The organism is Acinetobacter sp. WCHA39 (assembly GCF_002165385.1).
GTDB lineage: Bacteria > Pseudomonadota > Gammaproteobacteria > Pseudomonadales > Moraxellaceae > Acinetobacter.
Genome location: NZ_NHRP01000005.1, coordinates 57672 through 115342 on the forward strand (window position 1 = coordinate 57672; position 57671 = coordinate 115342).

Consider the following 57671-nt stretch of genomic DNA (forward strand, 5'->3'; position numbering starts at 1 on the left):
CAACTTATCCAAGAAGCCCATCATACCGCCCATCTTGCTCATTTGCTCAAATTGCATCAGCATATCTTCAAAGTTGAAGGTTCCGCCTTTCTGCAATTTCTTCGCCATTTTTTCGGCTTTTTCTTTGTCGATTTTGCGTTCAACTTCTTCGACTAAAGAAAGTACGTCACCCATACCTAAGATACGTTGTGCAACACGATCTGGATGGAATGGCTCAAGTGCATCTAGTTTTTCACCGATACCCAAGAACTTGATCGGTTTACCTGTAATCGCACGAACAGAAAGCGCAGCACCACCACGTGCATCACCATCAGTTTTAGTGAGAATAACACCAGTCAACGCCAAAGCATCGTTAAATGCTTTTGCTGTATTAGCAGCATCCTGACCTGTCATCGCATCGACAACAAACAGAGTCTCTGTTGGCTTAACTGCAGCGTGTAATTCTTTAATCTCATCCATCATGTCTTCATCGACATGCAGACGTCCTGCGGTATCGACAATTAAAACATCCGCAAACTGGATTTTAGCTTGTTCAATCGCACGATTAACAATATCAATTGGCTTTTCAGATGCTTGCGATGGAATGAAACCCACGCCAACTTCATTGGATACGGTTTCTAACTGCTTGATTGCGGCTGGACGATAGACGTCAGCAGAAACAGTCATTACTTTTTTCTTTTGGCGCTCTTTCAGAAAACGCGCTAATTTTGCGGCAGTTGTTGTTTTACCCGCACCTTGCAAACCTGCAAGTAAAACCACGACAGGTGGCTTTGCACTTAAATCTAGAGTCTCATTTGCCTCACCCATCATTTTGGTGAGTTCATCATAGACAATTTTTACAAATGCCTGACCTGGAGAAAGCTGAGTCATGACTTCTTGACCGAGAGCTTCTTCCTTAACCTTCGCGATGAATTCACGAGTTACAGGTAATGCCACATCGGCTTCAAGAAGTGCCATACGTACTTCACGTAAGGTATCTTTAATATTGTCTTCGGTCAGCTGCCCTGAGCCAGTAACATTTCTTAAACTCTGTGTGAGTCGTTCTGTTAAGGTATCAAACATTGCGAAATCCGCTTAAAATGGCTAGTTGCAAAAAAATCTTTCTTAAAATAGAAAATTTATGCGTAAGATGCTATAGGATACTGTAGTTCGAAGCGAATTTACATCTTATATAGTGAATATTATTCAACCCCCTGAAAAAGGTTTGACATGATCAGTCTCCCCTTGGTTTACACAATTTTGGCACTTGTAGCCTATACCAGTTCTTTTTGGTATTTGTTTATACGTTTGATGTCAAAACGTAGTCCAAATCTTTGGTGTTATTCGATTATGATTGGTCTAGGGCTACTACTGCATAGTACTGTGCTCTATCAAGATATGATGACACCAATTGGCGTGAATTATGATGTATTTAACCTGATGTCATTCACTTCGGGGCTGATGTTAGCACTCAGTTTAATTTTAAGTTTAATTCGACCAATCTTGCCATTAAATTTAATCGGCACTCCTGTTGCCGCAATTGGTTTAATTTTAGGATATGCTTTTAGTCAACCAAACCAAGTCATTGAACAACATAGCTTAGGTTTAGATCTTCATATCATCCTCTCTTTATCAGCTTATGCTGTTTTACTAATGGCAACTATTCATTCCGTTTTGCTTTGGTTTCAAGATAGAGAACTTAAGAAGAAACAAAAAAGACGAATTTGGGTTAACTTACTTCCACCATTCCAAGTGATGGAATCGGTACTCTTTGATTTAATTATCACAGGTTTTGGCTTACTTACTGCTGCACTTCTCTTTGGCTTTTTTACAATTGATAACTTCTTTGCTCAACATCTTGCTCATAAAACCGCTTTTAGTATTATTTCATGGTTTTTATATGGTGCGCTTTTAATTGGCCATTACAAATTCGGTTGGCGCGGACGCAAAGCAATTCGCTTTACCATTACAGGTTTTATCTTACTTGCAATTGGTTTTATCGGTAGTAAGTTTGTTTTAGAAATGATTCTGGGACGTTGAACAACACCACTTAGCCATTTGAGGAATAACTTTGTATTCATATTACAAATATATAGATACAGATGGGGAGATAACTTTATATGAATTTGATCAGGAATATTATTGTTTAAAGTCGATATTTGTTAACTCATCAGAATGTATAAATACAAATTTAAGCATAGAGCAAACTAATTTCTTCTTACCCGAAGGTAATTTCTCAGAAAGCTTAGATATGTTGACTCCAATAAAAAAAGAAGAATTTTTAAATTTCTGGGATCAGTCGATATCTAAATATTTAAAGCGGTGGAACGAATTAAAAAACAAATTCAAAATCGGGGAAATGATCGAAACCGAAATTGTTTGTTTTTATCCTCAAGGAGTAATCGTTCAATATAATGAAGAATTTTTTGGTTTCGTTGACTACAACGATTGTAAATCTGTTCTAGGTGCATCAAATATGTACCCTCAACAAAAAATTAAACTTTTTGTTGAAAATTTTGATGATGACAACTTATGGGTTAATTTTTCAATTAAATCTGTTTAAACACTTTTCCAACATTAGTAGACAGCCTATCTGAAAATGCGTATAACGCAGTATTCGCTTCATTAGGTAATAATCATCGTGAAACTTGTGCTCGCTCCAATGGAAGGCTTAACTGATCCAATTATGCGTGATGTGCTCACCCATGTTGGCAGTTTTGATTGGTGTGTCACTGAGTTTATCCGTATTACTGACAGCATTCTTCCCGACCACATTTACTACAGTTTTTGTCCTGAATTAAAAAATGAGGGAAAGACAGCGGCTGGCACACCTGTGCATGTACAGTTTCTTGGGAATAATCCAGAGATGTTGGCCGCCAATGCCGCGAAAGTTGTTGAACTCGGTGCTCCAGCAATTGATCTTAATTTTGGTTGCCCCGCTAAAACTGTTAATCGTCATCGTGGCGGTTCTGTTCTATTGGATGAACCTGAAACCGTACACCTCTTAGTTAAAGCAGTTCGTGATGCTGTACCTGCACATATACCCGTTTCAGCTAAAATGCGTCTGGGCTATCTAGATGAAAACCACACTTTAGATAATGCACATGCGATAGAAGACGCTGGTGCAAATTGGCTTACCGTACATGCTCGTACAAAAGCCGATGGCTATACGCCTCCTGCTTATTGGGAAAAAATCCAGCCGATTACTGAAGCATTAAAAATTAATGTCATTGCCAACGGTGAAATCTGGAATAATACAGATGCCAAAGCCTGTTTAGAACAGTCTCATTGCCAAGACCTGATGATTGGACGTGGTGCTGTGACTACACCAGATCTAACCTTATGTATTCGAGAGAATAGTGATCAAGCTATCCTTTCTTGGTCAAAGTTAGTGCAACTCCAGCAACGTTTTTTAAGTGGCCAGTACAAAACTGAAATTGGAATGATCGGTCGTTATAAACAATGGTTAGGTATGATGACCAAAGCCTATCCAGAGGCCCAAGAGCTTTGGACAAAAGTAAAGAAAGAGAAACAACTAGATGAGATTATTAATTACTTGAAGCAGAGCTGACCTTTTTTAATAATGGTATATTGATAAAAAAAGCGACTAAGGTCGCTTTAATAAAATGACTAACTTACTTACATCATTACATCCCACTAACTTTCATCTTTAAGTTAGTAACTGATGCACCTACAGCACCTATACTGCCAATTGAAGCATTTGGCAATCCATTAAAAGTGCTTGATGGATATGTCGTAGATGGACTACCAGACTGCCCTAAAATTACGTTATTTAAACTCAAGTTAAATTTGTCTGAAACTCCCGAATTCCCAAAAACTAACCCACCAGAATCTGTGCCATTTTTACCCTCAATACCAGCATAAAAACCAGTCAGCCCAAAAGGTGAATTATTATAACCCGTAAATTGAAAATCAAAACCGATACCATATGGATTATTGCTTCCATCATAGTCAGAAACAGCAACTATATTACAACCACTACCTGAACCACAAATTGAATTTATTGCACCACCAAACATAACCATATGCCCTTGTGGTGCTGCACCTAATTGAATATTTACTGTTGGTTTATTAGCGGCAAAAACGATATCTATCCCACTTGCACCACCAACTCTTACTATTTCTTTCACTAAACCTGCTTTAGGTTTTAATGTAGAACTATCATAGATAGTACTTTTACTGTATGAATTACTAATGATATCAGAGAGAGTACCTTCACTAGCAGCATATACAGAAAAAGGAGAAATACGAATTCCTGTGATATTACTTTTAAAAGATAAAGTAATATTTGTGAAAGCGCCTTTATTTAAAACAGTTCCAACATCTGAATCAATTACAGCGTTGAATCCAAGAATAGTTTCACTAGAACCATTTAGCCCTACAACTCGAACAGGGCTAGAAGACGTTTGCCCTCCAATCACTAAACCAGCCCTTTTAGTATAATCAGGCGATGTATACAATGAAGAACCACTACCGTATGACAAACCATCATTATCTATCATAGATAACTGCTTAAACTCAACATTTGCTTGTGCTTGAATAGTCAGACCATCTTGCCCTGTCATTGTAGCAAGACTCTGGTCATCCATAGGTTGCATCGCTATAGAGTATGGACTTAATAGCAGTAACGATAGACATCCTAGCTTTTTATTTTTTTTCATTGCCCTGATCCGTAGACAAATGTTTAAAATACATCCGATAGATTAACATAGCTTATCATCTATTCAATCTATTTCAGACCAAATAGATGATGCACTTTAATTACGTGGCATAATACCAAATTGGCTAGTTAATCTACCGCCAGTGATTGCCAATTCACCTAAACGAGCGCCAGAACCAGTATTCGGTGGATATAGGTTTATATCTCTCGCACGAAAAACACCATCAGTAGTACGATCTGGGTTCAATGTAAAAGACGAATTAAAACTAACCATCCCTTCAGCACCATTCTGGTTCGCTTTTGGGGCAATTACAATTGCATTATTAAATGCCATTTTACCCGTTAAATTATCTAAACCGAGTGTAGAGCCATCAAGAGGATCACTAATTTGAATTGTATTACCTTGTTTTGGGTCTAAAGTAAAATCACCAACAATATTTAAACTACTCCCAGTTCCATCAGACTTATACTCACTATTTGGTATAAGTGAAAAATCCATGCTACCGCCAGCGCGTAACTTAATACCAAATAGCACATCATTTGATGTAGCAAAATTATTTAATGCTACTTTATTATTAGCTGGAACAGAGCTATTACATCCTGCATTTGATGTAGACAATACACAAGTTTGGTAAGTTGTCCCTGGTAGATATCCAGCAGCAACTTGCGCTGCAGCCACAATAAGTAAATCTTTTAAACTAACGTTTAAACTACCCTTTTCTACACCAATATTACCAGTGCCTTTGAGTAATAAATCAATATTACGCAACCCCATATAATAATCAACAGGTTGATTATTAACACCTATTTTTTTACCATCAATTACTAAAATTGATGTTGTTTTACTTCCATCAGAACTTACACCCTCAGTACTCATGGCCAGTGAAAAACCTAGACGCGGCGTTAAACCTGTACCAACAACAACTTTATTTGTAGATGATTTATTATAGCCTTTATAATCAGACGTATAAGCATAAGCAGTAGATGCATCAACATTGGTACCAAAAATCGCCATGTTGGCATTTAAATTATAAAAAGGTAATGCTAGTCCCCATTGATTAGTACCATTATGCTCTGCAATATTTGGAACTGCTGCACCAGTTGCATCATTTGTTCGAGCACTATTTGTAAAACGACCTAGACGAGATATTGCTTGGAATTCAGCACCTCGAACCGCTACTAGTAAACTATAAGGATTTTGATTTGCAGCGATACCATTTGGAGTGTCTGTATAGATATATTGAATATAATCATTATTACTAGTTAAAAAATTACCATTACCAAATCGACTGGTTTGGAAAAGTTTATTTGCAGGTAATAAAACTGTTCGAGTATCAGCTAGATTTACATATACATTACCACTATCAAATGAACCACGATCAGTCGCTACTAATCCAGTTAAATTTCCAAATTCAAAACCATAAGTATTTAGACCTGCATTACCAATTTCTAGCGTAGTTGCCTTACCATCACTCCCCAACATTGGATCATTATCTTTAGTAAATTCAGCAGCCATACGGAAAGCAATACCTGTACTCCCCATAATATTATTTCCAGTTGTTGTAGTAATAGGATTATTTGCTGCTAATGATAAATCAGTGCTTAAGTTGTTAGTTTTACCAACAATATTACTTTGATCAGATTTACCATAATTTACTCCAGTATAATCTGGATTATTCTTATTTGTTGTATTCAAGCCTCTCAACTGTAAATAACCATTTACCATTCGACCACTTGCGCCAACACGTATTAATCCCTTGGCATTACTTGGACTATTAGTCCCATCAAGAACATAAGGTGAAGTTTTGCTTACATCTTTATTCAGTAAAAATTCTAAATTTAAACCTGAGTTTGTTGTATCACCACCAGCACCGACTACACCATTACCATAACTGCCAGTATTTCTTAAATTACTAGATGCAGAATCTGTAGTTCTTCTAAAATCAACATATCCATGTGTTGCATCTGGTTGAGTACTAGATGCTAAATTTATTGTGCCATTAGAATTATATGCAATTGTTGCTTTACCAACACCGTCGGAATTAGTTTGTAATCTAAAGCCACCAATGGCATCTACAAACATAACGCCTTTACCTAAAAAGTTAAAATTAAAGTTCTTAAGTATGAGTTGATTAAGCTCATTACTAACATCTTTTTGTCCTAAATAGATATTCGCATTTTTCAATCCTAAATCTAAAGTTGCTTGCTTATCTTTACTAAAAAGTCCATCACGAGTCTTAAAATTAAGATCAATAACTGAACTTGTTTGAATTGCCATATTCCCAATTGCGGCGCTGCAACGCTGAGTAGACTCAGTGTCACATATTTTAAATTGCTCAATTGTAATTAAAGAAGGATTTGCCGAAATGGCTAAATCTAGTCCAGTTCTACCAGCATCACTACCGCTACCACTCCCTATATTTATTTTATAATCTGTCCCTGGAGTCCGATTTGAAATAGGTAAGTTTGAAACATTAGCATTGGTTGACTGAATCTTAAAATTTTCAGCTGTCGCTTGTAAATTACTATTTATTCTACTCGAAGTTCCTATTCCAGCATTATCTTGCCAATAAAGCTTATCAACATTAATTTCATCATAAGAGGTTGAAATATGAACTCCATCTTGACCATTAACATTACGCAATGCACTATCATCTAAGCTTTGTAATGCATGCGCAGAATTTATGAGTAGCATACTTGTTGCTAAAGTATTCAATGCAAACCATGCTGTATTGTGATTTTGGTTATTTTTTTTCATCACTTCAATCCTTGATAATCTCTAGCTCTAGCAACGTGGATGACTGCTATCACAACCAAACATCATGATCTTACCTTGTATAGCAAGATTACCATTCATTCTCATACCAACAAACCCAGTTTCCTTACCCTGATCATATAACGATGTTGCAGCATTCGTTGCGTTATAAGTCGTTGCTTTTAAATATCCATACCCACTAGTTGGTGGGGTACTAGCAGAACCTTCAACCACTTTGCCATTTGAATCGATATAACTTGTAAAATCATCTTGTTCAATCGCAAGTGCATTAAAACCAAAATTTCTAATTAAAATAGGCATACTAGCATCAAGGCTAAGTTGCATAGAAGGTTTAATCTGATCAACTCCACCATCATTCTGATATACTAAATCAACACCATCTAAACCTAGTTTTTGAATATCAACAGTTCCTTGGATTCCCTTGAACACTAGCCATAATTTTCTTGCTGGATTTGCTAAAGTTGGATCACTTTCTGGTACATCCCATAAAGTGTTAGCTCCTTGCACACGACTACTAACAAATCGTTTATTTACCGAAAGTCCTAAATGACAATAACCTAAACCAGTATTATTATTCGCTGTCTTATCGCAAACACCACCAACACCATCATCAAATTGATAAGTACTGGTATGATTTAATGAAAATTTCAATGACAAATCTGCTCCAGCTTGCCCCTCAACCTCTCTCAAAGCTTGGCTATCCAAAGTTTTTAATTCAGCATGTACTATACTTGTGCTGAATAGGAGCAAAATCATCATTTTCTTCATTATAATATCCTTTACTTATAGCATCAAAACCAGCTATTGATTACTAAACCACCACTTTCTTCCCGAAAATAGCTATTAACAAAACTTCAAACCACCCCAACAGTTAGGTGCAAAATTTTGATTTGTTAATTTAAGGTTACTAATATTTAAGTTTAACGCACTATTTCTTAAATCGATATTTCCGATATTCACTGTTAAATCGCCACTTCCTAACAAGCCCCCAAGATCATTTGTATTTGCTTCATTACCACCACCACGGCGTAAATAGTAGGAAACAGCACTTGCAATCTGAGGGAAAAGTGGAGAAATATCAATAGGATCTTGCGGAACTACATATCCAATATTTACTGGATCGGCAAATGACATCCACCAACCTTTTTGTGCAACATCATCCGATTTCGCTCCTGGCCACTGCAATGCTTGTTGCTGTAAAGATAAAGAAAATGGCGAGTTAATCGGTAAATTATGAATTAAACCTAAAGACTGATTTAGATTTAAATTTGCAGTAATGTTTGAAATCTGCCCATTCATATAAACATTTTTGAATACGTCTCCTTCTTGCGCGACAGCGCAAGAAATTCCATAGCATCTTGTTACTGTTGCTTCAACACGACCGCCTTGTGAATAAATAGCTGAAGGCTCTGGGTATGCTGGATCATGTGGACCACTTGAGTTATATTGCACGGACCCATTCACAGGGTAGTTTGCATCACCAGGTCCACCTATATAGATATTAGGGACATTTACAGGAGCTGATAAAATTTTAGACTTTGCTCTAGTTTCATTAACTAAAATTGCTGGAATTTCAAAATAGTTATTATTAATCTGAGGAATATTAAAACCACCACCAGAAGTCTTAAAATCGGCTCCATTTAAACCTAATGCTTTTAGGGCACCTGTAATTACTAAATCATTTGGATTTAAATAGGTACCATAAAGATTGTCTCTCGTTGCCGCTGTCGTTGCATACCCTTTTATGATACCTGAACTGTCAGACTGTACTTTCATATAGCCAGAAATAGTATTAATACCATTTGCAACTCCAGTATTTTCCGTTCCAGCTGATAATAATCCTAGCGCTTTTTCTGCACTTAAACGGAATCCAACAACTTGACGCATAGAAGCAGACTCAGGATTTTTAACTGCAAATTCAATAAATGGATTGGTTATTTTTGCCGAAGAAGCGGCTCTTTCCTCATTAGTCATTGCAAGAGGTTTACCATTACTATCAACCTTTAAACCACTTAAACTTAAATTATCAATATCAATATCACAGTCACCAATACCATTTACACCACCACAGCCTAACTGTAGTTTTTTAATATTTGCGTTTAATTCAATTTCTGCTTCCATTCCTAATTTATAGAAACCAATATCTTTAGTACTTCCTGTGCGAGTTGATTCTAAATTTTTTGTATCAACAGGAGAGATATAAGAGAGACTCATTAAAGCCTGTCCTTGTACTTTTGATAACTCATCGTCAGTCAAATCAACCATTGAAGATGCATATAGTCCTTGACTAAATAAAACAGTAGCAATACTAAAGCCTAAAACATTAAAATTAAACATGATGACTCCTGTCTTATAATCCCTTCGTTGTTATTTTCATATGCTGAATTAACAGCCCATCAATCACAGCTGAACCAAAGTTATTTAATGCTGATGGATTCACACCACCTGTCACAGCAGTTGGTACAATATCAGAAGTGATTGCAGTTGAAGATCCTAAACCTGAGCCATATGTAACAGCTGCTTGTCCACCTGCAACTCTAAACCAAGGTGCATTTGCACGTGTTCCATACGTCCAATTGGTATTATTCACATGCGTTGGAGTAGGCGTATTAGAACTTCCACCATCATTTACTGCGCTTAAACGTGACAATCCATACAACCCACCTGTTGTGGTACTACCAGAACTACCATTACATGCACCACCAGACTCACCAGGCCAACAGTCATCGGCACCACGCTGACCACTGCCAGGGTTAGCCATGCTACCGCCAATGATTTGATTTACATTGGTTACAGTTGCAGGGTAACCGTTTCCTGTACCGCCAGTACCCAACGCAGCTCCGTTATACCAAGTTAAACAGTCTGTTGTGGTATTCGTACAATAGCGAGCATAAGTACCATCATCATTACCGAAAATTTTATTGCCACTTGCATCAACGTTGGTTAAATAAACCCAATCAACATGATTACCAGAAGTGTTATACCAACGATCTGTAGAAGATGAACAACCACTAATCCAAGTATAATTACAAGAAATTGAAGCTTGACCATACGGATCTGCTCTAGTCGCTGTTCCACCGCCACTAAATCCACCCGCACCACTAGAAACTGTGAGTCTATAACGATCTGTCACAATATAGCTGGTATCAACACGTTGCTGACGTTGTTGATATTGAGCTTCTTTAAAAATCTGGGTTCCTGAAATATTCGTTCTATTTTGTGGTGTGCCAAAAAATATCCCTAATGCTTCAACACTACTATCCGCAACTAAAGTTTGCCCACCATCATTACTTTTCACAGTACCAAAACTGATACTACTGTGCGTTGCAAGTTTTTTACCTGCTAATGCTGTAGATGAATAATCATTTAAGGCAGATCCACCTTGGTAGCCAGCGACAGTTGAACTACCACATTGGTAAACATTACAAGTAGAACCATAATAGGTCACACCTGTATCACTTGTATCACCTGCATAACGAGTATAAATTTTTGTATAAACATCTTGTTTATTTGGAATACGTGCTATTTCCAAACTAAAGTTCGTACCATCGGAACCAAAAACAACTGGTTGATAGAGTGAGCCTAATACTAAATTAATGTTAGGGTTATAAATAAATATTCCATCATCTGCTGCAAATGTAGGTGCATTCCCCCCCCCCAAAGCAGGTGTCGAGACTAAACTGGTATTTGATGTTTCTCTTGTACTCAATCGTAAAACATTACTTCCATTTGGATCTGGCGCAGTCCAAGATGCTCCAGAAACAGTATCTTTTACAGCACGATCTCTATAACGGAATTGACAAGCAACAGAACTAAATTGGACACCACCAGCATTACATCCGCCGGCAGAGCCATTATCCCCACCTAAAATACTGGTATTAGCATAGGTATTCCAAACCTCTGTATTTGACCATCCCGTTGATGCTGCTGTGGCATTTCTGTCTGTATTATAAGTTCTTGTTGATACACCAGCAATGTAAGTTGCTTTAACATTTGCAGCATCCCCACTGTTAAAACGCAAAATACCAGAAGCTCCAAGAGTATTATTATAAAATTTACTCATACCATTATTGATACCAGTATCACCAGAAAGACCAACTCCCCCTAAAGTTTGGAACAATTGTAAATTACTTCCATTTACACTGAAATTATTCCAAATCGCCTGCAATCGTAATCGATTTTCACGTGGTATTTGCGCCGTGTTTACAGCACTTGTATTACGAGTACAACCATTTAAGCAAAATTGATTTGCGTCACCTTCTATTTTACTTGGGTCTCTCACGAAGGCATCAGCCCATAAACCCAATTTAAGTTTATAAGCATCTAGCCCTGTATCTGATGTAAGTCCAGCAAGACTTTGATTATAAAGTGGAGCTTCCATAGAAAGATAAGTAACTGAACTTTTAGATGTACCACCATTTGTACCATTGACATAGAAATCAGGTACATTGTAAGCAGTACTTGCCTTTAATAACCAAGGATTACTTGCTGTTCCCCAGCTCTTAATACTTGCATTAGCAGCAGTACTTGCTATACGGGTATTGGTATTGTTATCAGATTTAGAAACTGCTAAACCATATAAAAACAAATCTGCTTTACCAGCACCAGCTGCACTAGCTTCTGGTGTTAAAGGGCCAACAGGAATGTAACGGATATAACCAGTATCATTTAATCGATCATCAGTATTACCAGCAATCCCATCCGCTCCAGCCAATGGAGTAGCCTCATTAGGACCTGCGCCACGGAAAATCATATAAGTATCTTGGGGTAGTAAAGCGATGCCTTCACCAGTGGTTTCACTTAAACCATCGTCTGATAATTCTTGCAATGCAAAAACTGACTGATTTAGACATAAACCAATCAAAGTCGCCAAAACAGTTTTTTGAAATGATACCGTATGAAGTGTAGTCATCTTGACCTTCCCATTACGCGATGCTCCGCACCATCGTTATTTTTCTAACTTCCTTTTGAGTGATTCCCTAAAAGAGAAATTGTATCCAAACATCACTCAAACACAGGTAATTTTACCCATATATATTCATTCTTCATTATGCCGATAATTTACACAAATGCAAAATATATTAGGTAAACGTTCTATTTTCCGATGAATGAATTATTATTTTTAAATAATTTCTTTTAAATATATGTCTGAATATTATATTTTTATTCTTTAAATGTAAGGTTTATATTGCAACAACCAAAAAACCTTATGATTGTTGCAAAATGTAATTTACAAATCATGTTTTCGGCAAAGTCACACCTGTTTGACCTTGGTATTTACCACCACGGTCTTTATAAGATGTTTCACACACCTCATCACTTTCAAAGAATAGCATTTGCGCCACGCCTTCACCCGCATAAATACGTGCTGGGAGATTCGTTGTATTTGAAAACTCAAGCGTAACGTGACCTTCCCACTCAGGCTCTAGTGGCGTTACATTCACGATAATACCGCAACGGGCATAAGTCGATTTACCTAAACATACTGTTAGGACATTACGTGGAATACGGAAATATTCAATCGTACGTGCGAGAGCAAATGAGTTCGGTGGAATAATACAAACATCTGATTCGATATCGATAAAACTTCTATCATCAAAATTTTTCGGATCAACAATTGCAGAGTGAACATTGGTAAAAACTTTAAATTCACGTGCGCAACGGACGTCATAGCCATAGCTAGACACCCCATAAGAAATCAGTTTTTCGCCATGTTCATCATAACGAACTTGATTTTCTGCATAAGGTTCAATCATGCCGTGTTTTTCGCTCATTTCACGAATCCAACGATCAGATTTTATTGCCATGACTTTTATCCAAAATCTAAGTTAATGATTGGCGAGTACTTTAACGTAAAACGACATTAATGAAAACAACAGAACCCTGCTACCTAGATTGTTCAAGGCAGCAGAACATTAGAATTAGAGATTGATTAGAGCTGAATAGCTAATAGGAATGGCAAAGCTGATCAGTACAACTGATGCTGTGCGCTGTAATTTAGCTTGAGACAACCATTTTACTTTATTGGTTGCCAACACAGCGCCAACCGAAATCCAAAATAGTGCAATTGGAAGAATGAGTGCAACAAAGCTACTCATATGCGCAACATAGATTTCTTGCGCTTGCCATGCCGTTGTTGGGAAAATTGCTGAAGCAAATAATAAAGCTTTAGGATTTAATAGTGTTGCAAACAATAATTCTCTTGGTCTTATTGTAGGTTGATTTAAGATCACTTCTTGATTTGCTGTACGCCATAATTTAATCGCAAGGAAAATAATATACCCTGCACTTAATAGTTTTAAAAATGTTGGTAATAAAGGTAATGTCGCTGAGACTTTACCAATCAACATTCCCCACGCACTGATCGCAAGAATATAACCAATTGCTTCTGCAGGAATCAGCAATAGAGATTTACGCAATCCCACCTGAATACCAGAGGAAGCAAGTAAAGTATTAGTTGGACCAGGAGTGAGCAAAATAGTTATCACTAAACCAATAAAAAACCATGAAATCATTGAATGACCTCACTACAAGATAAATTTAGATTAATATAGTTGCCAGTTGATAGCAAAATTTTAACTGTAAGCACTTATGACGAGAGCCTATTTAAATAAATGTTTTATCTATATTTTATTAATTACAAGTACACTCTACTCAAGAGTCACATGAGTAAAAACATACGCTAAAATACAACACATATAACGTATTCTAAGTATTCTTATTTTTTAACAAGATAAACTTTGGTGCTATTTTAAGTTTTCAATAAGTAAATAATGTTATTTTATATACATTCGTTCACTTTTTCCTTTCAATGTGCTTCCTCGTTTATGCCTAAGAAATTTTTTAATAAGTGGCTACCTTCATCAGAGAAAGTTGCTAGTCTAAAATTTATGAGAATTTTTGGTGAACGTACCTTAAATCCACTGCTTTGGTATGTAAACCGCCGTTCGATTGCCAAGGCGATGTTTATTGGAACATTTTGGGGAATTTTACCTGTTCCTTTTCATAGTCTTTTTATTATTTTGACCATCTTATGGTTAGAAGTAAATTTACCGATTGGACTATGCATGGCATGGCTAACCAATCCGCTCACTATCGTTCCAATTCTCTATTTAGGTTTTTGGTTTGGAACTAAAATTTATCATGTAAACATGATCAATAGCGATATGCTATTAGGGGTCTTACACCAAATTATCAATTGGCTTAAGAATTTTGGGCACGGTCATATTGATTTTAGCCTTGCGAAGATTCTCGTATCAGGACTTGTCATTGAAGCAATTTTATTTGCGATTAGTTTTTATTTAATTACACATTTACTTTGGCGTTGGAGCGTAGTGAATGCGTGGAAAAAAAGAAAACAATTACTGCAATCAAATAATGACATTAAAAAAAGCCTCTAAATTAGAGGCTTTTCAAATTTAGAAAATACGATTTTCATCACGCTGACGTTTTGGCAATTTATCCATTTGTTTTAATACAGCTTGTGCGATATTGAGGTAGCTCTCTGCGGCTGCATCCTGAGCAATCACACTTGGTTTACCATTATCCGCATGTTCACGAATTTTTGCGTCTAAAGGTAAACGTCCTAATAAAGGAATATCATATTGCTCAGACAATTGATCTCCTCCACCTATCCCAAAGATCTGTTCTTCATGCCCACAGTTAGAACAAATATGTGTCGACATATTTTCAATAACACCGAGTACAGGAATATTTACTCTGTTAAAGAGTTCGATTCCTTTTACAGCATCCATAAGTGCAACATTTTGCGGTGTCGTCACAATCACCGCGCCTGTTACTGGAATGCGTTGTGCCAAAGTCAGTTGGATATCACCTGTACCAGGTGGCATATCAATCACTAACACATCTAAATCTGGCCAAAGTGTCTGGTTAAAAAGTTGCATCAATGCACCAGTCGCTTTAGGGCCACGCCAAGCCACAGGTGTATTGTGTGCACCAATCAAATGTCCGATTGAAAGCACAGCCATGCCGTACGCATCTAAGGGCACAAAATTTTCATTTTCAATTTGTGGCGTTCGACCTGCATTGCCCAACATGGTTGGAATACTTGGACCATAAATATCTGCATCCAAAACACCGACTTTTAGACCGAGTTGTTGCAATGCAAGCGCCAGATTCACTGTGGTGGTTGATTTACCGACCCCACCTTTTCCTGACGATACCAATATTACATTTTGAATACGTGGATGTGCAGCCACATCGCGTTGTTGTGGTGCAGCTTTTTGAATCGGTGGATTATTGGGATCGACTTCCGCTTTAGGAGAAGCATCCATTACAGGTGGTAAATTGCTATTTTCTGCTTTTGGCTTCGATGAGCAGCTATGACCTGCTTCACCATGCGCTGCATGTTTTTGTTGAATGATATGTAAATTTAACTCTTGGATACCGCATTTTTCCAGAGCTTCAGCGAGTTCATCGTGAATCTGTTGTAAGTGATCTTTTTCTTGAGGAAAAGTATTAATCGTGAGTTGTAAAATTCGACCTTGTACATTCACTTGGCTGATACGATCTTTTAATGCATTTTCAGAATGTGGCAGCACATAATTTTGTAAAACAGTTTGAATTTCATCTTCCTTCACTTCTTGTGCCGGTGAAAAAACAGATTTTAAGGAAGAAAGCCACGACATTTTGTTTACTCCAAAAACAGATGATCAATATATCACTGAGTTTGGCTAGTTTAGCAGTATTGAAGATTGGACGCCCATATCAGAGAAGATAATTGCTCATTTTTTATGAACGTGTTTTCTTCTCTGAGTATAAGCGTGATGTTAAATAGTCATCAAAAGATTAACCTTTGAATTTATTTAATGTATCTGTTGCAGCTTTCTTTAAATCATCCAGTTTATGGCTCGCTTGAGCTTTTAGATCTTCAAGCTTAGCAGTAGCTTCATCTTTTAGTTCAGCAGCTTTTGCTTTGGCATCTTCTAACTTATGGCTTGCTTCTTGTTTTAAATGATCTAATTTCTCTTTGGCTGCATGCTGAGTATCTGCCAATTTTTCTTTCAGCTCATCTGCTTTAGCAGATAAAGCAGCTTTACCCTCACCATACTGATCCGTTGCATTTGTTTTTAAATCATCTAAAGTTTGCTCACCCTTTTGCTTCAACTCATTCGCTTTATCTTTTGCTTGTTGCAGATCAGCTTTCGTTTGATCAAGATCTTTAGCTGCAAAGTTTTTAACGTCTTCGACAGTTTCCTGACCTTTTTGCTTGATGTCATTTCCAAGTTCGCTGACTTTATCTTTGACTTGGTGTAAATCTGTTTTAGTTTGCTCCAAGTCTTTTGATGCGAACTCTTTTAACTGATCAATTTTGTCATTACTCATGTCTTATTCCTCTTGTTATATCGTAATAAATTACTGTTGCTTTCATTTATAGTTATACAAGATTCTGCGGATATTTAGAAGAATTGCTGCAAATTGAAACAAATGGGATACAGTAGCAGTCAAAGTAAATTTCGAGTCTTTTGTTTATTTTTAGAACCAACACAGCACCACGAAACAAGTATCAACAATGATCAGGCAATCGATCGGATATACTTTCAAGCGATTTAAATCTTCAATTTACTCATCAAGCCCCCTTATGAACGAAAATGAACTTCTAGAAATTCAACATGAACTGCAAGCTCAACAAAAGCGCCTGAATTATATTCTTTCGAGCAAACGAAGAATCCAAAGCATGATTGATTCTTTTGAAAGTGATTTAGCTGAGCAACTCCTTCAAGTCATTCATAATGAAAGCAACGATTATGCTGGAATCGCAACAAGTTTGGCACTTTCAATTTGTTGGAAATTTTCAAAAGTTGAATTTCCAAAGACCGTTCATTGGTGCAGTGAATTAAGTATTAGCGATCTACAAGTTAAAGATGAATTTACCGCTGTAATTAAAGCTCAGGCTTGGTTAGGTACTTTAGGAAGTGATGAACTTTGGCAAACACCTTTATTTGCTGAAATTACAGTTGATCCCAAAACCAATAGTTTAAAAAGCTATCACATCCATTTCTTGTCTAAAGGAAAAATCATCTCGCTGAGAAAAAATTCAAAGCAAAGCATCACAGTAAAGCAAATGCAGAGTATGTGATCCTATAGGATTAAAAAGATTTCACCGATTCCCTTGTGCAAGTCGCTCTTAAGTCATGTAAAATCATTTGCCTTGTAAATACGAATGAGAGAACCATATCCGTGCGTAAAATTTTAGTCACCAATGCCCTTCCATATGCCAATGGTCCTATCCATATGGGTCACTTACTCGGTTATATCCAAGCAGATATTTGGGTTCGTGCGATGCGTGCAATGGGTCATGACGTGACTTACGTATGTGCGGATGATGCTCATGGTACAGCGATCATGTTACGTGCTGAAGCCAATGGCATCACCCCTGAAGCGCAAATTGCCAATGTTCAGAAAGAACACATTCGTGATTTTGATGGTTTTGGTGTGCATTTCGATCATTATGATTCAACCAATAGTGCCGAAAACAAAGCACGTTCAGAAGAAATTTATATTAAGAACCGTGAAGCAGGCAATATCGCAATTCGACCTGTAAATCAGCTTTTTGATCCTGAAAAAGGCATGTTTTTGTCTGATCGTTTCATTAAAGGCACGTGCCCGAAATGTAAAGCAGAAGATCAATACGGCGACTCATGTGAAGTCTGCGGTACAACTTATAACGCGACTGAGTTATTAGACCCACGCTCAACATTGAGTGGTGCGACTCCTGTTGAAAAATCGTCAGATCACTATTTCTTTAAACTACCGAATTTCTCAGAATACTTACAGAAATGGACACGTGATCAAGGTCGTTTACCATTGTCTATTGCCAACAAGCTAGATGAATGGTTTGAATCGGGTTTATCAGATTGGGATATTTCACGTGATGCACCTTATTTCGGTTTTGAAATTCCAGATGCTCCAAACAAATATTTTTATGTTTGGGTCGATGCACCGATTGGTTATATGTCGAGTTTTGAAAACTACATCAAAACTAAACGTCCTGATCTAAGCTTTGATGATTTCTGGAAAAAAGACAGCGATAAAGAAGTGTATCACTTCATTGGTAAAGACATCGTTTACTTCCATGCACTGTTCTGGCCTGCAATGCTTGAAGGTGCGAACTACCGCACACCATCTGGTTTATTCGTAAATGGTTTCTTGACGGTGAATGGTCAGAAGATGTCGAAGTCTCGCGGTACATTCATTAAAGCTGAAACTTATTTACAGCACTTGAATCCTGAATATTTACGTTATTACTTTGCTTCTAAGCTTTCTGACAAAGTTGAAGATTCAGATTTGAATTTAGATGACTTCGTACAAAAAGTGAATTCTGACCTTGTCGGTAAAGTGGTGAATATTGCCAGCCGTTGTGCAAAATTCATTAACAGCAATTTCAATAATACGCTTTCAAACACTTGTGCTGAGCCTGAATTGGTTCAAAGCTTTATTGATGCGGGTGATTCAATTGCCCAAGCCTATGAAGCACGTGAATTCTCTGCTGCTGTTCGTGAAATCATGGCACTTGCGGATAAAGCGAATCAATATATTGATGAGAAAAAACCTTGGGCGCTTGCGAAGCAAGAAGGTCAAGAACAACAAGTGCATGATGTTTGCTCAGTTGGTATCAACTTATTCCGTCAACTTGCGATTTACTTGGCTCCTGTTCTTCCAACGCTTGCGGCTCAAGTTCAGTCTTTCTTACAACTTGAAAGCTTTGACTTTGCATCACGTCAGCAAATTTTAATTGCGCATGAAATTGCTCAATTCCAACCACTGATGCAGCGTGTTGATCCTAAAGCAGTTGCAGCCATGGTGGATGCATCTAAAGACTCTTTAGCTGCTGCGGCAGAAACGCCAAAAGTGGAAAAGAAAAAAGAGAAGAAAGCCGAGAAGAAGCCTGAACCTAAAGTGGGTGAAGCTGAAATCATTGGTATTGAAGACTTTATGAAAGTTGACCTCCGTGTAGCAGAAGTATTAGAAGCTGCAACTGTCGAAGGTTCTGATAAATTACTTCAACTCACTTTAAATGTTGGTGAAGCTGAACCACGCAATGTGTTTAGTGGTATTCGTGAGTTTTATCAGCCCGAAGACTTAAAAGGCAAATTGGTGGTGATGGTCGCTAACCTTGCACCTCGTAAAATGCGTTTTGGTATTTCTAACGGTATGGTGCTTGCAGCGAGTAATGGCGAAGGTGTTTGGGTGATTTCACCTGAATCTGGTGCTAAAGCTGGTGATAAAGTGTCTTAATTAAAAATATCTAAGGAAGCCTCTAGGAATAGGGGTTTTCTTGTTCCAAAAATCTTTGATTTAAATTAACATATCAAAATAAATTTTTGAAAATTAAGTTTTGAAAATGAAAAAACCTAATTCACACTTAATCCTGCGTCAAATTTATCAAGATGTCGCTAAACGGAAACAAAAAAAATTCATCTCAAAAAATACGTCTAATAAATATCAAACTTTTAACTTGCCCATAGCATTAGATATTAACAATAAGCGTCTACGAAATAGCACTCTAAAAGCAATTAATAGTTTAAATGATTCAAAATCAGTAGCACGCCCATATTTTGACTTTAGTAATGTAGATACCTTGACCCCAATGGCAACAATTCACTTTGCGCACACTCTAGAAAAAAACTCTAATTTAATCTGCCGTGGTAAAATATCAAAAAGTCATGTTGTATCTGGAATGTTAACCAAACTAAATATTTACAATCGACTTAAAATCAAGAATGTAGAATCAACTCATGACCTAGTGGATAGATGGTATACGTTTACAGGAGAGAATGCCGATTTTGGTGATGAATATGACCCAATAGAAGAAGTTTTAAAAGAAAAGTTCGGTGAGGACTCAGAAACATTTGATGTAATAAACACTGCTATTTGTGAGGCTGTCATTAATGTTGTTAATCATGCATATGAAATTGATGAAGAATACAAGAAATGGAAATTGTTTCTTTCAATAAAACCAGACAGATGTTATGTTGTTATATCCGATCTTGGAAAAACCATTCCAAAGAGTATTCCGACAAAAATCAATGATATTACTCTGAAAAGCTTTTTCAACTTAGATTCTTGGCTCCACTTAACGGATCAAGAAAAAATTGAAATCGCATCTAATTATCAACGAACATCTACTAATTTAGCTAATCGAGGTAAAGGTTTTCAAGATATGAAACAAGTTTGCGAACAAGTAGATGGTTCTATCATGATGGTACATAGCCGCCAAGGGTATTGGGCAAAAGGATATTCTAAAATTGCTAGGCAACTAGAAAAAAAATCCAATTACAATACATCAGTAAATGGTACAATTATCTCATGGTTAATTCCTTTAAACGATTCTAGCATTCGAATTAATGATTCAGCCGCTTAAAATTTGAGATACTTATGAAAATTCTAGTTTCTGAAGATTTTTATCGTAGACCCGCTGGTAGATATAGAAATCAAGGCACTTACACTGGTGAAGCTTTCAGAGAAGATGTACTTTTACCTCTACTAAAGAATCTCTCAACTGATGAAAAGCTTTTAGTTGATTTTACTGGTGTTTCAATGAACGGATCTTCTTTTTTAGAGGAAGCATTTGGAGGTCTTATCAGGAATAATCAATTTAATTATTCAAAATTAAAAGATATTTTGGTCTTAAATTTTCCGAGACGACCATCACTTGAAGAAAAAGTTTGGAAATATATTCAAGATGCCGATAGATCTTCTACTTCTTAATGATATAGTAAATTTTTTCTTAAAACTTATTGTTTATCTATTCAAAATAGCTATAGCATTAGGAAGTATATATTTAATATTACAACGTTTTCATCTACGTCTACAAATGAGATTTCTTAAAAATATTTCTGATGAAATACTCAAAATAAATGATTTTTGTATAGATTTTTCATCTAAATTTAATCAATATAAAAAAGAAAATAGTGAAAATTCTGATCTTAAAAGTTTTAATGAAATGATTTCCTTAAGACATAAAATTCACAATCATTTAGATTACTTAACGTCTACAATAAATAGCTTCCCTTATGGCAATCCTTTAAATTTTTTCTGGTTTTCACTAATAGGTCATTATTTTAATAATAATATGCAAATTGAAGCTGATACTTTGCTAACTCTTTATCAAAGTAGAATCACTGATGATACTGTACTTCAAAAAGATATCAATCTTCAAACCTTATTTACACAAAAAGCTAATTTATTTAATGAAGAAATAGTATATCTACATGAAATCAACCAAAATAAAATTGATGACATCGTTTTATGTGGCTTAGACCTGATAAATGCTTTGGAAGATCATTCCAAAAAACTTTTTTAAATGATTTATAACTGATCCTAGACAAAATAATGGACATACAGTCCCTCTCATTCTTGAGTGACTTCCCTTTACTCGTGCAGAAACAATAATAAAAACAAGTTATTTTAACACAACCTATTACTTTAGCCTAAATTGGCGATAACTTATCACTTCATTCCAAAGATTAACTTCAATCCCAGCAAGGTCATCACCCCACCTGCAATACGATCAAAAACAGCCTTAGATTTTAAATACACTTTGCGAGGACCTTCTGCTGACAATGCAACAGCCACTAGCGAATACCAACCTGCATCAATAAAAAAGCATAGCATCGGCAATACCACATAAAAATACGTTGGGATTTCTTTCGGCAATAACGCGGTAAAAATACTGGCAAGGATAATCGCAATTTTAGGGTTACTGAGTTGGGTAATCAGTCCTAAACGAAATGCTTGCGTATAACTCATGGTCTTGACTGCACCATTTACAGCTTCCATGGGTTCTTTGGCATGTTTAATAATTTTATACGCCAGCCAAAGTAAGTACAGACCACCAAAAACTTTCAAAGCTATATAGGCAGAAGGCACAGCCAACAAAATTGCTTGTAGCCCCATCACTGCAAGCAAACCAAATAATGCTGCCCCCGTGCCTGTACCAAGCGCAGTAAATAAGCCATGTTTACGTGAAATCGCAATTGAGTTTTTGGCAACATAAATAAATGTAGGACCAGGACTAATTGCCCCCAACATTAATGCCAAAGTAATAGAGCCTAAAATCAATAATGATTCCAAGATAGACCTCAAGATTAGAATAATTTTCAACTATTTATTTTACTTAAAAAACTATAATAGAAGATATAATTTTTTTGATTTCTGTTTATAAATTTAAGGATTTTTCAAGTAACTTGATATTGAGTAAAAAACTAAAAATAGAGTAAAAACTCAATTTAATTTCAATATCAAACAGTTAAAACATAGCATATGAACAGTAAAATTTTATTGTGCATCCATTTTTTCTATTAAAGTTTTTTTCTGATAATAATTTATCATCGATTTTTAGCAGAACTTTCATATATTTTTAAAACACATAATCCCATAATAAAATTATGGCTTTAATTTTCTTTAGAACTACAACCGAGGCACATCAGATGCAAAATAAAAGACTGAAAACATTAGACCGCTCTAAATCACATCTTTGGATTGTAGGTGGAGGCATAGCTGGTATGGCTGCTGCTGCTTTTGCGATTCGTGATGCTAAAGTGCCAGCCGAACATATCCATATTTTAGAAGAATTAAATGTTTCTGGTGGTTCGATGGATGGTGGACATAATCCGCTTAATCCGAACCAAGCATGGGTCACACGTGGTGGACGTATGCTAACTGATGAGACTTATTTGTGTACTTGGGATTTATTTTCAAGCATCCCATCTTTAGAAAATCCAGACATTTCTGTTCGTGAAGAATGTCGTGAATTTAACGAACAAGTTAAAACCAATGCTCAAGCACGTTTGATCGACTCAAATCATATTATTGCAGAAGCTCAAAAATTGGGATTATCAACGCTCAACCGTGCTCAAATGTTACGTCTACTAGCATTAAAAGAAGATCGTATCGGTAGTCGCCGTATTGATGAATTTTTTGATGATGCATTTTTCCAAAGTAATTTTTGGCGGATGTGGCGAACCACATTTGCGTTTCAAAAATGGCATAGCGCAGCGGAATTACGCCGTTATTTTCTACGTTTCATTCAAGAATTACCACGCATCCATACCTTAGCAGGTGTGAAACGAACTAAATACAATCAATATGATTCAATGATTCATCCTCTACAACGCTGGTTGGTGGAACAAGGCGTTGATGTTCGTTTCGGTAGTTATGTCACAGATGCAGACTTTGTCGAAGATGCCCAAACGAAGGAACGTAAGGCAACCCAACTTTATGTTAACATTCCAGAAGGCACTGAACAAATTCAACTGGGCGAGCATGATCTTGCACTCTTTACTTTAGGTTCGATTACGGCTGATTCACGTTATGGCGATAAATTCGATGTTCCTGAGCTGATTCGTGATCGACAAGATCATGGCTGGCGTTTGTGGGAAACATTGGCTCAAAAAGCCCCTGATTTTGGTCGTCCAATGACCTTCTATGGCAACATTGATGAGCATAAATGGAAATCCTTTACGCTCACCATGCATGATGATGTGCTGCTAAAACGGATTATTGATTACACAGGAAATGAACCGGGTACAGGTGCACTCATGACTTGGTTTGAATCTGGTTGGCATCTATCTGTGGTCGTTCCAGCTCAACCGCATTTTGCTGACTTACCAGAAGGTAAATTCACCTTATGGGGTTATGGTTTTGAAATTGACCATATCGGCGATTACATTAAAAAACCGATGAGTGAAGCGACAGGTCAAGAGATTTTAATTGAGTTGATTCATCAACTTGGTTTCGATGAGATTTTGGATCATGTGTTGGCACATACTGACATTACCACAGTAATGATGCCTTATGCCTCTGCCCTATTTGCATGTCGTAAAGCAGGTGATCGCCCATTGGTCATTCCAGAAAATGCAGTCAACTTTGCTTTCTTAGGTCAATTCGTAGAGCTTGAAGATGATGTGGTTTTCACGGTGGAATATTCCGTACGTTGTGCCATGATTGCCATTTATCAGCTCTTAGGTGTCGAACGTGAAATTCCAGAGATTTACAATGGTTTACTCGATCCTAAAGTTGGCTTAAATGCTTTGGAAGCAGTTTTTCATTAAATTTTAAAAAGCCATAGGGTAAATTGCTGCTCTATGGTTATTCAACTTACTTTGATAAAACGATATAAGCAACTTCACTGCTAAAAGAACCATCGGCTTTGATTTGATAATATCGTTGCACCTGCTCTGATGCTTTGCTTTGTAAATCACGTTGTTTGGCTTGAATCGATACAAGCTCAACCATTGACGGGGTTAAATCATAGGCAACACTTCATCAACCAATGCTGCCTTTAGAGGGGCTGCTTGCCCACAATACTGTCTAGGGTCACTTTTTTACAGTACTGAAAGAATCTCCTACTGTAACTTTTATTCCATTTGCAAAAATGAAATCATCTGCAAATACCCCAGTTGTCATTGTAAGTACACTTAGCAATAAAATAGGTTTTGATATTTTCATCCGAACCTTTCTTTTCTAACTATCATAATTCAATTGTTAAAAGCTTATACTTTTACACTCTTTAGTTCCTTCCAAGCAAATACTCGCATATCCTGTATTTGTTGAAGGTTTATACTGCTGTGAAGATTTCGCCACATTAACTTCTGTATTCGTAGCAGTGTTATAACTTTGTTGTAATCCTACAAAAGACAGCAGATCCTCTGCCAATGCTTGTCCTATTTTTTGATAACCTGCTTCTGAAAAATGAACCCCATCTTTTCGACCTAAACCTTGATTAATCCAAGATTTCATCGAACATTCCCCCCCCATAGCTTGTTGCCAATTCCAATACAAAGTATGCTTTTGCTGTGCAACTTGGTACTGCACATTTTGAATCGCAGTTAATTTAATTGGTCTTATCCCACATTGACCCGCGATATTTTTTAAGCTTTCTGGTGCTGAAACAATCATAATGGCAGTATCAGGACTCGCTACACGAATCTGATCAACTTTCGAAATTAATAAATTTTTATACTTATCAACATCAATATTGTCGTTAAATGCTTCGTTTGTTCCATAAGCAATAATAATCAATTCAGGCGAGATGCTCTTTAAATTTTGCTGCCACCCCTCGTTCCAGCGATTCCAATATGATAATTCTGCTCCATTAATTCCTAATGCTGAAACAACAGCACCCCCACCATTTTGATTTTTTGCCCACCATCCCCCAATTGCTGATTGCTCTGCATTTGAAGCAGTGATGGTAAATGGTAGCTGTGCCACAAACTCGACTGTTTGCCAGGTATTGTTTTTGATTGGGGCTTCAATCTCAAATTGATGCCCTTGTGCATCTCGGCCCAAAAACTTACCATCCGTTGCAGCCTGCCTTAAATTTACTTTGATTTTTTGCGAAAGTTCACTTTGTTTTGATTTAATGGTTAAAGTTGCTCCATTAAACTTAGGGGTAGCGATTAAGCCCCCCAAGGTATAATTTTGATCTCGTTGCTGACGGCTCGATATTGGCTCCCAACCATTGTTATCGTACCCATAACGGACTAAACGCTGCCCAGAAAAATACATAGGCATTCCCCACCCCATTCCACCGTTTCCTAACCGGTTTTGTAATTGAGCCCTTAACGTACCTGTCATTACATCAGCCGCTGTATGGGAATCACCGAATTGAACAATATGAACAGATTTATTTGTAAAAGCAGTCATTAATTGGTTGGTATTTGGATCATTAAAATTGGTCAAATTACTAGCATAAACTGGTGACCCGATCGTTAAAATGCAAAATACACCTAAATAAACTGACTTTTTAATCAACATAGACTTAACCTGTATTTTATTGAGTTTAATGAATAATTTTTAGATGGCTTGAAATAACTTGTGCAATCAGTTTCTGACCATCTGTTGAAAAATGGATTCCATCAGCACTACGCATTTTAATAGAATTTCCATTTTTAGTAACATATTCATTGTAAATATCGTTTTTTCCACCGAGTAATGGTCTGGTATCAATAAAAAATGCCTGATGCTTTTTCACTTCATCACTAATGACTCGATTTAAATATACCATCTGCTGATTCAACGAATCTTTTTTCATGTTTGGTGGACTCAACCACATCACACTAATTCGATTTTCTTTCGCTGTTTGAATAATTTGAGAAATGCGAGAACGATAGACAGTCTCCCATTCAGGCGATTGAAATTTAAGGTAACTTCCACCTTTAGGGTTTGGCATATCCCAAGGATCATTCGCTCCTAAGAATACGACTAAAACTTTAATTTGCTTATTTTCAGAAATAGCCTCTTGAATTGTTTTAGGCCAATCGAAGAAGCTTGGGTAAGATAAGCCGGTACTTTGTTTACTTAAATTAATGGTTTTAATATCAAATTTTTCTTGCAAATGCTTTTGCACATGCGGTGCAACCCCCTGCATTAATGAGTCACCTGCAAAGAAAACTTGGTCAGTTTTGGTCAAGGTAAATTGGTCAAGTAAGGCTTGATGTGCCCTTGCTTGTTCTTCTTTCGCCAATCTGATTTTTTCTTGTTTTTCAAGTTGTACTAAGTACTGGCGATATTCTGGTGTATACGCATAATGCTCATTGTATTGACTTATGATCTCGGTATTCAATTGACCAATCATGGCTTTATTCAGGTCATGTTTCGTATATAAAAGATCACCAATCTGCCCACCTAATGTCCATACTTCAAATTTTTCTAACTTAGATAAAGGGCTTTCTCTATGATAAGTCTGCTGAAAATAGGCATTGACTGAATTTTGCATAATCCAAATTGATAAAAATGCAAAAAAAATCAGGGTAACCAGAATAAAAATACAACTCTGAACATGATCATCAGCTGGACCAAATTCCTGAGCATTAATTTCATATTCAAGCTCTAGCAGTTTTGACTCATTAGAAATTTGCATATATAAATCCAGGAATTCCAGAGGGTGCACAAATAATAATAGTGATGAAGATAGCGAAGAGCGGTACTAGCAATGCATATCTTGGGATCTTTCGTTGATATGAACTTAAATTACTTAATGCCCGATAAACAAATGGGTAAATCACCCAGGCTATCGTTAATAAAGTAAGTAAATATAATGGGTTACTAGTCCACTGGACATTAATATAATTACTCAATAAGGCTCTAAATACTTGCAATGCCTCTTCGAAGGTTTTGGCTCTAAAGAAAACAAAGCAAAAACTAACAAAGGTGATTGTTAAAAATACGCTCGTGGTTTTACCTATCCAACTTGATTTTGCAAAAGCATCACGTGCATGTTTTATGTCTACTTTAAAGACCTTTTGATAGATTTTATCTGAGATATTAAGCAGTACTAATGCTAAGCCGTGTAACAATCCCCAGATAAAAAAATTCCATCCTGAACCATGCCATATACCTGATAACACCATTGCAATCACTAGATTTAATTGGGTTAGTGTGAAACCACCCCGGCTTCCCCCTAGCGGGATATAAATATGGTCTCGGATCCAGGTAGACAAACTGATATGCCATTTATCCCAAAAATCACGGATGTTGTGGGCAAGTAACGGAGCTCTAAAGTTTACAGGTAATCTAAAACCCAACAGCAGGCCAAAAGCGATCATCATTTCACTGTAGCCGGAGAAATCGAGAAATAGCTGCAAGGTATAACCATAAATCGCAGCCAATATTTCCAAACTATGATATTGCATTGGATTAGCGAATACAGGATTTACCCATTGATCCGCAAGCCAACCTGCGATCCACCATTTTTTTATTAACGCTAAAACCAGAAGTATTAAAGCCAAGCTCGGTAATAAAATTTTACGGGGCTGATTCGTCGTTATCTGTGTACTCATTCCACAAGACTGGCCACTAATATCGGTCAACCCCTTTGCATTCTGAGCACGAGCGATAGGGCCGGCTGTTATAGTTACAAAGAATGAAAAATGCATTAAAAGTTGAATTAAATTAAATCTAGGGCAATCTATTTCATTCCTATAACGACTAACCAAATAACTAATCGCTTGGAATGAGTAATAGGAAATACCTAAAGGTAAAATTAAATTTGCTGCCAATCCTGAATTGTCTAAATTAAGTTTATCTAAAGATTCAGAAACTATCGGTTTAAAAAAATCGTAATATTTAAAGACACTTAGCTGAATTAAGGTTATTACAATTCCAGAAATTAATAATTTTTTCTTAAGTAAAACATATCGATCCATTAATATGGATATTAAATAAATTATCAAACTAAAAATAAGTAAAATGGTGATAGCTAACCCACCAGCCATCAAAAATACCAGCAAATAACTTGTAATAACGAGAATCAGATTCTGAATTTGAGGCTTATTCCTAAATAGCCAATAAATTGCAAAAAATAGAATAAACGACAATGCAAATTCTATAGATAAAAAAGAAAACATTATTTTAATCAGTTACAAAAAATTACCCGAATATAACATTATTTTTAAAAATAAATTTATTAGATTTTATAATAAGTTGAATGAGTATTTTAGATAAGCTGTCATTAAAAAGTAAACATGTATTCTTTTCCGAATTGGTTTGATAGTTTCTGCACCCATTGCTCTATTGTGTCAGCTGTCATGACTTGAAAATCTCGCCAATCATATTTCATCTGCTTCCATACCATCTCGATTCGATTTAACTCAGGGCTATAAGCTGGAATAAAATACAGATTCGTCGAAAAGTTAGTTTTAAGTAGTTCTCTGTAATTAGCCATCTTTTTACTTCTATAAATCGAGGCATTATCAACAATAACAATCAATGGAAGGTTATACGTCTGTTTTACTTGTTGAGCTATTCCAGTTAAATAGGCATAAAATCAAGCGATGACCTTCTTTAATCGATTCCAACTCATACAATTTCCAACGTCGGCGTTGTAGCCTTATGGTTTCTGGGATACGTTCTTGTAGAGTGGCAACTTCCGCAACACTTTTACCTTCGGAAAGCCAGAGAATAGTTTGGGCACGTTGTCTTTCACGCAAATGTTTCGCATGTTTGGACAGAAAAATGAGTCGTTCTCGCTGTTCTAAACTAAGTGGTACAGAAACAATTCGAGGCATGTGTGAACATCTGTTAACTAAAAAAACCTTTTCGCATGATTCGTTATTTTTATCAACTTAAGAATGGGTGTGAGTAATTATTGATTTTTCAACTATTATCCAAAATTGGTCAAAAAGCCTACTTAACGGTTGAGGCGATGAATCATCAGAAATTTATGGGGCATGTTGAGCAGATTTCCCCTGCCGCAGGTTCAGAATTTAGTGTACTCAAACCTGACAATGCGACAGGTAATTTCACCAAAGTGGTACAACGGATTTCTGTCCGTATTGCGATTGATCCAAATCAAAAAGGCATTGAAAAATTACGACCAGATATGTCTGTGATTAGCTCTGTAGATACTGACTCCTAATGTAAGACTGACATTCTCAATCAAATCCATTTACAATGTGATCAAATTCATTTCCCTTATTCGAAAATGTTTGATCACATTGCTTTTCCCATCCCCTATCAAACATTAGCGCTTAGCAGTTCGGTTCAATTAACCATTAAGCGTTTGGATCTGATTCATCCTCAAATTTCAGGCAATAAATTTTTTAAGCTGAAATACAACTTACTCGCTGCACAACAACAAGGTTTGTCGCAAGTACTCACTTTTGGTGGTGCATTCTCCAATCATATTGCAACAACGGCTTATGCAGCTCAACGCTTTGGCTTTCAAAGCATTGGTGTAATTCGTGGTGAAGAACTTGCGACCCAAGACTTAAACCCTACCCTACAGACAGCACAAGATTCTGGCATGCAACTGCATTTTGTCAGCCGAGCCGAATATCGGCTGCGCTATGATGTTGAGTATTTACAACAACTACAGCAGCAATACTCTCAAGCCTTTATTATTCCAGAAGGTGGAACAAATAAACTTGCTTTGCAAGGAACACAGGAAATTCTGAGCGAAGATGACCAAAAGAATTATGATGTCATTTGCTGTGCCGTTGGAACTGGTGGAACAATTGCAGGACTGATTGAAAGTAGTTCAAATCAACAACAAATAGTGGGTTTTTCTGCATTAAAAGGGAATTTTTTACAACACGATATTCAACAGTGGACCACTAAAACCAATTGGAGATTAACCGATGCCTATTGTTGTGGGGGTTATGCGAAAACTACTGATGAACTACTACAATTTATGCAGCAATTTGAACAGCAATATGCAATTCCTTTAGAACAGGTTTATACCGCTAAGATGATGATGGGGGTGTTCGATTTAATTCAACATAACCACTTTCCAGCAAATACAAGGATTTTGGCGATTCATACAGGTGGGCTACAAGGCCGTTTAAAAACATAAATCACCAAAATCATTTTTATCATTCAACCTAGATGGATGTTATTGATTTACACAAAACCTCACCGTTCCTGTCGCTGCGGGATTTAATACACCAGTCAAGTTCCACTCCAATGAATCCCCGACATGATTGATATTACAACTATTACCATTCGGTGTTGAATTACAACTCATACTTCCGAAACTGGTGGCTATAGGTAAACTATCCTTAATTTTCACATTATTCAGCAGCTTGGTACTATTATTTTTATAAGTGATTTCATATTCTAAATGGTCGACATTATTTGCTTGATTCGTTACAGCAAATTGGTTTTGATCAGCCGACGTTGAAGGACAACTGGCAACTGTGCGTACCTTTTTAGTTAAGCTAAGACCCGCTTTACCAATCAATGTGACATCTTGTCGTTGAGTTGATTGACCCGTAATTGTCTGTGTTGGATTTGCCAAGATCACACTATAACTTGCCTCTAAGGTCGAAACATGCTGTGCACCTGCCATGACATTTGTAGGTGAATGAACACGTTGAACCAAACAAAGATCTACATTGGGTTGTAATGTATATGGATTCGCTACGGTTGGATTAAATACGGTTTCACCAGTATCCACATTCCCATTACAGTTCGTATCTTTATAAACCAAAGCTTGCCAAACTTGGTTATTAGCACTGTTGGGTTGTTGAGTAGACAACTGATTGAACTGAGTGATTTGTACTGGAGCTTGTGAATTGAGACGATGTGGATAATCTGTGACCTCTCCAGAAGCTATGGTGTGTTGCCCATCTTCAGTCAGTACGATATTCAGATTTGCATCACCAAAATTATTATTTGGATAACTGGTTGCTGTTGTCTTAGGGAGTGAAATCGTATCCGTACTTCGGTTATAGCTTCCGGTTGGACTCGCTCCGCTGACAGAACTATATTCGGACAAATTTGTTTGTACGATACAAAATGGATTGGTTAGAACGCTATCCTCAACTTTAAAACTATATTCTCCATTACTATTACTGATCGTCACAAAATTAAGCTCAAGACCAGCACAATTGGCAAGTTTGAGACGACTCCCTGCAATGCCGATTTCATTTGCATCTTGTACGGCATTATAAGCATTACTCAAGATATTATTGGTCGTTCCGCCATTATCGTTAAAAATACGCCCTGTAATCAGGACTAGTTTTTTTCGACTATTGGTTAAAGTACAAATAATTGCAGCATCATCATTGTGAATCGTTAGCTTAAAGCCATTCAGTGCGATGTTGTTGCCTGTGCAAAGTAAACTACTATTATAATCTGCAGCATCACCTTTACTAAACGACTCAAGAATCGTTGCAGTTTTACCAATCATATTCGGCATAAGCACAACAGGCGTTCCAGTAGTGCTATTTGCCCCTGTCTGATCAGCAACCGAAACTGCGGTGGTTGCATTGGTATCCAAGCCAATACTATTCACGATTACACTATCACCAGCGACTGCGTTATCCCATTTTTTTATCAATGTTAAAGTCGTGAGCGTATTGGTTAAGGTACATACGATTTCAGCGCCAGAAACGATACCACTTTTATTTAATGTAACTGTTGCATTGGTATAATTCGTAGTAACTGAACTGGCTGGCAATCCTGTGCAAACTGCATTGGTTAGACGGAAACCTGTTGGAATATTTGTTTCATTAATCACAGCATCTGTTGATGGATTTGGGGTAGTAAAATACTGTGTTTCCCCCACAGTTTCAGTATCTTGAGCTGTAGTCGTAATTGAATGATTTGCGATACCATTATTGCCAGTAAAATCAAACTTACCCAATCCACCACGGCTAATTTTTTTAATAATTAAACTAGGCTTACTATTAATAAAAGTACACGTAATGTCAGCACCACCAGTAATTAAATAGGTGTAAGGAATCGTGATTCTATCGGTACTGAAATTACCAAATGTACCAATATTCCCTGTAATCAAACTATTTGAATCAACACAACTCGCAGATTTTAGTGCATAACCCGTCGCAATTGATGACTCTCTAATAACAACATCTGTTGCATTATTCAATACCGTTAAAACAGGCGATGTCCCCGTTCCAATATTAGGTGATCCTTGTAAACTTGTCGCAACATTACTGGAATTACTGGATAAATTAGTATTCGCAAAATCGAATGTTCCCGTTCCTCCCTGAGAAATTTTCTGAATCTTTACCGTTGGAAGTTTGGTATTCACAAAGTTACAGTTTAAATTTGGATTATTGCTAATATCGGCTGCTGTTAGAGTATAAACCGATCCTGATCGGCTACCGACAGAGTTGCCCGCTGTGTTACGACAACTGGCACCTGTTAAAGTCCATCCCCCGCCAGTAGGTAGACTACTTTCATTAATCGTTATGCTACCTGTTCCTGTGACGACAAAAGGTTGCACACCAGTCAGTGTCGTATCACCATCAACCTGATATTCTTCACCCTGAGTCAATGTTGTAATCGAACCTGAAGTTTGGCTTGTACCAGTTAGTGTAAAACCGAAAGTACCTAAGCCACCTATTGTTGATTTTGTGAGTGTAATTAAAGCTTTTGCAATAGCAACTTGCACACTACTATTATTATCAGATGGGAAAATTTCAGTGTTAGCAGCGGGCACATTGACTGTTGCAGTATTGGTTACAATCCCTGCTGAATTCGCTTTGGCTTGCACAACCAGCGTACAAGTTGCACCTTTAGGCCCACTAAATTGACCAGTAAGCGTATTGCCGGTAAAACTTGCATTACATGTGATTGCACCATTTGATTTGGTCGCACTCAACAAAGAGAGTGTATTGAAATTACTTGGTATTGCATCAGTGAAGTTTGCTCGACTCGTATCACTGACTGCATTTTCCCCCTTATTACTAATGACCAATTGATACTGAATGGTATCTCCTAAATTCATCGTCAATGAATCAGCTACAAAGCTTCCAGAAGTACCTATTCTTTGTTTCTTCTCTACTTTCAAATCCATATCTGTCGGCAGATCATCATCTTTAATTACATAGTTTGCAACACCGTTACCAGATGCTCCGCAATCATTTGATGACATAATATGAAAATCGTTACTTTGATTGATGGTTACATTAAATGTATCGTCAACCTCATTAACTAAATCATTAATAATTTCGACCGGAACCTCAAGAACATAAGGAGTGCCAGCACCGTAATTACCTTGTGGTATCGTCTTGGTAAAAGTGTTTGCAACTCCACCATTAATTTTATAATCGACACCTAATTGAGCTGTGCCATCATTCACATTAAAGACCAATGAAATACCCCCACTCGGTACATCACCGACCACAATAACCTTAAGTGGCTGCACTGTGCCGCCATTTTCAGGTACAACATAATTGGCTGAACTAAACTCAATAATGGGTTTTACAATAATTTGTATCGCATCTAAAAAATTTCCGCTGGTGCTTGTTCCCGAAGTCGACTGGAATCCCATCGGCACTTGCCCAGTTGCGCCTGTATAGGTAAATGTTCCACTATAATCCGCCCAACGTTTAATTGTAGAACCCGTTGTCGCTCCTACACCCGATCCAGAACCACTGGAGACAGAACATGTACCCGACACGCAACTCGTTACCTGCCCATCCCCAGTTTTACTTGTCGAGACCGTTGTGATCGTTTGAGTTCCAGCACGCAACAACATCGTATCGTCAGCAGTATTACGCCCATTATGGCTAAATTTCCAAGATACAGACTCACCATTCACTAAACAGATATTCTGAGAAACAGTAGAAACAGCATCTGCGTTTAATTCGACAAATTGATTGCCTTCCCGTGCTTTGATCGTGTTGGTGGGGGTTGTATTGGTACCATCAATATTTCTTGAGCCAGCCCACATTTCCATCAGTTGCCCTGAACCATTGGTTGAGATTGAACATGTGCCACTGAAGGCCTCATTTCCATATGGGTGTGTGGTTAACCAACCAGGTACACGTGTGCTACTAATATAGACACGGCAAACATTACTTCCTGTCGCAATGGTCGGCGTTTCAAAACCTAAATTCAGGTATCCACGCTGATAAGCAGCATTTGCAACAGAAATATTGAATATGCACAATAAAATTGCGATCGTGATTTTTGTAGAATAAGTACACTGTAATTTCAACAAATCAAATATTTGTAAAACCTTCATACCCACCATAACGCACCCCAAATTAAATTTGTAGCTTTGACTGGCTATAGAGTGCTATTAAAAAAAACAAAAAGAATGCCTCTACATATTCAGCCCCACAACATCAGACCGCCGCAAGAAACAACAAAATTATCTGAAAAATATCAAAATTTAATATCAAATAGAGACTGAAATCTTAATTTTATTTTACATCAGCACATGCTCATTTTTTATTACGCTAAAGATTATTTTAAAAAAAACTGTACATTTTTTGTATCCAATAATCTAAACCACAGAGATCTTCATATCGATTACAAATAATTTGGGCATTATGAATTGTGCGTACTAAACTTCGCTTAAATCTTTTATAATCGCTCGCTTTTCGTCTACCGAGTAATCCTCATGGTTCATCAAGTTGATGTTGTTGTTTTAGGTGCAGGTGCATCAGGCTTGATGTTGGCTGCAGAGGCTGGTAAACGTGGACGTTCAGTTGTCGTATTAGAAAAAGCCAATAAAGTAGGTAAAAAGATTCTAATGTCTGGTGGTGGTAAATGTAACTTCACTAACCTAGATGTTGAACCTTCAAATTATATTTCTGAAAATCCACACTTTGTTATTTCAGCACTCACTCGTTACACCAACTGGGATTTTATTGGTTTGGTCTGCGAATATGGTATTGAATATGAAGAACGTAAACACGGTCAGCTATTTACAATCAAAGGCGCAAAAGAAATCCTCGAACTTTTACTTGCAGAGTGCAATAAAGCGAAACGAGTTCAGATTCAGACCCATTGCGAAGTACAAAGCATAACAGCACAAACAGATTCAGGTTTTATCATTGAAACCAATCAAGGCACTTATCACTGTGAATCTCTCGTTGTGGCGACTGGTGGTTTATCGATTCCAACACTAGGAGGCTCTGGTTTTGGATATGAACTTGCTCAACAATTTGGACACCATGTTTTTCCTACCCGTGCGGGTCTAGTCCCCTTCACCTTTTCGGACCATTTTAAAGAAGTCACAACACGCTTAAGTGGTAATGCTTTAGATGCAACACTAGTGAATGATCGCCATCAATTTACTGAAGCTTTGTTGTTTACTCATCGAGGCTTAAGTGGACCAAGTTCATTACAGCTCTCAAATTATTGGCATGTGGGTGAAAGCTTTAAAATTGATTTTTTCCCCAGCCAAGATTTAGTTCAATTCTTCAAGGAAAAGAAAAAGTCGCAACCCAAAGTTCTGCTCAGAACTTTGCTCAGTGAATTCACGGCGAAAAGTATCGTGCTTGAGCTACAACAACTAATTTGGGCGGAACAAAGTGAAACTGCGATTGGCAATTTTAGCGATTTACAACTAGCGCAAATTGCTGATCAATTGCACGCCTTTTCTGTTAAACCATCTGGAACTGAAGGATATCGTACTGCTGAAGTCACATTAGGTGGCGTAGACACCAGCGAAGTTTCTTCAAAAACCATGGAAAGTAAAAAGCAGAAAGGCTTATATTTTATCGGTGAAGTACTCGATGTAACAGGTCATTTGGGAGGATATAACTTCCAATGGGCATGGTCTTCGGCTCAAGCAGCGGCTCAATTTGTTTAGTTCACTTAACTCATTAAGCCGATTGCTAGATAACACTAAGCATGATGATCTGAAGAGTTAGCAGCTTCTGTAGAAGATACTTTTTGAGTATTTTTAATTGGTTTTTCTTTAGCCGTATTTGATTTCGCAACAACAAATTTGTACGCACTCGCCAAAAAACCTACAGTAATACCTGCAATAATAATCGGTGCAAATACGCGATTTGGCCTCTTCATTTCACTCTCCTCTATAGAATTTTTATTTAGAGACTATTGATACTTTATCTATTAATGAATTGCTTTTCAGGTCAAATTTTTGATTAATCCTATTAAACTACAGTGATATGTACCCTAAAATTCAGTTTTAGGTCTCGTTTTTCTAAAATATGCCCTAATCACGATATAGATAAAAACTCAATAATGCTTATACAAACAAAACGACCACCCTGCTTAGAGTGGTCGAATTGGTTCAAAAAATCAAAGATTATTTTTACTATTCATCTGAATAAGGTGGGGTCGGTGGTTTTGGATTCTCTGGATTGATTGGCGTTGGGAGAATTGGATTCACTGGAGCAGTAGTTGCTGGACTCACTGGATTGCTTGGTGTCATCTCATTTTGACGCAATGGGTTTGGCTGTTTCGCTTCATTCTCTGCCTTATCTAATAAATCTGTCAATAAGCGTTCTGCAGGTTGACGACCACCTAAACCAAATGCCAAAGCAAAAGCAACTGCAACTGAACCAAGTGTCAAACCAAAAGCCAAATTCACAATGGAATCCGCAATACCCATAGCTTTTAGACCCATCGCAATCACTAAGCCCATAATTAAAATACGAACTAGGTTTGCTAACCAACGTGAACTATTGTATTCACCGCGTTGTACCACATTAGCCACGACATTGGCGAGCCAGAATCCAATCACCAAAATGACTGCACCCAATAAAATATTTGCACCAAACTGAATAAACATCGCAATCAGCACACTTACTTGCTCTAAGCCAAGACGGTTCGCAGCTTCAGAGATTGCAAACAACATGGTAAAAAATACAATCAAATAACCGATCAGATCAGAAATACGTGTTTGTCCAAGAAATCTTTGCAAATCAAGCTTCATTGGAATTTCATCAATTCCTGCCCCTGAAATAAGTTCAGCGACTAAACGTCCAACAAAACGAGAAACAATATAGGCAACGATTAGAATTAAACCAGCTGCAATAATTTGTGGAATTGCATACATAATTTCATTCAACATCGCTGTTGCGGGTTGAGAAATCGCTTGGATTCCTAAAGCTTCAAATGCCACAATCAACGCTGTGATGACAATAATTGCAAACACAAATGAGCCTAAAAATTTCGATATATTTGAGTTTTTAAATAATCCTACTTTTTCAGCTTGCGTTTGTAATCCCAAGCTATTACCTAATCCCTCGACAATACCGCGCACAATCTTGGCGAGAATATAACCTACAAAAAGGATCACACCCGCAATAAACAAATTAGGCAGATAAGCAATCGCTTCGTTTACCATGTTTTGTACAGGAATCAGCAGTCCTGTTAAACCTAAAATAGACAGCACAATTGGTAGAAATAGTAATAAAACCAACCAGTAAAAAATTTCTGCGATATTACTACTTAAAGCGTTAACACCAACTTCACTGCTTAGCTTCTCATCTAATTCTGTTCTAGATAATACATTGGTCAATCCAGCACGTACCAAACGCGCCACAATCCAACCAATAAATCCTACTGCAACGGCTGCAAATAAGTTTGGTATATAAGCAAGTACTCGTCCTACCATATTGCTAAACGGGTCACTTACACCACTAATATTTAAAACATTGAGTGAGCCAACCACAGCGAGAATCATAACAAACCAAAACACCAATTTAGAAACCAAGTTTTCAATATTGGGCGTACGATCAGTTACCGAAGATAACTTGTGATTGGTACCAACCTTTTGCAATAGCCGCTTTACACCTGCGGCAATGATTAAGGCAATAATCCAACCCACCAGTAAGATCAAAATTGCTGCAAAAATTGGATGAAACTGGTCCCAATAATACATTGCGTTGAATCCTCCTCTCTGGGAGGGATCAGTAAAGTATTCATTCATGTGTTGTTATCCTTATGTTGTGTTTTAAAATTAATCAAAGCACCCATGATCGCTCTATAACCAAGAACATAACTTATGGATGCCTCAACCTTAATTTTTGTCTATTTTCCAATCAACAAGCGGCAGCACTAATACAACAAAAAGTCCGCATAATTTTGCAAAAAAGCTCATTGATTCACATCAATGAGCTTTTCAATTCAACAGGTTTTGGTCTAAAAATAAACGATCTAGGCATCCAAAAGTACCGACTGCATATGAGACAGTATTGCCTGTGCAGTTGGATTCGCTGAATGATCTGCGACCATATAAACAAGAAGTGCAATTAGGAAAACCCCCACAATGATCAACATATAAACGGGTAGTTTCTTTTTCTTTGCAATTTCCTCTCGACTCGCCACATGAGGTTGTGGCTTACTAAAATCATGCATCGTAGCAGCCCTCATCCTTTTATTTGTTAGGCTTTAATCTTAGCAATACTCAATGTTGCATTGTGTGAAAAAGCTTCGGACTATCGTTGCAGTGTTTGCAGAACTCTACTTTTTTTATTTATTTTTTTGTTTAAAATATAGTCGGTTTTAGAATACGCTAAAAATAAGCTATACTAGTCGGCTTCGTTTCTCATATGTTTTGCTTTATGTCCTATAGTCAACAAAGTGTTTCTCTTGATTTAGACACGGATGTTACTCATCAATGTTTTTTACATCACACACGTGATGAACATTTAATAGGAATTATTGAGTTTAATAAGCCAAGCTATATCTTAAAGTGGGGAGATTTAGAATACTTCCGTCGTCGTACTGAAGAATTCTCCGTCATGCCTTTACCTGATTGTGTAAATGCAATGATTATCGATATTCGAAATGTACAACCTTTTTTAGACAATGAAGTGCCTATTTTACCTTGGCGCCTACTCGAAGAAGATTGTCCTGTTCGCCTTGTTGTTCCTCAAGACCGTTTAGAACATTATATCGGTATTTTTGAACCGACATGGCTAAACACTGATGTCGATACTGCCATTCAAGAGATCCGTGAATTTATGGATATGTTTGTACATTAAGACATATCCATACCATACGACTACCAATAATTCTCTACTGCAATATTACCTTCACCACGACGATTCATCGTTAAACCTCGTTGTTTAAGTGCCTCTTTTGTATCCTCAACCATCTGAGGATTACCACACAACATCACATGACTACTGGCAGGGTTCAAAGCTAATCCTGCTGCTTTTTCTAATTCACCATTACCAATTAAAATTGGGAGTCGATCATGTAATGCGGCTTTAGGATCACGGGTAACAATTGGAATGAATTTAAATCCAGAATGCCCTTCACCAAATGATGCTGCGATTTCTTCAATACGTTCTACATAAGCCAACTCGGACTCTGTGCGAACGCTATAAACTAGATGAATATGTTTATATTTATTCCAAGTTTCAAAGTCTTGTAACATGCATAGAAATGGTGCAAGTCCAGTACCAGTCCCCAATAGCCAAAGATCTTGCGGTAAAGGTTGTTGATACCGAGCCAAAGTCAAATAACCATAAGATATTTTATCTAAATAAAGTTCATCACCAACTTTAAGGTGTTGCAAATTTGACGTAAATGCACCATCGGGAACAACAATCGAAAAGAATTCTAAAGTTTCATCAAAGGGCGAAGAAACAACAGAATAAGCTCTTACAACTAACTCACCGTCAACCATTAAACCAATTCGCGCAAACTGCCCTGCTGTAAATTTAAAATGAGCAGGTCGGGTCATGGTGAAACTAAAAAGATTGTGAGCCCAACGATGAACAGATAGAACTTTTTCTACGCTAAATTTTTCAATTGACATGATTTGAACGTGGCACGAAACAGTAGGCTCATGTTAGCATGATCGAATAATTGATGGATACTCAAAACATTAAGGCTATTTAACATGCGCATGACCTTACGCCAATTGGCTGTTTTCGTGGCGGTTGCACAAGAAGGAACCGTTACCAAAGCGAGTGATGCTGTCAGACTGACCCAAAGTGCAGCAAGTATGGCTTTAGCTGATTTAGAAGATGGCTTAGGTGCGCCTTTATTTGACCGTTTAGGCAAGCGTTTACAACTGAATGATTTGGGGCGTTTTTTATTACCTCAAGCCTTAGAAATTTTGGGTCGCTGCGAATCCTTTGAACAAGCTGCTAAAGGTGAACTGCAAAGCATTGATTTACGTTTAGGTGCAACCTTAACGATCAGTGATTATTTAATGCCTGATCTGATGGCTGAATTTTTACAGCATCATCCTCAAGCCCATCTTCAATTACAAGTCGGCAATACTCGCCAAATGATTGAAGCAGTGAATCAATTTCAGCTTGATTTAGCCCTGATTGAAGGTTCATGCCATTTGCCTCAATTGCAATGTATCCATTGGCGAGATGATGAGCTTGCAGTCTGCTGTGCACCTGATCATCCTCTAGCAAAGTTAGATCGCCCAATTACACCAGCAGATTTCCATGAGGTTGAATGGATTTTACGTGAAGAAGGCTCAGGCACACGTGAAGTTTTTGACAATGCGATTTTACAAGATCTACCAGATGCCAACATTCGTTTAACCCTCGGTCACAATGAAGCCATCCTGAAAATTGTTGCCAATGGTCTGGGGATGACTTGTGTATCACGGCTTGCGATTGAACCGCTTCAGGAAAAAGGGCAATTGGTCATTCTGGATACACCTTTCTGGGAACTCACCCGTCCCCTGTTTATGCTGGTACATCGTCAAAAATACCAAGGTCCTGGACTCAAAGCCTTTTTACATTTTTGTGAAGATCAGGTTTAAGCCTGATCTTTTATTTTAATGTCTAAATTGGCGCTCACATGGTTCACCATCATTATTTCCATCCATTTTCACATTTGGACAATTCCTTAAAAAGAAGACGGCCTCTTCATACGAACGCATTTGAGAACAGTGAGTTCACCCATCACAACTAAATTGGGTTTGCGCGGTGGCAGGTTGCTGTTCTAATCGTTTTTGATCATGGTGTACTGGTGGTGGTGTTGGTATTGCTTTTAAAGCTTGCTCCGTTTTTTCAGATAACTTTACTTCTGCTTTAAATTTATCTTTATCTTGCACAATAAGAAATTTAAGTAATTCGCCGACTTTTGGCTCACCGCCTGCTGTGGGAAAATCTGTAATATGAAAGAAGATATCTGCCTGCCCTTCAAGCGCTATAAAGCCAAACCCTTTTTCTGAATTATATTTTTTAATTTTACCTTCAGCAAACATATTTTCTTTTCTCATTTGCAAAGCCTAATAGATCAATATGGAGATCAAGAAAATTCTCTCCATATTTTATCTAGATGATTAACGTCGAAAGTTTGATAACAATTCTGATGTAATCGATTGATTATGAGCCAATATTTTATTTTTTTTAGTTTTTGCAGGATTCGGATCTACTCGTTCAATTTGTACTGCTTTAAATTTTCCATTATTTTCTAGGGCTACAAATTTTACTTTTTCATTTCGTTTCGGCTCACCTTCCGATGCAGGAAAATCTGAAATATGAAAAAAGATCTCGCCTTCAGCAGTTGCAATAAAACCAAACCCTTTGTCTGGATTATATTGTTTAACTTTTCCCTGATAAAATTCTTTCTTCATGACATTCACCTAATTTTGCAAGTACTGTATTTCAGTATATAAAAAAAGAGACTTTAAATCCTCCCCTGAAAACAGTACGGTTGGATTAAGTCTCTGTTTTAAGCATATTTTCAAAAATTAATCTTTTTGAACACTACCAAAAATCTTATCACCCGCATCACCAAGACCTGGAACGATATAGCCATCCTCATTCAAACCTTGGTCAATCGATGCGGTATAGATACGTACGTCAGGGTGCGCAGCTTCTACTTTTGCAACACCTTCAGGTGCCGCAACCAAAACCATAACACGGATATCTTTACAGCCACTTGCCTTGAGTACATCAATTGCAGCAATTAATGAATTTCCTGTTGCCAGCATTGGATCAATAATCATCGCTAAGCGATTCGCAACATCAGGTACTAATTTTTTATAGTAAGTACGAACCTCTAAAGTCGCCTCATCACGCTCTAAACCCAATACACTCACTTTGGCACTTGGGATCAAGCTCAGTACGCCTTCAAGCATACCAATTCCAGCACGCAAGATAGGAACAATGGTAATTTTCTTGCCTGCGATACGTTGAGTCGAAACTTTACCTGCCCAACCATCAATTTCATGATCCACAACAGGTAGATCCTTAGTCGCTTCATAAGTCAGTAGCATCGTGACTTCTTGCGCCAATTCACGGAAGTTCTTTGTGCTAATGTCTGAACGGCGTAATAAACCAAGTTTATGACGAATAAGCGGATGGCGAATTTCTTGAATCGACACGAGTAAGTACCTAACTAATATTAATCTTTGAGTATTATAGAGTGTTTTTTTACTCTTCATTAAAAAAAGCCCCCAAATTTTGGAGGCTTTTTTGTACAAATCAGATTATCGGATGCTTACTGTTGCTGAGATAACATGAAATGTAATGGAGAAAGAATTTCTGACTTCAATGCCAAATTGATCATTGGATCTGGGTAGATACCAAGTAATAATACAAGCAATGCTGCACCAAGTACCATGATACCACCAACTTTAGTTCCCCAATGTGCGTCAGCATCAATACGAGGTGTTTCTGGTGGTGTCATATACATCACCACCATGACACGTAAGTAGTAATACAAGCCAATACCACTTCCGACAACGACCATTGCAGCCAAGAACCAATGTTGAGTTGTTACAGCAGCCATTATCACAAGGAATTTACCAATAAAACCTGCAGTTAATGGAATCCCTGCTAATGACAACATCATCACGGTTAATGTTGCAGTCAAGATCGGACGACGCCAGAACAAACCACGGTAGTCTGCAAGACTTTGTGCTTCATCAACGTTGTTATATGGACTAGACATTAACGCAACTGCACCAAATGCACCGATTGTGGTGAGTACGTAAGTAATCACATAAACCGTTACACTGCCTAAACTTGCATAAGTCATACTAATCAAAGCAATCAACAAGTAACCAAAGTGTGCAATTGATGAATAACCAAGGATGCGTTTTAAGTTAACTTGACGTACTGCAAGTAAGTTACCTACCAAAATTGATAACACAGCAATGACTGTCAAAACAGTCACTATTGATTCAACTAAGATTGCACCAGAACTTAATAAGTAACGTACAAATAAACCAATCGTTGCAACTTTGGCAGCTGTAGCTAAGAATGTCGCCATAGGTGCTGGTGCACCTGCATACACATCAGGCGTCCATTTATGGAATGGTGCAAGTGAAAGCTTAAATGCAACAGCAAAGATAATGAGACCTAAACCTAATAGCACCATTGGTTGCTTGATCGCAGTCATCAAAGCTTGAACAGAATCATAGAATGACAATGAACCTGTATACGCATAGATATATGCCATACCCATCAACAACATCGCAGATGCAGTTGCTGAAAGTACAAGATACTTAATTCCCGCTTCTAAAGATTGGCTACGTTGATGCGTGTAAGCCAACATACCGTACACAGGAATTGACATTAATTCTAAGCTGATAAAGAACGAAGCATAATGAGAGCTAGCAACCATCAACATCGCACCTGCTACTGAACACAGTAGCAAGATGTACAACTCTTCGCGATTGTCTTTATACGTTTCAATGTAGGCATGTGAAAGCGTGCTACAAGCCAAAGCAGCGATCAAAATCAGGAATTGGTAGAGCATGGTAAATGGATCAACCATAAACATGCCCATCACGTTCGCAGGAACAAAGTGTCCACTAAACATGGTGTATGCAATAAAAATTGCAGAAAGGTTTAAACCGACCACCGTCGTTGTTGCGACAAGATTATGATTACGTTTAATCGCAATCAATAACATCACAACAACAGAGGTCAATGCCACAATCATCACTGGGACAAGCGGCATAAGCTCAGAAAAAGAAAGAGTGAAGTTCATGGTTTATCGCATCTCCACTTGTTCAAGTTGAGTTGCAGTCTGTTGAACAGTTTCAACAACTTCTTGTACTGGCATATAACTATTGACTAACCACTGCATGCTTGAATGTGACATATCCAAGAATGTCTGTGGGTAAAGTCCTAACCAAAGTAAACCAATCACACAGATCATCAAAATGCTCACTTCACGTACTGATAAATCTTTCAGTGGACTCGGATAGTGTTGCTTTTGTTCAGCATTTGGTTCGCCAAAAAGTGCTTTGTGAATCAGAATCAGACCGTAAAGACCTGCAAATACTAAACTTACTGCAGCAATGATTGTGAATGCAGGATAAGCTTTGAATGAACCCATAAGAATTAAGAATTCACCAATAAAGTTACCTAGACCAGGTACACCGACAAGTGCTGCAACAAAGAACATCAAGAAGAATGGTAAATATTGCAGTTGACCACGAAGACCACCCATTAAGCGTAGATCACGTGTGTGTAAACGCTCATACACTTGACCCGACATAATGAACAATGCAGCAGATGACAAACCATGTGCCAACATCATGATCATCAGACCTTGGAAAGTCAGAATATTACCTGCATAAATCGCAAGTAAAATGAAACCCATGTGTGAAATAGACGTATACGCAAGCAGACGTTTCATGTCTGTTTGTTGGTAGGCCAAGAATGCACCGTAGAAAATACCAATTAAACCCAAAATGATTGCAATATCAGCAAACTGAGCTGACGCTGCTGGGAAGAATGGAATTACGAAACGAAGTAGACCGTACGCTGCTGTCTTAATCAAAATACCAGCCAAGTCCACAGAACCCGCTGTTGGTGCTTGTGCATGCGCATCAGGTAACCAACCGTGTAATGGGAATACAGGTAATTTAACTGCAAAACCAACAAAGAAACACAACATAAATGCATATGCAACTTCTGGTGGTAAGTGGTTTGCAACAGCCAATAAGTAGCTGTAATCAAAACCAATCATACCTGTCATCATATATCCATAGACCACTAAGCCTAAGATACCGATTAACATGATCAAACCAGCAATTTGTGTATATAAGAAGAATTTAGTTGCAGCATAAACACGTGAACGACCATTCGAGCCTTTATGACCCCATAACGCAATCAAGAAATAGATTGGTACAAGCATCATCTCCCAGAAGAAGAAGAACAAGAATAAGTCAATTGCAAGGAATACACCGATAACCCCACCTAAACTCCAAAGGAGGTTTAAGTGGAAGAAACCAACATTCTTTTGAATTTCACCCCATGAACAACCAACAGCAAGTACACCAAGTAATGCTGTCAGTAAAACCATGAGTAGAGATAAACCATCCACAGCCAAGTGAATGCTAATCCCTAAAGTCTGAATCCACGGGAGATGGAATTCAGCAGCCCACGTTGGGACTTTACCGCCCAACTCGTAGCTATATGTACCAGTTTGCCATAGTGCAATACCCAAACCAAAGGTAATGAGCATACCAATCAAGGCAATCCAGCGTGGCAAATGTTGGTCAAATTTATCAACCAACCAACAAATAAAACCAGCAATGAAAGGAACTAAAATCAGTGCGGGTAAAATTAAATTATTTTCCATTTTATTTCCCCACAACCTGAATCACGATCAAGATCATCAATAACACCACTACACCGAGTGACATGCTTGATGCGTATTCACGCAATGAACCTGTTTGACGCGAACTTGTAAAGCTATTACCACCTTTCACAAGTGCAGGTAGCACTAACCATAAACCATCAATTGGATCACGACCTAAGATTTTCGCAATCAATAAATATGGTTTTACAAAAACGATGTCATACAAAGCATCAAAACCAAATGCGGTACGGCAAATGTGCGCTAAACCAGAACCCAAAGACGTTTGAGCAAATGATTTAACCGCACCATACGCAAAGGCAAATAAGAAAATACCAACAACCAAACCAACAAGGGCAACACCACTTGCTAAATGTTCTGCATGTGCAACCGCTTCTTCTAAAGCTTCAGGAACAACAAAGCTTGGAATACTTGCAGCAGTCAATAATTTTGCAACAGGTGCTTGTAAGAAATAACCAATACCTGTTGATAAGGTCGCAAGAATTGCAAGCGGTGCCCAGTAAGTCACGCCATGAATGGCATGTGCATGGGTTTTTTCTTCGCCAAAGAATACCACCCAGATTAAACGGAAGGTATAGATAGACGTTAAGAATGCGCCCGCAACACCTACCCAATACAACGTGTTATAAAGTGGAAGGTTTGCAATCGTAGACTGTGCATATACTGCACCTAAAATCGCATCTTTAGAGAAGAAGCCAACTGTTACGATTGGAAGTGCAGCTAATGCGCCACCACCGATGACGAAACACCAGAATACAAATGGAATCTTTTTACGTAATCCACCCATTTTGAAAATGTTTTGTTCGTGATGACATGCAAGAATTACGGCACCCGAAGAAAGGAACAATAACGCTTTGAAGAATGCGTGAGCAAGCATATGGAATAAACCAGCTTGATACGCCTCAGCACCCACCGCCATAAACATATAACCGAGCTGACTCATAGTTGAGTAAGCCAAGATACGTTTGATATCGGTTTGAACCAATGCAGCAAAACCAGCTACAAGTAAGGTTACTGCACCTGTAATCGAGATGAACTGCATTACTTCTGGTGCCATTTCCATCACAGAGAACATACGGCAGCATAAGTACACACCCGCTGTCACCATCGTTGCAGCGTGGATCAATGCAGATACTGGTGTAGGACCAGCCATCGCATCAGCTAACCAAGTTTGTAATGGAATTTGCGCTGATTTACCTGCTGCACCTAAGAACAACATCAATGCTGTCCAAATCGACAATGATGAGCTTTGCGTCATCACAGTCGCTGCATGCTCAACAATGTACTGTGTATTCAACGTACCAAACTGTTGATAGAGCAAGAACAATGCGATGAGTAAGAAAACATCACCCACACGTGTTACGGTGAATGCCTTGATTGCTGCCCAACCATTTGCAGGGTTTGAGTAGTAGAAACCAATCAAGAGGTATGAACACAGACCTACGCCTTCCCAACCTAAGAACAATAACGCCAAGTTATCGCCGAGTACCAACAACAACATGCTGGCAACGAACAGGTTGAAATAAGAGAAGAAACGTGCGTAATCTTCTTCACCACGCATATACCATGATGCAAAGATGTGAATCAGGAAACCAACACCTGTGATCATACCAGTCATCAATAATGACAAACCATCGAGGTGCAAGCTGATGCCTGGCTCAAAACCGCCAACACTGAACCACGTCCATAAGTGTTGAACAAAAACAGTTTGGCCACTGCTGGTAAATGCAAGGCCAGCGATTAAAGCAAATAAGGCAGATAAACCAACTGAACCGACACCAATAATGGCAGCGACATTTTCAGACAGTTTGTTACGCCCTGCCGCTAACAGGATAAAACCAATGAGCGGGAATAAAACGGTTAAATATAATGTACTCATCCGCGCATCTCACTAGCAGCATCCACATCCAAGTGATGGAAGCGATGATAAAACTGAAGGACGATCGCAAGACCAATACACGCCTCTGCCGCAGCAAGCGTTAGGATCAAAATGAACATCACTTGTCCATCTGGTTGAGCCCAAACACTACCTGCCAAAACAAATGCCAATGCAGCAGCATTCATCATCACTTCAAGGCTCATTAGCATAAATAATAGGTTGCGTCGCACCATTACACCGTAAAAACCGAGTGCAAAAAGGATGGTTGCAACAATCAAACCATGTTCTAAAGGGATGTGTCCCATTATTCTTTATCCTCTTCTGCACTTGGTTCACGTTTGCCAAGGTGATATGCGGCAACTAAGGCTGCAAGCAATAACATCGCGGCAACTTCCACCAATAATAGATAGTGAGTAAATAATGCTTGACCGACTGCTTTAGGGCCTACAATTTCTGTACCTAATGGTGCAGAAATCGTGGTGTATTCTCCACCCAACATCCAAACCAAAACCAAGCCCAATAAGAAACTCATTAATGCAGGATATGCCCATGCATCAGAAGTTAACCATTTACGTTCTTGTTCAACCGTGTCTTGTCCAAGGTTCAACATCATGACCACGAAGACGAACAACACCATGATTGCACCAGCATAAACAATAATCTCAAGTGCACCCGCAAAAGGCGCACCCACGATCATGAAAATACCAGCAACAGCAAGTAAAGAAACGATTAAACTTAAAAGAGCATGTACGGGATTCGTATTTGTCACAACACGTATTGTCGATACGATGGCCACAAGTGCCATCAAATAAAATGGCCACATCATGGTAATAAGCTCCGTACATCAACTGGTGCACTTTCTTTTTGTGCCTGACCTTTTTCCTTACCATTTACTGCCATACCAGTGACACGGTAGAAGTTATAGTCAGGATATTTGCCTGGGCCAGAAATCAATAAGTTTTCTTTTTCATAAACCAAGTCTTGGCGTACATATTCAGCAAGTTCAAAATCGGGAGTCATCTGAATTGCAGTTGTAGGACAAGCTTCTTCACACATACCGCAGAAAATGCAGCGTGAAAAGTTGATACGGAAAAATTCTGGATACCAACGTCCATCTTCTTTTTCCGCTTTTTGTAATGAAATACAGCCAACAGGACATGCAACCGCACACAGGTTACATGCCACACAACGCTCTTCCCCATCTGGATCACGCGTCAAGATGATACGACCACGAAAGCGTGGAGGCACAATTTGTTCAGCTGGTACTTCTGGATATAAAATCGTGTCACGTTTACGTGTTACATGGCTAAACACCATCCACAACGAACGGACAATCGATCCAAATCCAGCTAGAATTTTATACATTTTGTACTCCTTGCTGTCCTAGGCCTGATTCATCAGAATCACAGCACCAGTCACTAACAAGTTGACCAACGCCAATGGCAAACAAACTTTCCAACCAAAATTCATCACTTGGTCATAACGTGGACGCATTAAAGAACCACGCGCCAATACAAACATCATTACAAAGAATGCTGTTTTAATCACGAACCAAAAAACTGGTGGAACAAATGGAATTTCTAAGTTAAATGGTGCAAGCCATCCGCCGAAGAATAACGTTACGATCAGTGCAGAGATTAAAACCACGTTTACGTATTCCGCAACGAAGAACATCCCCCACTTCATCCCACCATATTCAACGTGATAACCTTCCGCCAATTCTTGCTCAGCTTCTGGTTGGTCAAATGGATGACGATGCGTCACTGCAACACCAGCAATAACAAAGATAATGAAACCAATGAATTGTGGAATAACAAACCAAACATCACGTTGAGCTTCAACGATTTCACGTAGATTGAATGAGCCTGCAATCGCAACCACACCCATCAATGAAATACCCAAGAACACTTCATAAGAAATAGTTTGAGCAGCAGAACGAAGACCACCGAGTAACGAGTATTTGTTGTTAGACGCCCAACCACCAAACAGCACTGCATAAACTGCAATACCCGCCATTGCCATAAAGAACAATAGACCGATGCTCATATCCGCAACGCCCAGTGTAGGACTTACTGGGATGACCATAAACGAAAGTACCGCAGTTGCCATCGCAACTGCTGGTGCTAAACGAAAAGTCAGCTTGTCAGCAAACTTTGGTGTCCAGTCTTCTTTGAACATGATCTTGAGCATGTCAGCAACGATCTGGAACATACCACCCGGACCAACACGGTTTGGACCATAACGGTCTTGCCATAACGCCAAGAGACGACGCTCAATAAATGACATTAACGCAGCAACCAAAACCACCACCAACAGGATCACAACTGCTTGAATCACTGAATAAGCGATTGGCCAGTTCTCAGCCCAAAGTGGCGTTTGACGTATAATTTCTTGATTCATGAATTACACTCCTACTGCCACAGACACAGGCTCTGCCAATGAAACGGTTGGTGCTAGACCAATTGGATAACCAATATAGCCTGTTGGTAAATATTCGATGACCTGTACAGGTAAGCTGATGCTCGTTTCGCCTGCTTTCACTGTAATACGTTGACCATCTTGAACATTTAAGCGCGTTGCATCTTGTTCACCCACGGCAAACATCGCTTCAGGAATACGTGATTCCATTGCTGGTGTTTTAATCGTGAATTCACCAGAACCAAAAATATGGTGCATTGGCACAAGACGGAAGCTTTCAGGATTCACAACCACGGCAGTCGGTGCAACATAGCTACGTGCAGGACGTTTTGCTAAGCGATCGAATAAACGTACACCCGAATCACCACCTTTTAAGTGACCACCGACTTCATCTTGGTACTTGTTCCACGCTTGTGGCGAGTTCCAACCCGCAGCCCATGCGAAAGGTACTAAAGACGATGCTGTCTGATTACCCACATAACCTTCCATAGAGAATGTTAATGCTGAATCTGGATCAGTTGGTTGTTTTGGCTCGTGAATTGATAACGGCGCACGCATTGCAGTACGACCTGAGTAACGACGTGGCTCACGTGCAATTTTCAAACCATGAACACGATAACCTGCATCTGGTGCAACATCTTGAATCGCTTCAAGTACTGGTACATTCTTCACGATGTCATCAATTACATCATCAAGCAATGTCCAATCGACTGCTTTACCTTTAAGACCTGTCTCAACAGCATGTAACCAACGCCATGATTCTTTGATCGCATATTCAGGCTTGTAGTAGCTTGGGTCATACACTTGATAGAAACGTTGTGCACGGCCTTCTTGACTCACTACAGTGCCATCACCTTCAGCAAAACTTGCTGCTGAAAGAACGATGTCTGCAAGCTTCACAGTCTCAGTTTCGCTGTGATCCAATACAATCACGGTCTCAGCCTTGTCAAATGCAGCTTTGATTTGAGCAGCAGGTAAACGACGGAACAAGTCATTTTCAACAATAACCAGTGTGTCGTAGTCTTGCGCAAAGGCTTGTTCTAAACTTAAACCACCGAATAATGCTAAGCCCATTGAGTTCACTTCAGGAACAGTCAACGACAGCCCTGCATTTTCGCCGAGATTTAAAGCGACTTGAGCCGCAGCTTCCATGATCGCAGGATCTTGTAAACTCGTACCAGAAATAATCAAAGGCTTTTTCGCTGCTTTCAAGGTATCTGCAATGGTTTGCGCAAATGCTTTTGCATCATCAGCCAAACCAGAAAGCGCTTCGCCTTTAACAGCAGCCGCAACCGCGAAACCTAAACGTGCGATGTCATTTGGCGATGCAACTACTTCACCCGTTGCCACATCTGCTAAACGTGTTTGCGTTGCAGCAAGAATATAGATTGGAGATTTAGCATCTTGACCAATACGTTGTACAGGCTCTGCCAACCAATCGGGTGTACGTGTTTTCGCAGCCATTTCTTTGGCTTTATTTTTCGCAGCTTGGCGAACTGATAAAGCCATACGTGGTGCTGTTTGCGTTAAGTCTTCACCCAAGATCAACACCGCATCGTAACTTTCAATTTCACGCATGTTCGGGTTGTAAATACCCTGTGTTTGCATGATTGATGCAGCTAATTCAACCAGATTTTGCTCTTTTTGAGACATACCTGTTGAATAGTTGTCTTGTCCAACCAATTGACGTAGCGCATAGTTTGATTCCAAGCTTGCGCGTGGCGAACCAACACCTAATACTTTTTTGCTTTTTAGTTGAGCAATGACTTGATCAAGTGCTTGATCCACACTCACAGTTGTAACAGCGTCACCATTACGGAACTGTGGTTGACGTGGACGATCTTCACGATTCACATAACCTGTACCGAAACGACCTTTATCACACAGGAAGTATTGGTTTACTGAACCATTAAAACGGTTTTCAACACGACGGATTTCGCCATAACGCTCACCCGGTGAGATGTTACAGCCCGAAGAACAGCCATGACATACGCTCGGAGCATATTGCATGTCCCACTTACGGTTATAACGTGCTGAATGCGTCTTATCAGTAAATACACCAGTCGGACAAACTTCAGTCAAGTTACCAGAAAATTCAGACTCTAAAGTTCCTGACTCTGGACGACCGAAATAAACACGTGATGCATTGGCATAGACACCAAAGTCCGTACCACCCGCATAATCTTTGTAGTAACGTACACAACGATAGCATGCGATACAGCGGTTCATTTCATGTGCAATAAATGAACCCAACTCTTGGTTATGATGGGTACGCTTCGTGAAGCGATAGCGACGACGATCGTGTTGCGTCATCACCGTCATATCTTGTAAATGACAGTGACCACCTTCTTCACAGACTGGACAGTCATGTGGGTGGTTGGTCATTAAGAATTCGACGATTGATGCACGAAAATCCGTTGCTTCTTTGTCTTCAATCGAAATAAAGGTATTGTCGGCAGCTGGTGTCATACAAGACATGACTAAGCGTCCACGTGTATCTTCCGCATTATTATATTGCGTAACAGCACATTGACGACAAGAACCAACAGAACCTAAGGATGGGTGCCAACAAAAATACGGGATGTCGATACCAAGGCTGAGACATGCTTGTAGCAAGTTTTCAGAGCCATTGACTTCATACGATTTTCCATCGACATGAATTGTAGCCATAGTCGAATTCCTTAAGCTTGTTCTACGTCAAGAGCAGAAGCATGGGTTTTAACCTTTGCTTCAAACTCATGGCGGAAATATTTTAATGCGCCCATAAGCGGCTCCATCGCACCCGGTGCGTGAGCACAGAAAGTTTTACCGATCCATAATTTACGCGTCAGTTCTTGTAAATGATCGATATCTTCTTTCTTACCTGTACCTGTTTCGAGTGCTTTCAGCGCTTTGACTGCCCAAGGTAAACCATCACGGCACGGTGTACAGAAACCACATGATTCACGTGCAAAGAACTCTTCTAAATTACGCGTTGCAGAGACCATACATTGGGTTTCATCAACCACCATCAACAAACATGTTCCTAAACGTGAACCTGCTTTCATGATGCTTTCAGCGTCCATTGGCAGGTCAATATGTTCAGCCGCCAAGAAATCTGTTGATGCGCCACCCGGTAACCATGCTTTCAGTGTTAGACCGTCACGCATACCGCCCGCATGATCTTCAATCACTTCGCGCGCAGTTGTACCAAAAGGAAGTTCCCAAAGTCCTGGGAATTTCACCTTACCTGATGCACCATAAATCTTAGTACCTGGATCTTTGGATTTATGTGCAGAAAGGTTGATATACCACTCTGGCCCACGCAACATGATTGCTGGCAAGTTATTGTAGGTTTCAACGTTGTTGACAATCGTTGGACGACCCCATGCACCAGCAACTTGTGGGAATGGTGGTTTAGTACGCGGATTGGCACGACGACCTTCAAGCGAGTTGATCAATGCAGTTTCTTCACCACAGATATAACGCCCTGCACCCGTGTGAACATACATCTCAAAGTTCCAACCAGTACCGAGGATGTTTTCACCCAAGTAACCTTTGGCACGAACTTGCTCTAATGCTTCATTTAAGTATTGAGCTGCTTCTATGTATTCACCACGAATGAAGATATAACCATGCGTTGCTTCAAGGGTATAACCTGCAATCAGCATACCTTCGATCAATTGATGTGGAAGTTTTTCCATCAACAAACGGTCTTTAAAGGTACCTGGTTCCATTTCATCAGCATTACAGATCAGGTAACGTGGACCTGAATTGTCGTTTGGCGCCATCAGTGACCATTTGATCCCTGCTGGGAAGCCTGCACCACCACGACCTTTAACTGTCGCAGCTTTAATCACGTCAAGTACATCTTTTGGTGGCATGCTGAGCGCTTTTTTGAAGCCTGCATAACCTTCTAAAGCTTCGTATTCATCAGCATTGCGTACTGCATCTTGCTTACTCAAACGCCAAGTGAGTGGATGAGTTTCTGGATTACCGTCGCCATAAATTGGTTTTGGTTCAGTATTCATACATACTTCTCCAATAACTGTTTAACTGATGACACATCCACTAAACCGTGAGTATCTTCATCAATCATTAACGTTGGACCTTTATCACAGTTGCCTAAACAGCAAATTGGGAGCAAGGTGAAACGACCATCTGCTGTGGTTTGTCCATACTGAATGCCTAACTCTCGCTGAAATGCTTCTGCTAAAGTTTCCGCACCCATCAAGAAGCATGCAATTGAGTCACATAACAAAATCACATGACGACCTACAGGTTGGCGATAAATACGGTTATAGAACGTTGCTACACCCTCTAAATCTGCCACACTGATTGTCAACAATTGCGCAATCGCATTCATTTGAGCGTCATCTACCCAGCCATTACGACGTTGTACGCATTTTAATGCATCCAATGATGCCGCACGTGGATATGGATAGTGATCAATATGGTGTTCAATCTCATGGATTTCTTCAGCAGTCAAAATCCCTTCAACATTCACACGAGGTTTTTTATCAGTCAAAATCATCATAATCGTTTACCCCTAGCGATCCACGTCAGCCATAACCACGTCAATGGTCGCCAAATAAATGATCAAGTCAGAAACCAAACTGCCATTAATCACAGAAGGCATTTGCTGCAAATGCGTGAAGGTCGGTGTACGAATACGAGTACGGTAACTCATCGTTGACTTGTCTGAAGTCAAATAATAAGTGCTCGCACCTTTCACCACTTCAGTCATAAATGATGACTCACCCGCAGGCATGACAGGACCCCAAGATACGCTCAAGAAGTGCGTAATCAAGGTTTCAATATCTTGTAATGTCTTATCTTTTGGTGGTGGAACAGCCAGTGGATGATCCGCTTTATAAGGACCAGATGGCATGTTGTCCAAGCACTGTTGAATAATTTTCAACGACTCGGTAATTTCACGGAAGTGAACCAAGACACGTGCATATGCATCGCCTTCATATTCCACTGGAACATCAAAGTCGAAGTTTTCATAACCACTGTATGGACGATATTTACGAACGTCAAAGTCAATACCCGTTGCACGTAAACCTGTACCCGTTACACCCCAAGCCAACGCAGATTTAGCGTCGTATTGCGCAACATTGCGGGTACGACCAATAAATACTGAGTTTTTAAGTGCCGCAGTGTAGTACTCGTTCAAACGTTTTGGCATCCACTCTAGCAATTCTTTAACAAGTTTTTGCCAGTTGTTTGGAAGGTCATGCGCCGTACCACCGATACGGAACCATGCTGGATGCATACGGTAACCCGTGATCGCTTCAACGATGTCATAGACTTTTTGACGGTCTGCGAACATATAGAATACAGGAGTCATACCACCCGCATCCTGAATCGCTGTACCACAGAATAATAAGTGGTTATTGATTCGGAATAATTCGTTTAACATCACACGAATGACTTGCGCACGCTCAGGTACTTTAATACCAGCAAGCTGTTCAACAGCCATTACGTATGGCATGTTTTGTGCACAACCGCCTAAGTAGTCAACACGATCGGTATAAGGAATAAATGAATGCCATGTCTGACGTTCAGCCATCTTTTCCACACCACGGTGGTGATAACCAATATCAGGTACGCAATCTTTCACTTCTTCACCGTCCAACTGCAATACCACACGGAACGCACCGTGTGCAGATGGATGGTTAGGACCTAAGTTGAGGAACATGAAGTCTTCATCAGCGTTACCGCGTTTTAGACCCCAGTCTTCTGGTACGAAACGTAAGTGTTCTTGTTCGAAATCTTGTTTCGCTTGATCTTGCATATATGGCGTATATTCTGTCGCACGCGCAGAATATTCTTTACGCAACGGATGACCTTCCCAATAGGTTGGCAACAAGATACGACGGAGCATAGGATGCCCTGCGAAATCGATGCCAAACATATCGTAAGCTTCACGCTCGTACCAGTTGGCATTTGGCCAAATATTGGTTGCGGTTGGGATGCTTAAATCATTTTCATTTAATGCAACTTTAATACGAATATCACTATTACGCTCAAGCGATAACAAATGATAAAACACAGTAAAATCTGATGCTGGTAAACCATCACGGTGAACACGTAAACGCTCATCAACCGCAGATAAGTCAAACAGCATTACATAAGGACGTTCCACTTTACGGAGGAACATAAGGACTTCTTGCACGCGTGCGCGCTCAACCCAGACTGTTGGAAACTCTTCAAAAGTCGCCTGCACATAGAAGTTCTCACCAAATTTGGTTTTGAGCTCTTCTACGATTGCAAATGCTGGGCGTGAATCAACTTGCGTTGACTCTGGCATAGCAATGTCAGTTTCAGCCATTGGCTTGGCTTCCTATTTAATACAAATTCTGGCAATTTTCCCGATGATCATGTCTCTTCAGACATGTCACAATTCATCGTTCAAATTATTTAATTTCATCCATAGAGCGTAAGTTTTTCACCGCAATACGTTCCGCATTTTTACGATCGCGTTCTGGCATCATCTTTGGCTTATACACAGGCTGAAGATCATCACCAATCACCGCTGAAAGTGGACGGCGCTCTAGTTGAATTTGGTCTTGAAGTAACATCAATGCTTGGATCAATGCTTCTGGACGAGGTGGGCAACCTGGGATGTACACATCAACAGGAATAATTTTATCGACACCTTGTACTACAGAATAGATGTCGTACATACCACCAGAGTTCGCACAAGCACCCATAGAGATGACCCATTTAGGCTCAAGCATTTGTTCATACAAACGTTGAATTACAGGTGCCATTTTGACAAAGCAGGTTCCTGCAACAATCATTAAATCTGCTTGACGTGGTGAAGCACGAATAACCTCAGCACCAAAACGAGACAAGTCATGTACACCAGTTAAAGTCGTCGCATATTCAACATAACAGCATGATGTACCGAAGTTAAAAGGCCATAAAGAGTTTTTACGTCCCCAGTTCACTGCGGTATGCAACACATCTTCAAGACGTGTCATCATCACACTTTTATTCACTTCTTCCTCAAGAGGATCAGTTACGATTTGACGATCTTGTAATGGATACTGATCGGCATCTGGATTCGCACGGGTTAAAGTATATTTCATCCCGACTTACTCCTGTTCAAATGATGATGTAGTCGGTGTTTTAGACTTAACACGACCAGAAGACTGTGCTGGAATATGACCAGTAGGATCGACAACAAGCTCTTCAATATTATTGAA

Annotated in this window: 48 protein-coding genes and 5 pseudogenes (2 of these 53 cut by a window edge); 15 read left to right on the top strand and 38 right to left on the bottom strand. The window is 38.7% G+C overall.

Annotated elements, in window-relative coordinates:
• Positions 1–1062 carry the 5' portion of a signal recognition particle protein gene (gene ffh, locus CDG56_RS03975; RefSeq protein WP_016652919.1) on the bottom strand. Its footprint begins 345 nt before the window's first position, so the window shows 1062 of its 1407 coding nt (coding positions 1–1062); its start codon is at positions 1060–1062; the stop codon falls past the left edge of the window.
• A 147-nt stretch (positions 1063–1209) separates the two neighbouring features.
• On the opposite strand from ffh, the gene CDG56_RS03980 reads away from it, so the two are divergent.
• The 3 genes from CDG56_RS03980 to CDG56_RS03990 all read left to right on the top strand — a co-directional run bounded on the left by CDG56_RS03980 (position 1210) and on the right by CDG56_RS03990 (position 3550).
• Positions 1210–2019, top strand: coding sequence for an inner membrane protein YpjD (locus CDG56_RS03980; protein ID WP_087547003.1), 810 nt, complete (start codon positions 1210–1212; stop codon positions 2017–2019).
• 31 nt (positions 2020–2050) lie between these two features.
• Positions 2051–2542, top strand: coding sequence for a hypothetical protein (locus CDG56_RS03985; protein WP_087536746.1), 492 nt, complete (start codon positions 2051–2053; stop codon positions 2540–2542).
• A 78-nt stretch (positions 2543–2620) separates the two neighbouring features.
• Positions 2621–3550 carry a tRNA dihydrouridine synthase gene (locus CDG56_RS03990; protein WP_087547004.1) on the top strand — a complete coding sequence of 310 codons (930 nt, stop codon included), beginning with the start codon at positions 2621–2623 and terminating at the stop codon, positions 3548–3550.
• A 76-nt stretch (positions 3551–3626) separates the two neighbouring features.
• On the opposite strand, the gene CDG56_RS03995 is transcribed toward CDG56_RS03990, so the two are convergent.
• From CDG56_RS03995 to CDG56_RS04025, 7 genes are all read right to left on the bottom strand, one after another.
• Positions 3627–4661: a DUF6160 family protein gene (locus CDG56_RS03995; protein ID WP_087547005.1), complete on the bottom strand. Its 1035-nt coding sequence runs from the start codon at positions 4659–4661 to the stop codon at positions 3627–3629.
• A 96-nt stretch (positions 4662–4757) separates the two neighbouring features.
• Positions 4758–7418, bottom strand: coding sequence for a DUF6160 family protein (locus CDG56_RS04000; RefSeq protein ID WP_087547006.1), 2661 nt, complete (start codon positions 7416–7418; stop codon positions 4758–4760).
• Between the two features lie 27 nt (positions 7419–7445).
• A complete protein-coding gene (locus CDG56_RS04005) occupies positions 7446–8204 on the bottom strand; it encodes a hypothetical protein (protein WP_087547007.1) in 759 nt (252 codons plus the stop codon).
• Positions 8205–8279: 75 nt separating this feature from the next.
• Positions 8280–9773, bottom strand: coding sequence for a hypothetical protein (locus CDG56_RS04010; protein ID WP_087547008.1), 1494 nt, complete (start codon positions 9771–9773; stop codon positions 8280–8282).
• A gap of 13 nt (positions 9774–9786) precedes the next feature.
• Complete coding sequence (locus CDG56_RS04015) at positions 9787–12348, bottom strand: hypothetical protein (protein WP_087547009.1); 2562 nt, start codon at positions 12346–12348, stop codon at positions 9787–9789.
• Positions 12349–12673: 325 nt separating this feature from the next.
• A complete protein-coding gene (gene dcd, locus CDG56_RS04020) occupies positions 12674–13243 on the bottom strand; it encodes a dCTP deaminase (RefSeq protein WP_087547010.1) in 570 nt (189 codons plus the stop codon).
• Positions 13244–13357: 114 nt separating this feature from the next.
• Positions 13358–13951: a LysE family translocator gene (locus tag CDG56_RS04025; protein ID WP_087547011.1), complete on the bottom strand. Its 594-nt coding sequence runs from the start codon at positions 13949–13951 to the stop codon at positions 13358–13360.
• 312 nt (positions 13952–14263) lie between these two features.
• On the opposite strand from CDG56_RS04025, the gene CDG56_RS04030 reads away from it, so the two are divergent.
• Positions 14264–14836: a DUF2062 domain-containing protein gene (locus CDG56_RS04030; RefSeq protein ID WP_087547012.1), complete on the top strand. Its 573-nt coding sequence runs from the start codon at positions 14264–14266 to the stop codon at positions 14834–14836.
• A gap of 18 nt (positions 14837–14854) precedes the next feature.
• Here CDG56_RS04030 and apbC read toward each other — a convergent pair whose 3' ends face one another.
• Together apbC and CDG56_RS04040 are read right to left on the bottom strand one after the other, a co-directional pair.
• On the bottom strand, positions 14855–16084 hold the full coding sequence (gene apbC / locus CDG56_RS04035) for an iron-sulfur cluster carrier protein ApbC (protein ID WP_016652929.1): 1230 nt from the start codon (positions 16082–16084) through the stop codon (positions 14855–14857).
• Positions 16085–16244: 160 nt separating this feature from the next.
• Positions 16245–16781 (bottom strand): hypothetical protein, encoded by a 537-nt coding sequence (locus CDG56_RS04040; RefSeq protein WP_087547013.1) that lies wholly within the window; start codon positions 16779–16781, stop codon positions 16245–16247.
• Between the two features lie 256 nt (positions 16782–17037).
• Between CDG56_RS04040 and CDG56_RS04045 the strand changes: the two genes are divergently transcribed.
• The 5 genes from CDG56_RS04045 (at position 17038) to CDG56_RS04065 (ending at position 21762) form a co-directional block, all read left to right on the top strand.
• Positions 17038–17535: a hypothetical protein gene (locus CDG56_RS04045; protein WP_087547014.1), complete on the top strand. Its 498-nt coding sequence runs from the start codon at positions 17038–17040 to the stop codon at positions 17533–17535.
• Positions 17536–17636: 101 nt separating this feature from the next.
• A complete protein-coding gene (gene metG / locus CDG56_RS04050; RefSeq protein ID WP_087547015.1) occupies positions 17637–19694 on the top strand; it encodes a methionine--tRNA ligase in 2058 nt (685 codons plus the stop codon).
• Positions 19695–19800: 106 nt separating this feature from the next.
• Complete coding sequence (locus CDG56_RS04055) at positions 19801–20820, top strand: ATP-binding protein (RefSeq protein WP_087547016.1); 1020 nt, start codon at positions 19801–19803, stop codon at positions 20818–20820.
• 14 nt (positions 20821–20834) lie between these two features.
• A complete protein-coding gene (locus tag CDG56_RS04060) occupies positions 20835–21167 on the top strand; it encodes an STAS-like domain-containing protein (protein ID WP_087547017.1) in 333 nt (110 codons plus the stop codon).
• A complete protein-coding gene (locus CDG56_RS04065) occupies positions 21142–21762 on the top strand; it encodes a hypothetical protein (protein WP_087547018.1) in 621 nt (206 codons plus the stop codon). The genes CDG56_RS04060 and CDG56_RS04065 overlap by 26 nt, the downstream gene beginning before the upstream one ends.
• Positions 21763–21908: 146 nt before the next feature.
• Here CDG56_RS04065 and CDG56_RS04070 read toward each other — a convergent pair whose 3' ends face one another.
• On the bottom strand, positions 21909–22532 hold the full coding sequence (locus CDG56_RS04070) for a LysE family translocator (RefSeq protein WP_016652939.1): 624 nt from the start codon (positions 22530–22532) through the stop codon (positions 21909–21911).
• 356 nt (positions 22533–22888) lie between these two features.
• Between CDG56_RS04070 and CDG56_RS04075 the strand changes: the two genes are divergently transcribed.
• Complete coding sequence (locus CDG56_RS04075) at positions 22889–24511, top strand: oleate hydratase (RefSeq protein WP_087547019.1); 1623 nt, start codon at positions 22889–22891, stop codon at positions 24509–24511.
• 46 nt (positions 24512–24557) lie between these two features.
• Here CDG56_RS04075 and CDG56_RS16865 read toward each other — a convergent pair.
• From CDG56_RS16865 to CDG56_RS04100, 6 genes and pseudogenes are all read right to left on the bottom strand, one after another.
• A pseudogene (locus CDG56_RS16865) lies at positions 24558–24659 on the bottom strand (SAM-dependent methyltransferase); the annotation flags it as partial.
• A 285-nt stretch (positions 24660–24944) separates the two neighbouring features.
• Entirely contained in the window at positions 24945–26216 is a 1272-nt protein-coding gene (locus CDG56_RS04080) for an SGNH/GDSL hydrolase family protein (protein WP_087547020.1), read from the bottom strand.
• A 25-nt stretch (positions 26217–26241) separates the two neighbouring features.
• Positions 26242–27321 (bottom strand): DUF459 domain-containing protein, encoded by a 1080-nt coding sequence (locus CDG56_RS04085; RefSeq protein WP_087547021.1) that lies wholly within the window; start codon positions 27319–27321, stop codon positions 26242–26244.
• Positions 27308–28675, bottom strand: coding sequence for an MBOAT family O-acyltransferase (locus CDG56_RS04090; RefSeq protein WP_319823229.1), 1368 nt, complete (start codon positions 28673–28675; stop codon positions 27308–27310). Before CDG56_RS04090 ends, CDG56_RS04085 begins: the two co-directional genes overlap by 14 nt.
• 236 nt (positions 28676–28911) lie before the next feature.
• Positions 28912–29226 (bottom strand): annotated as a pseudogene (locus CDG56_RS04095) (transposase); the annotation flags it as partial.
• A gap of 4 nt (positions 29227–29230) precedes the next feature.
• Positions 29231–29467: pseudogene (locus tag CDG56_RS04100) on the bottom strand (helix-turn-helix domain-containing protein); the annotation flags it as partial.
• A 101-nt stretch (positions 29468–29568) separates the two neighbouring features.
• Between CDG56_RS04100 and CDG56_RS04105 the strand changes: the two are divergent.
• Positions 29569–29817, top strand: a pseudogene (locus CDG56_RS04105) (HlyD family secretion protein); the annotation flags it as partial.
• Between the two features lie 66 nt (positions 29818–29883).
• Complete coding sequence (locus CDG56_RS04110; protein WP_087547024.1) at positions 29884–30753, top strand: 1-aminocyclopropane-1-carboxylate deaminase/D-cysteine desulfhydrase; 870 nt, start codon at positions 29884–29886, stop codon at positions 30751–30753.
• Positions 30754–30792: 39 nt separating this feature from the next.
• Here the strand turns inward: CDG56_RS04110 and CDG56_RS04115 are convergent, their stop codons facing one another.
• Positions 30793–34905, bottom strand: coding sequence for a DUF11 domain-containing protein (locus tag CDG56_RS04115; RefSeq protein WP_087547025.1), 4113 nt, complete (start codon positions 34903–34905; stop codon positions 30793–30795).
• A gap of 372 nt (positions 34906–35277) precedes the next feature.
• On the opposite strand from CDG56_RS04115, the gene CDG56_RS04120 reads away from it, so the two are divergent.
• Positions 35278–36474 (top strand): NAD(P)/FAD-dependent oxidoreductase, encoded by a 1197-nt coding sequence (locus tag CDG56_RS04120; RefSeq protein ID WP_087547026.1) that lies wholly within the window; start codon positions 35278–35280, stop codon positions 36472–36474.
• 35 nt (positions 36475–36509) lie between these two features.
• On the opposite strand, the gene CDG56_RS04125 is transcribed toward CDG56_RS04120, so the two are convergent.
• The 3 genes from CDG56_RS04125 to CDG56_RS04135 all read right to left on the bottom strand — a co-directional run bounded on the left by CDG56_RS04125 (position 36510) and on the right by CDG56_RS04135 (position 38993).
• Positions 36510–36689: a hypothetical protein gene (locus CDG56_RS04125; protein WP_005158592.1), complete on the bottom strand. Its 180-nt coding sequence runs from the start codon at positions 36687–36689 to the stop codon at positions 36510–36512.
• A gap of 256 nt (positions 36690–36945) precedes the next feature.
• On the bottom strand, positions 36946–38565 hold the full coding sequence (locus tag CDG56_RS04130) for a mechanosensitive ion channel (RefSeq protein WP_087547027.1): 1620 nt from the start codon (positions 38563–38565) through the stop codon (positions 36946–36948).
• A 227-nt stretch (positions 38566–38792) separates the two neighbouring features.
• Positions 38793–38993, bottom strand: a complete 201-nt coding sequence (locus CDG56_RS04135; protein WP_087547041.1) for a hypothetical protein — start codon at positions 38991–38993, stop codon at positions 38793–38795.
• 206 nt (positions 38994–39199) lie between these two features.
• On the opposite strand from CDG56_RS04135, the gene CDG56_RS04140 reads away from it, so the two are divergent.
• Positions 39200–39622 (top strand): hypothetical protein, encoded by a 423-nt coding sequence (locus CDG56_RS04140; RefSeq protein WP_016652946.1) that lies wholly within the window; start codon positions 39200–39202, stop codon positions 39620–39622.
• Positions 39623–39642: 20 nt separating this feature from the next.
• Here CDG56_RS04140 and CDG56_RS04145 read toward each other — a convergent pair whose 3' ends face one another.
• Positions 39643–40404: a ferredoxin--NADP reductase gene (locus tag CDG56_RS04145; protein WP_087547028.1), complete on the bottom strand. Its 762-nt coding sequence runs from the start codon at positions 40402–40404 to the stop codon at positions 39643–39645.
• Positions 40405–40488: 84 nt separating this feature from the next.
• On the opposite strand from CDG56_RS04145, the gene gigC reads away from it, so the two are divergent.
• A complete protein-coding gene (gigC, locus tag CDG56_RS04150) occupies positions 40489–41373 on the top strand; it encodes a LysR family transcriptional regulator GigC (protein WP_087536830.1) in 885 nt (294 codons plus the stop codon).
• A 15-nt stretch (positions 41374–41388) separates the two neighbouring features.
• Here gigC and CDG56_RS04155 read toward each other — a convergent pair.
• The 16 genes and pseudogenes from CDG56_RS04155 to ndhC form a co-directional block, all read right to left on the bottom strand.
• Positions 41389–41820 (bottom strand): annotated as a pseudogene (locus CDG56_RS04155) (cold shock domain-containing protein).
• Between the two features lie 78 nt (positions 41821–41898).
• On the bottom strand, positions 41899–42192 hold the full coding sequence (locus CDG56_RS04160; protein ID WP_005158613.1) for a cold shock domain-containing protein: 294 nt from the start codon (positions 42190–42192) through the stop codon (positions 41899–41901).
• A gap of 117 nt (positions 42193–42309) precedes the next feature.
• Positions 42310–42945, bottom strand: a complete 636-nt coding sequence (upp, locus tag CDG56_RS04165) for a uracil phosphoribosyltransferase (protein WP_004663741.1) — start codon at positions 42943–42945, stop codon at positions 42310–42312.
• A gap of 116 nt (positions 42946–43061) precedes the next feature.
• On the bottom strand, positions 43062–44558 hold the full coding sequence (nuoN, locus tag CDG56_RS04170) for an NADH-quinone oxidoreductase subunit NuoN (protein ID WP_087547029.1): 1497 nt from the start codon (positions 44556–44558) through the stop codon (positions 43062–43064).
• A 3-nt stretch (positions 44559–44561) separates the two neighbouring features.
• Complete coding sequence (nuoM, locus tag CDG56_RS04175; protein WP_087547030.1) at positions 44562–46160, bottom strand: NADH-quinone oxidoreductase subunit M; 1599 nt, start codon at positions 46158–46160, stop codon at positions 44562–44564.
• A 1-nt stretch (position 46161) separates the two neighbouring features.
• Entirely contained in the window at positions 46162–48057 is a 1896-nt protein-coding gene (gene nuoL, locus CDG56_RS04180; protein ID WP_005218109.1) for an NADH-quinone oxidoreductase subunit L, read from the bottom strand.
• The gene (nuoK, locus tag CDG56_RS04185) at positions 48054–48362 is read right to left on the bottom strand and encodes an NADH-quinone oxidoreductase subunit NuoK (RefSeq protein WP_004638057.1); all 309 of its coding nucleotides are present in this window, start codon (positions 48360–48362) and stop codon (positions 48054–48056) included. Before nuoK ends, nuoL begins: the two co-directional genes overlap by 4 nt.
• Complete coding sequence (nuoJ, locus tag CDG56_RS04190) at positions 48362–48880, bottom strand: NADH-quinone oxidoreductase subunit J (RefSeq protein ID WP_171063546.1); 519 nt, start codon at positions 48878–48880, stop codon at positions 48362–48364. The genes nuoK and nuoJ overlap by 1 nt, the downstream gene beginning before the upstream one ends.
• Positions 48880–49422, bottom strand: a complete 543-nt coding sequence (gene nuoI, locus CDG56_RS04195) for an NADH-quinone oxidoreductase subunit NuoI (RefSeq protein ID WP_004663751.1) — start codon at positions 49420–49422, stop codon at positions 48880–48882. Before nuoI ends, nuoJ begins: the two co-directional genes overlap by 1 nt.
• An 18-nt stretch (positions 49423–49440) precedes the next feature.
• Positions 49441–50457, bottom strand: a complete 1017-nt coding sequence (gene nuoH, locus CDG56_RS04200; RefSeq protein WP_004663752.1) for an NADH-quinone oxidoreductase subunit NuoH — start codon at positions 50455–50457, stop codon at positions 49441–49443.
• A gap of 3 nt (positions 50458–50460) precedes the next feature.
• Positions 50461–53145 carry an NADH-quinone oxidoreductase subunit NuoG gene (gene nuoG / locus CDG56_RS04205; RefSeq protein WP_087547031.1) on the bottom strand — a complete coding sequence of 895 codons (2685 nt, stop codon included), beginning with the start codon at positions 53143–53145 and terminating at the stop codon, positions 50461–50463.
• 11 nt (positions 53146–53156) lie between these two features.
• Positions 53157–54485 carry an NADH-quinone oxidoreductase subunit NuoF gene (gene nuoF / locus CDG56_RS04210; RefSeq protein ID WP_087547032.1) on the bottom strand — a complete coding sequence of 443 codons (1329 nt, stop codon included), beginning with the start codon at positions 54483–54485 and terminating at the stop codon, positions 53157–53159.
• Positions 54482–54991 (bottom strand): NADH-quinone oxidoreductase subunit NuoE, encoded by a 510-nt coding sequence (gene nuoE / locus CDG56_RS04215; RefSeq protein WP_087545390.1) that lies wholly within the window; start codon positions 54989–54991, stop codon positions 54482–54484. Before nuoE ends, nuoF begins: the two co-directional genes overlap by 4 nt.
• A 12-nt stretch (positions 54992–55003) precedes the next feature.
• The gene (gene nuoC, locus CDG56_RS04220; protein ID WP_087547033.1) at positions 55004–56791 is read right to left on the bottom strand and encodes an NADH-quinone oxidoreductase subunit C/D; all 1788 of its coding nucleotides are present in this window, start codon (positions 56789–56791) and stop codon (positions 55004–55006) included.
• Positions 56792–56876: 85 nt separating this feature from the next.
• Positions 56877–57554 carry a NuoB/complex I 20 kDa subunit family protein gene (locus CDG56_RS04225; protein WP_004638049.1) on the bottom strand — a complete coding sequence of 226 codons (678 nt, stop codon included), beginning with the start codon at positions 57552–57554 and terminating at the stop codon, positions 56877–56879.
• A 6-nt stretch (positions 57555–57560) separates the two neighbouring features.
• Positions 57561–57671, bottom strand: partial view of an NADH-quinone oxidoreductase subunit A gene (gene ndhC, locus CDG56_RS04230; RefSeq protein ID WP_004663758.1) — the final stretch only. Its footprint extends 441 nt past the window's final position; only the last 111 of its 552 coding nucleotides appear in the window; its start codon lies beyond the right edge, outside the window; it ends in the stop codon at positions 57561–57563.

Bases quoted from the DNA above. Each gene is read 5' to 3' on its own strand.
- CDG56_RS04125 (WP_005158592.1), bottom strand. From the start codon at position 36,689: ATGAAGAGGCCAAATCGCGTATTTGCACCGATTATTATTGCAGGTATT.
- CDG56_RS04140 (WP_016652946.1), top strand. From the start codon at position 39,200: ATGTCCTATAGTCAACAAAGTGTTTCTCTTGATTTAGACACGGATGTT.
- CDG56_RS03995 (WP_087547005.1), bottom strand. From the start codon at position 4,661: ATGAAAAAAAATAAAAAGCTAGGATGTCTATCGTTACTGCTATTAAGT.
- gigC (WP_087536830.1), top strand. From the start codon at position 40,489: ATGCGCATGACCTTACGCCAATTGGCTGTTTTCGTGGCGGTTGCACAA.
- CDG56_RS04115 (WP_087547025.1), bottom strand. From the start codon at position 34,905: ATGGTGGGTATGAAGGTTTTACAAATATTTGATTTGTTGAAATTACAG.
- CDG56_RS04055 (WP_087547016.1), top strand. From the start codon at position 19,801: ATGAAAAAACCTAATTCACACTTAATCCTGCGTCAAATTTATCAAGAT.
- CDG56_RS04010 (WP_087547008.1), bottom strand. From the start codon at position 9,773: ATGTTTAATTTTAATGTTTTAGGCTTTAGTATTGCTACTGTTTTATTT.
- CDG56_RS04090 (WP_319823229.1), bottom strand. From the start codon at position 28,675: ATGGCTGGTGGGTTAGCTATCACCATTTTACTTATTTTTAGTTTGATA.
- CDG56_RS04145 (WP_087547028.1), bottom strand. From the start codon at position 40,404: ATGTCAATTGAAAAATTTAGCGTAGAAAAAGTTCTATCTGTTCATCGT.
- nuoF (WP_087547032.1), bottom strand. From the start codon at position 54,485: ATGAATACTGAACCAAAACCAATTTATGGCGACGGTAATCCAGAAACT.
- CDG56_RS04160 (WP_005158613.1), bottom strand. From the start codon at position 42,192: ATGAAGAAAGAATTTTATCAGGGAAAAGTTAAACAATATAATCCAGAC.
- CDG56_RS04065 (WP_087547018.1), top strand. From the start codon at position 21,142: ATGCCGATAGATCTTCTACTTCTTAATGATATAGTAAATTTTTTCTTA.
- CDG56_RS04060 (WP_087547017.1), top strand. From the start codon at position 20,835: ATGAAAATTCTAGTTTCTGAAGATTTTTATCGTAGACCCGCTGGTAGA.
- nuoN (WP_087547029.1), bottom strand. From the start codon at position 44,558: ATGAACTTCACTCTTTCTTTTTCTGAGCTTATGCCGCTTGTCCCAGTG.
- CDG56_RS04110 (WP_087547024.1), top strand. From the start codon at position 29,884: ATGTTTGATCACATTGCTTTTCCCATCCCCTATCAAACATTAGCGCTT.
- CDG56_RS04045 (WP_087547014.1), top strand. From the start codon at position 17,038: ATGAACGAAAATGAACTTCTAGAAATTCAACATGAACTGCAAGCTCAA.
- CDG56_RS04080 (WP_087547020.1), bottom strand. From the start codon at position 26,216: ATGTTGATTAAAAAGTCAGTTTATTTAGGTGTATTTTGCATTTTAACG.
- nuoM (WP_087547030.1), bottom strand. From the start codon at position 46,160: ATGGAAAATAATTTAATTTTACCCGCACTGATTTTAGTTCCTTTCATT.
- apbC (WP_016652929.1), bottom strand. From the start codon at position 16,084: ATGTCGTGGCTTTCTTCCTTAAAATCTGTTTTTTCACCGGCACAAGAA.
- nuoC (WP_087547033.1), bottom strand. From the start codon at position 56,791: ATGGCTGAAACTGACATTGCTATGCCAGAGTCAACGCAAGTTGATTCA.
- CDG56_RS04015 (WP_087547009.1), bottom strand. From the start codon at position 12,348: ATGACTACACTTCATACGGTATCATTTCAAAAAACTGTTTTGGCGACT.
- CDG56_RS04225 (WP_004638049.1), bottom strand. From the start codon at position 57,554: ATGAAATATACTTTAACCCGTGCGAATCCAGATGCCGATCAGTATCCA.
- CDG56_RS04085 (WP_087547021.1), bottom strand. From the start codon at position 27,321: ATGCAAATTTCTAATGAGTCAAAACTGCTAGAGCTTGAATATGAAATT.
- nuoG (WP_087547031.1), bottom strand. From the start codon at position 53,145: ATGGCTACAATTCATGTCGATGGAAAATCGTATGAAGTCAATGGCTCT.
- CDG56_RS04040 (WP_087547013.1), bottom strand. From the start codon at position 16,781: ATGAGTAATGACAAAATTGATCAGTTAAAAGAGTTCGCATCAAAAGAC.
- CDG56_RS04005 (WP_087547007.1), bottom strand. From the start codon at position 8,204: ATGAAGAAAATGATGATTTTGCTCCTATTCAGCACAAGTATAGTACAT.
- nuoL (WP_005218109.1), bottom strand. From the start codon at position 48,057: ATGAGTACATTATATTTAACCGTTTTATTCCCGCTCATTGGTTTTATC.
- CDG56_RS04025 (WP_087547011.1), bottom strand. From the start codon at position 13,951: ATGATTTCATGGTTTTTTATTGGTTTAGTGATAACTATTTTGCTCACT.
- CDG56_RS04075 (WP_087547019.1), top strand. From the start codon at position 22,889: ATGCAAAATAAAAGACTGAAAACATTAGACCGCTCTAAATCACATCTT.
- nuoE (WP_087545390.1), bottom strand. From the start codon at position 54,991: ATGATGATTTTGACTGATAAAAAACCTCGTGTGAATGTTGAAGGGATT.
- nuoJ (WP_171063546.1), bottom strand. From the start codon at position 48,880: ATGTGGCCATTTTATTTGATGGCACTTGTGGCCATCGTATCGACAATA.
- CDG56_RS04135 (WP_087547041.1), bottom strand. From the start codon at position 38,993: ATGCATGATTTTAGTAAGCCACAACCTCATGTGGCGAGTCGAGAGGAA.
- CDG56_RS04120 (WP_087547026.1), top strand. From the start codon at position 35,278: ATGGTTCATCAAGTTGATGTTGTTGTTTTAGGTGCAGGTGCATCAGGC.
- CDG56_RS03980 (WP_087547003.1), top strand. From the start codon at position 1,210: ATGATCAGTCTCCCCTTGGTTTACACAATTTTGGCACTTGTAGCCTAT.
- nuoI (WP_004663751.1), bottom strand. From the start codon at position 49,422: ATGTATAAAATTCTAGCTGGATTTGGATCGATTGTCCGTTCGTTGTGG.
- nuoK (WP_004638057.1), bottom strand. From the start codon at position 48,362: ATGGGACACATCCCTTTAGAACATGGTTTGATTGTTGCAACCATCCTT.
- nuoH (WP_004663752.1), bottom strand. From the start codon at position 50,457: ATGAATCAAGAAATTATACGTCAAACGCCACTTTGGGCTGAGAACTGG.
- CDG56_RS04000 (WP_087547006.1), bottom strand. From the start codon at position 7,418: ATGAAAAAAAATAACCAAAATCACAATACAGCATGGTTTGCATTGAAT.
- dcd (WP_087547010.1), bottom strand. From the start codon at position 13,243: ATGGCAATAAAATCTGATCGTTGGATTCGTGAAATGAGCGAAAAACAC.
- CDG56_RS04130 (WP_087547027.1), bottom strand. From the start codon at position 38,565: ATGAATGAATACTTTACTGATCCCTCCCAGAGAGGAGGATTCAACGCA.
- CDG56_RS04030 (WP_087547012.1), top strand. From the start codon at position 14,264: ATGCCTAAGAAATTTTTTAATAAGTGGCTACCTTCATCAGAGAAAGTT.